Source organism: Tenacibaculum sp. XPcli2-G (assembly GCF_024124505.1).
Taxonomy (GTDB): Bacteria; Bacteroidota; Bacteroidia; order Flavobacteriales; family Flavobacteriaceae; genus Polaribacter; species Polaribacter mesophilus.
Window position 1 is genome coordinate 57672 of sequence record NZ_JAMXSH010000004.1, and the last position, 57671, is coordinate 115342.

A 57671-nucleotide genomic window follows, 5' to 3' on the forward strand; every position below is an offset into this window, starting at 1 on the left:
TCCAACAACACGTTAAAAAACTAACAATCAAGCATTAAAAATAAACACAAGAAAAAACCTTACTTTTATTCTTTTAATAAATAAAATTAAAATGACATTAAGAAAATTTATTTCACTTATACTGTTTGCTCTTTTGCTCTTTTCTTGTACCAGTAAAAAAAATAATGAAACTCCTAAACCTTTAAATGAATTAATTGTTTGCATAGAAAATTATTCTGATAATCAAATTGCATTAAGAAAAGAAGCTAGTTATCAAAACATTGATAAAAGTCTCTATACATCAAAAAAGAAGATAGACACTATTAATATAAAATTAGATAGCGGTGAATTTATTTATTTAAGTCATAAAAAAATTGTTCCAGATACTCTTTTTTTAGGTAAAGGTGATAGCCTAAAGATTAAAGCTTATGAAGACAGAATAGAATACACTCTTAACTCCTACAACCAAAATAACAAGCAATTTAGAGAAGTAACTCAAAAGCTGAGAAAAGACAAAACCTATCAAAGCTTCAAAAAACAAATAGACTCCTTAACTGATATCTTTTATTCTATAAACCACAATAAAAAGCCGATGATAGGTAATAATGATTATCAAAAATTTGTTAGCTATCCTGTAAAAGTAAACAGAGGTGTGTACCCTTCTAAACATGAAGAAGAAAAAATTCTTTTTAAACTATTGAACAAACTTTACCTATACAAAATTGATTTTTTTAAAAAAGAAGAGCTACCTAATGATTTAAAGGTACACTTAAACTTTAAATCATTGATAGAGTATAATAATAAACTATCGGTGTTTCATAGTTTTTTTAAGTCAAAAGCTGCTAAAGACAAACTCAATTCAACCATTTTTATAAACGACAGCCTTCTTTTAAACCCCTATTCCAAAACATTAATGCTTTCTTTCTTAAGAAAGAATGTAATTAAATCTAAACCTACCTATACTCGCTCAAGACAATACATTAACTATGTAGAGGCTTTTGATAATACTCCTTTGTATTTTAATGACTCACTTACAAAGTATGCTCGGTTTTTAAGTATTGAAGCTATGATTAATTTTGGAGAATCTTTTAATGTTACTAGATCAAAATTTAATGAATTTAAAAACCAATACCAAGATGATAGATTAAATACTATTCTGGAAGACAAGTATTTACTTGACATTGATATTTTTGATACTATTAAGAATGATGTAAAGCTTATAAATCATAATCAAGAAATAAGTTCTTTGAATGATTTAATAAAAAACAACAATGGTAATTACATATTTATCGATTTTTGGGCTAGTTGGTGTTTCCCATGTAGGGAATCTATGCCGGACTATCAAAAGGTGATACATAAATTTTCAAAAGAAAAAATCACTTTCCTTTACCTTTCTATTGACAAAAATAAAGACAGCTGGTTGAGCGCTGTAAAAACTGAAAATATGGAAAGTTATCAGCATAGTTATATGGTGCTAAATCAAGAGAGTGCAAACTTTTTAAAATCAATTAAATTGGTTAATATTCCAAGATATATACTTCTTGATAAACAAGGAAAAATCGTTCATGAAAATGCTCCTGGTCCTAAAGGTGATGAATTAACTGTTTTTTTGAATAAATACCTAAGTAAGTAATATTAAACCTAAACATATAAAAGTAAAAACCGAACATTTTAGTTCGGTTTTTTTAATAACTAAATATCAAAACCTTGCATGCATTATTCTTGAGGAAAAGAACTATAGCCTTTAAATTAGTTCTCAATAGTTCTACTGAGCGAAGTCGATGTATGATTTTCGTCCCTCAAAATCACTCGAACTGACAGTTTTCCATATTTCTGTCTCTAAAAGCATCAACTGGTTTGACACTCTTGATTTATTTTTTTGCTTTTACGACTGTTTTTTACTCCTTCTTGTTTGTTTTTTATATTTTGCTATCTAAATACTAACTGAATTTTAAAACTTACGTGTTGTAAAGATTAAGAAATCTTCTTTCAACTTATAACTACTCTTATATCATGGCTATAAACTATCCTTTTGGTCTTCCGTTAAAACATAATTTTGCTGAGTTTGTGCACTACAACGGTTTATTTCTTCCGCATGAAACCGATAGAATTTTGAATTTATGGAGTGAGAATCAAAAAATTAGGGCTACACTTAGCGGATCTGATACTTATGATGATGAGCTTAGAAAAAGCGATGTGATGTTTATTGAAAATACGCCTGAAAATGAATGGATTTACAACCGATTGGCAGGTTTGGCTATTCAGTGTAATAACGAACGGTATTGGTTTGACTTGTTGGGGTTTCATAACAATTTGCAATTGGCTAGCTATACTGAGGGTGACTTTTTTGATTGGCATTTGGATTTTGGTGCGGGTGAAATTTCTGATAGAAAACTGAGTATTTCCATGCAGTTATCTGACCCTGATGAGTATGAGGGTGGTGATTTACAGTTTATGCTGAATCAAAAAATTGTAAGTGCTCCTAGAGAAAAAGGTACCATCATTGTTTTTCCTTCTTTTATGATGCATCGTGTAACTCCTATTACTAAAGGGGTTCGTAAATCTATTGTGGGTTGGGTTGCAGGACCTCCGTACAGGTAGTGGTTAGTCTTTAGTTCTTAATTTTTAGTTTTTAGTTTTTAGTGCTTAGTTGTTAGTTCTTGAGAGTTAGCGATTTATTTCTATATAAAGTTCTTATGATATTACGGCAGTTGCCTTTGATAAAAAGGTCTATTCCGTGGTGTTAACGGAGCATGCCGTAATATCAGCGACCCGTGCCGTGGTGTCTGCGGAGCATGCCGTGATATCAGCGACCCGTGCCGTGGTGTCTGCGGAGCATGCCGTGATATTAGCGACCCGTGCCGTGGTGTCTGCGGAGCATGCCGTGATATCAGCAACCTTGACAACTACATCTAAAGTCGTTAGTGACAAATAACTCTACTTTTATTACTTAAATAATTGAGCTTATGGGATTCCGTAAGAATGTATGAACGCTTTGTATTAGGTTCGCAGGGATTGAATAAATAATAATAACTCGTTAATAACTTTACTTTTGACAAAGTACTGGTTTTAATATATTTGATAATATATAAAAATTGCTATCCTCTATTTATGATATCCCCTACTATTGTCGGGATAACAAAAGTAAATTGGTATATAACGAGTTGTGCATAATTAAATGAAATGCTAAATAAAATAAATTCTCATATCATTGCTTATTTTTGTTATCACATTGATAAAGTGTGTAGAAATGAACTAAATCAAGGAAATATAACTAGTGAACGAGATTACGTTTCAAATTTAGGCACACATTTAAGATTTCCATTTGGACCTTTTTTTCTAACAAGAATAGCTATTGCTAGAACGTTACCACAAAATCTGGAAACAACTTTTGGTTGTGATTCAATAATCATTTTTAAAAGAGGGAACAAGGTTAAGGTTGGACTTTTTGAGGCAAAATGGCCTCGTTATTTCTCGGTCGCAAATTACCCTTGGGACTCAAAAAATACTGCCGGAAATTCGCGATTCTCTAGTCAAATTACTCGACAGAGTAATTGGTCGAATTCAGGAGCTTATATATGGGAAATGTTTTTTAACGAAAGTGCCTCTGGGTATGTTAGCCCACCTTTTGATGATTTTGGGTCAAATTGCTTGCCTCATGCAGATGCTTTCAAATACATGAATGCCAACAAGACTTCTTTGTCCATTTTATGGAACAATCAAGATTTAATAAATTCCCTTCCAAACTCAATGAATTTCAGAAAAATTATTTACAATATTTTGAGATGTCGTTTTGGAGAGAAGTTCGATTTAATTAAAAATGAATTCACCATTTTTTCGAACGATAAGAAAACTAAAATTCAAGTACCAGTTATAACTTCCATTGAAAACATTGATAAGAGTCCTTATAATGAAATACTCAATTCGTTCATGGAGAAAACAGGATTATCTCACTATATATGTTTAGATATTGAAGAAATTGAAAAAGAAAACTATGCACAACACGGTATATAGCAAATAGGGCGTTTGGCTGATTATGAAAGTTCAGTGCTATCTTCAAACACCGCCAAATTGTTGATTTGGCTTTTAAAATGAATAAATTAAAAACAAACACAACGTTTTGGCTCAGTGCAAACTTGAAAGTTTATCGCTTTCTACTGCCTTACTTACCATATACTAAACGTTATTTAAAAAAACGAAATAGAAATGACATTTTTACTTATTATTTGCATTATAATTATTATTGTTTTACTCTCGAAAAACTCTAAAATAAAAAAAGAAAGAGATAAAAAGGAGAAAGAAAACTTAAACTTAAATCGAGAATTAGAAAAAGAAAAAAAAGACTTTTCAGTTTATAAAAATTCTACAGAATATTTAAAGAAATATGAGCCAATTAGAAACATTGAAGAAGAACTGAAAAGAGTTTCTATCGAAATTGAAGAAAAGATTGCAAAAACTGCGATTGAAATGGAAGAAGTTATTAAAACTTCAAAATCAGAAGCTAATGCAATAAGAAAAGAAGCTCGTGAAAAAGCTACTGAAACCAAAAATAGAGCTGAAACTATTTTAGAAAATGCCCATCAAATTGCAACGAAAATTGAAAATGAAGCTAATGCAAAAGCAGAAAATATAGCTGGAGAGGCTTGGGAAGCAAAAAATAACGCTGAACAGTATCAAAAAACTGTGAAAGCAATGAAAAACATTATAAAAGGATATGGAGACGAATACTTAATTCCCAATCATTCACTTTTAGACGATTTAGCAGAAGAATATAATCACAAAAAAGCAGGGCAGGAACTTGCGCAAGTTAGGACACTTATAAAATCTATGATTAAAAACAATGAAGTTGCAGATTGTGACTATGTTGAAACTCATAGAAAAACAACTGCAATTGAATTTGTTTTAGATGCATTTAATGGAAAAGTTGATACTATAATGTCTAAAGTTAAACACGACAACTATGGAAAGTTATTACAAGCTTTAAAAGATGCTTTCCGTCTAGTAAACCACAACGGTAAAGCTTTTAGAAATGCAAGAATTACGAATAGATATTTTGATGTCGTCTTAGAACAATTAAAACTTGCGGTTACTGTACACGAAATAAAGAAACGCGATTTGGAAGAGCAAAGAGCAATAAGAGAAGCTATTCGAGAAGAAGAAAAGGCAAGACGAGATTTTGAAAGAGCAAGAAAAGAAGCTGAAAAAGAGGAAAAAATGCTTGAAAAAGCAAGAAAGGAAATTGAAGCCAAATTATTAAAAGTTGCAGACGAAGACAGAGCAAAATTTGAGCAAGAACTAGAAAATATTAAGCAAAAACTATTAATTGCGGAGGAGAAAGGACAAAGAGCTATGTCAATGGCTCAACAAACAAAAAGAGGACACGTTTACATAATTTCCAATGTTGGTTCATTTGGAGAAAATGTTTTTAAAATTGGACTTACAAGAAGACTAGAACCTTTAGACAGAGTTAAAGAATTAGGAGATGCTTCTGTTCCTTTTACATTTGATGTTCACGCAATGATTCATTCAGAAGATGCGCCAAAATTAGAAAAAGAATTACACGAAACATTTAACTCGGAAAGAGTTAATAAAGTAAATTACAGAAAGGAATTTTTCTCAATTCCTATTAGCGAAATTAAGGCTAAAGTTGACTCATTTGAATTAGAAACACATTGGACAATGAAAGCAGAAGCTTTAGAATACAGAGAAAGTGTAGAAATGAAAAAAAGACAGTTAGAAAAAATAAATAACTAACCATATACATACACGTTAGGCATTATTGAATAAATGATAAAATATAAAGCGACAAAAAATAAAACAGATAAATTAAAGTGGTTGATTTATATTCTAATCGGATTAGGTTTATTAATTTTTATCATAAAATATTCTGACTGGCATATTATATCAAAAATATTGATTTCAATACCCTTAATAATCAATCTTTTATTTGATATTTTTTATTTCAAAAAAGTTGGATATATGGTTAATGAAATACATTTTGGTGATTCTGAAATTGAAATATTTGACCTCAAAAAAAATAAAAAGAGAATTTCTTATTCAAATTTGAAATATTCGATTAGAAAAAGAAAATTTGATAGGCACAAAACCGAGATTGAACTTAAAAGTAAGAACCTTTTAAGATTTAAAACTTTCGGCAGATTACACATCAAGAATTGGGATAATATTTTTGACATAGAAAATGAATTAGAGCAAAGAAAAGTTCCAAGAACTGAATGGAAACCTATGACCTTATGGGGAAAGTATTGGGGGATTTTTGTCGATTTATTTTTCTTAACAACTGGTGATGGAAACATTGGAATGACTGAATATCAAGAAAAATCTATAAAAGACGTAACTGAAAACCCAATAGATAAAGAAAAAAATGCCTAACAAGGTGTATAAAACATAGCTAATAAATACTTAACCAAAAGGTTTGTGTATATCAAAAAGTCCGCTACTATTCTTATATTAGGCCGTTGTAAAACATTTGAGAGAAACATTGAAACATATAATTTTAATAATGGGAATATTGTCTTTTTTTGGAGCGAATAGTCAGAATAATAAAAAGAAAACCTATAAAAATTTGACTTCGGAATTAAAAGAAATATATAGAAACGAACTAAAAAGAGATTCTGACAAAGAATTTAATTTAGAATTCATACGAACGACAAATTTAGAAAACGAAATCATAAATAAATATGGTTTTAATGGTATTAAACTTGTATTTGAATCAAAAAATAGCTCAAACTTTCACAAGCTTGGAAAATTACCAAAAGACTGCCCTTGGTCGAATTTAAACGACAAAACGAATACGGAATTCATTACTGAAAACTTTAAACCAATTTCTAAGAAAGTACCAAATTTGATTTCTTCTTTAAAAGAGAGGTGTAAATTCATTTTTGCAGAAAAAAAAGAAAATACTTGGCATTTACATTATTTACTTGATATGAAACTCTATGATGATAGGGATTACTACAGAGTATATACTGGAGGTGAATCTCTTTTAAATGCTGAACCAAATAAAAATCTAAAAACATATAATTGGAATATTCCGAATGACTTAAAAGCTTTTTATAAAATCCATAATGGATTTGGAGAAATCTACGAAGCTAATTATATAATGGCAAATGAGGATATTAAAGTTATGGCAGAAATGATGAATCCAATTTGCAAAGAACAAAATGTAAAGCCAGATGGTTATTCATTTAACGATTTACTTGAATTTTTCCCTGATGGTGCTGGTAATACACAATGCTTTTATAAAAACAATGGAAACTCAACAGTTGATTGGGATCATGAAGTTTGGGAAATATCGGGAGAAATTGATTTTTTTGAGTTTATAAACGAACGAATGTCGGAAATTGATGAAGAATAAAGAACGTTTTACAAAAATTTTTATAATTCATTACTAGACCTCACCTACATACAAAAAACCTCGCGGATTTTCTATTCGGTTTTTACTTGCTTAAAACATGTTACAAACAAATAGAGATCAGCAAACTACTGGAAATGAAGAGTAACTGAAAATTCTAAAGAGTAAGGAAACTTTTAAAAATGAAAAAACCGTAATAAATATATCTCCTGTTAGCAAAGAATCATTTCAGTCTGTATCAATAATATTATTCTTGTATTTGAATTTTAAATAGAATATCTACCTGTGTAACAAATATAAATAATTGCTTGTTTTATCTTATTTCTTAAAATCCTTTCAGTTTTTTAATTTTGTGTGCATTTGCTAAATTTAATAGCATCAAAACAAACAAAACCATTATAATCAATTAAATAATGAAACTCAAGAAAAAATATATAAGCTTTTTTTTAGTACTTTTTTTAATATCAATAAATTCTATAAGTGCTCAAAATTACATTGATTATTATGACAATGGAAGTAAAAAATCTGAAGGTTTTAAAAATAGTGAAGGGATAGCGTATGGTAACTGGACATATTATAGGAAAGACGGCTCTATAAATTCTATGATTAATTTTGATAAAAATGGAAACCCTAAAGGTACTTTTGTTCTTTATTATAAAAACGGACAAGTTCAAACTACATGTAGCTACTCTGGTAAGGGGTTTTACGAAATGGATGGAAACTACGAGAGTTACTATAAAAACGGGCAGTTACAATCTACTGGGGTTTACAAAGAAAATAAGCCCGTTGGAAATTGGATAAATTATTGGAGCAATGGCCAAATTAAATCAAAAGAAGAATATACTGAAAAAGGCATAATTCAAAAGAACACTGAATACTACAAAAATAGTCAGTTACGACTTGATGCTAAATATAATGATGTAGGTGATTTTGTTGGCAAATTAATTATATACTATAATAACGGAACTATATATCAAGAAAAGGAATTTGATGAAAGAGGAAATAAGATAGGTACACATACTAGTTTTTACCCTAATGGAAATATTATGGAAACTGGTAGCTATTTAGGTACTGATTATTTTACAAAAGCTGGAGTTTGGCGAACTTATTATAAGAATGAAAAATTGAAATCAAAAATTGAATACAACCAAGAAGGGAGCATCATAAAAAAAACACTTTATGATAAAGAAGGTAATAGAATACTAACGAAGTATTAACGTATTTTTTTGACAAAAAACATCTCCCTTTAGTCTTTAATTATAATCAAACGATAAAATTAAAGTTAGAGATTATTACTTTGAAAAAGGTGAATGGAACGTTGAACTTAACGGTGTATTAAAAAAGGTCAGTTCGGTTGGAGAAGGTAAAATCCAATATTTTAATTTTAGGCAATACTCTGGAAAACCTTTGTTTTATGAGGAAATTTTAATAATGATTTAGTTGCTGTTAATGTAGTACAAACAGATTAAATTTGTAGAAGAAATATGTATTATTAAACTAATTACGTAGTCGTCTACAAAATATGAGATTACTCCTATTTTTTTGATGTTATAAAACTTTTAATCTTCTAAAATCAACTTTTCTTTGGTTCAAAAACTTTAAGTCTATAAAGTATTCTTCAAATTCTTTTTTAAGAATGTTCCTTCCATCTTTACTCAAATACATATCTTCCATTTCCCTTTTTTTATAATATATATTAATAACGTTTTGTTCGTAAAGCTTCATTCTAACTTCAACTTCATTCATAAAAACTGATGTTTGCAGTTTTATATTTCTGTCTTTTAAAGAAATTGTTATTTGCGACCTAAACCTTTTACGAGTTTCAAACCTGTCGTGTTTGTTTTTATAATATTCAGGCGACCTTATAAATAATTCATCTAAAAAACTACTCTTTTTATCAAAGTAATCGTCTGGATTTTCTCTACATTCTTTTCCGTATATATCAATAGATATGGTTTCGTCGTAATAGAATCCTTCAATTCTAACATCTTCTGTAGATACTTTTATGTGTAAGTAATCTTTAAAGAGCGACTTGCTTGATCTGTTGTTATATCTGGTTGCATTATTATAGTTATCGGGACTCTTATGTGAAGATGTAAGGTAAATACCTTCAACTATTTTTCTTATAAATGTTACTAAGCTAAACTGCATTATTAATGGGGTTCTTTGATGTTTTAATTTTTACAACCTTTTCATGTAAATTAAGTTATTATTGATTTTAAAACTCATACATAGAAAAACGATTACTTACTTTGTTAATAAACTTTTTAAGAGTACTGTGAATTAACAAGTAGATAATTAACTTCATTAATTAGTTAATTTTAATAGGTACTTTAATTCTTTTTGTAGATAGTTTACTTTTTTTATCCTCGTTGTTAAAACTTAAGAACAAACTGTCTTTTACCAATATATTTTCAGTTAAATCTGGTAATTTGTTTTTAAAATCATTAAAAAAGTCGAGTACTATAGAATCACTTTTAAACTCTCTATTTCTATAAGAGTACAATATTTGGTCGGAATATTTCTTGTTTGTTATTAAATGTTTAGAATAAATAATGTATTTTTTCTTTGTACTAGGTGTTGTTTTTTTTCTACTGAAGTTCTTTTTCTTTTTTAATTTTCCATTTGCTTCTAACTCGTACAAAAATGTATGTGTACCACGTGAGTTCATATCTCATAAATATATTTATGAGATATGAACTCACGTGGTATTAGAAAACTTTTATTTTCAACTTCTAAATATATAGGAACACTAAAAGCCCAAATATCTTTCTGCTCTTTATCATACCAAACAATAACTTTATGTTTATTAGACACTTTACTTGTAACAGTAATTTCTTTAGTTGTTGTACATGAAACTAATAGAAGTGTGAGTATAATATTTAAATACTTTATTTTATTTAGAGAAAAAAATTGATTCAATAATTGTTTTAGTTTCACTCTATTTCGAATCCTTCTTTAATAAAAGTAGCACTTCCTCCTTCTTTAATTACATTATTTATTTTCATTTCATAAAAATCACATCCCCATTTTTTTGACAATGTGGTAAAATGAGGTCTTACTTTGTATTTAAAATCACTTAATATATAACGCTCTTTGTTTGGAAAAACCAAAACAACAGTATCTTTCAATCCAATCTCTTGGTATATAGTCACATCCCTTCTTAGTCTTATACTATCTGTAATTTTTTCCGGTACATATAGTTTTGAAATAAGTGGGTTTACTCCTCGTATTTCTAAAACAATATCAGAAATTTCATTATAAGAATATCCTAAAAAAATTAATGAAAGCTCTGTTATTTTTTGTTTTTGACTACATTCTTTCTCTATTTTAATGTAATTGTCTTTTTCTTTATTTGTTGATTCACATGTTGTAAAAAAAACGAGTAAAAAAACGAGGCATAAAACGTGAAATACTTTATTTAACTTTAATATATCCATAATAATTTTTTGCAAAATGTTCCCATGTAATTTGTGTTTTTAAGTAACGACTGTCAGAACCCCATGAGTAAACTTTAAAATCGTAGTTATTTATAATTCTCCCTTTAGAATCCCATGCTTGTATTTTACGAATTGTTTTTTCTAAAACTACCCAATGAAACTCTTGATAAGACGAAAATAAAGTATCTCCATCATCACTAATTAAATCGGAGTCTATCATTAACATTAACTTGTATCCTTTATTAATTTGTTTATTAATGTCATCTACTTTTTGTTCAGTTATCTTTATACTTATTCTTCTAGCAATTACAGAGGAATATACACCTTCTGTACTTACATCATTACAAGCTAACAGCTTTTCACTCAACTTCGTCATTATACTTGGCCAATTAATTGCAGAAGCATCTTGATTTATTTTCCCTGTATAACCAAAGCTACTTTCTTTATTTCTAGTTACAGCCATAGTTATCCAATCTACATCTGGAATATTGGGGTGGTCATTTGATAAAGGTTTAACATCATAAAGCTTATAAGAATCGCTGTTAGGTGAGACAACATATTTATTATATGTTGTCTCACCTATTCTATGTAACTCCTCTACTAAATTATAATATCCTTTAGGGTCTTTCTTTGCTAATAAATAAAATATACAAGCCATTCCACATAAAGAAGTTCCTCCTTGATCAATCCTCCAGGGTCTAACTTTCCTATCCTGTGCTTGAGTTAATACTCTTTTTCTATCAAACCACCTAAAGCGATAATGGTGAAATACTTCTAATTCAGCTTCATTTTCTTTACTTTCAATGTAAGCATAAAACGTAATTTTATTACCACAGTAATCTAAATCATTAGCCTTAAAGGTAGCTTTATCTCCTTTTGCATTTATACTCCCCTCTACAATTTCTCCTTTTGCATTGGTGTAATCATAAGACCATTTTATGGTGTTACTGTTTTTTGGTACTTTATCATTTTTATATTTAGTAACTTTTAAGATATACTCCTTTCCATGAATTAGTCCTTCTTTTTTATTTGCTCCTCCATTACTTGACCCCTCATCTAGATTTTCTATTTCAATTTTCTCTATAAAATACTTCTCTTTCTTTGGTTCTTTATTTTCCTGCGCTTTATAAGGCATATCTTCTATAGGCAGTATAAAACTTTCTTGCCAAGGTTTTATATAACGAGTAGTACTTTTTCTACGCCAGTCGGTACTATTATTAAAAAAACGATAGTCTTGCATTGCAGGTGATATGGTTAAGGTAACCTGCATACCTTTTTGATTATCAAAAGTTTCATAATAATTTACAAGCACACCATCTTGAAAGTTGTACTGAAATAGCTCTACTCCATCAAACTCGTCTTTGTAAAAAACTATTTTACCGTCTCTTAACTGATAAAGATTAAAAGGATGACGTATTTTTTTATTGCCTCTTCTATCTGATTTAATCCAATCAACAAAAGTATCATCGTACATTTCAGATTCAAAAGTTACTGAAATAGTTCCTCCTAATAAGGCTGAAGTAGGTTTACCATTCCAATCAGTAAGTCTGTTATAATTTAAGTTAGTAGTAAGCAATTCTCGTTCCTCACCACATATAAAAAGCTTTGCTTTTATGTTCATAGACGTATTTTTAGGGTGGTACAATTTTTTGAGTTAAAGATATAAAACATCTTCAAAATCACACATTTAATATATTGATTTTTAAGTTTTTTACTGTAAAACACTGTCTTTTAACAAGAACCAATTTTATTTGTACGCAGCTTGTACCTTTGCTCACTATTTTATGTACTTAAAAAGTCACTAAGTAGTACGTGTTTTTTTGCTCTTTTATTCGAGCAGTTACGTTTACTTATGAAAAGTGAGAGTGTGTGTAAGTTTAAATTGCCTCTTCATTAGAATTTTGTTTGTAAAAAATAGTTTTACGATATTTTTACTTGTAGTTTTTTTCTTCTTAAAGAAATAAGAGATGCCCACAGTAGTGTTAATGCAAAATCTTAAACAGTAATTCTTTTAAAATATCAGCATGAGTTTGGTTGGCTCCTACTCCTTTGCTTTTTACATCGGCATCACGTAGTAAAGCGATAATCTGCGATACTTTTCGCATCGGGTAGTTACGAGCAGCGTTTACATAGTCATCCACAAAATAAGGATTTACCCCTAAGTTTTTAGCAACCGAAGCTTTCGATTTGTCTTTTAATCCGTGGTACATTAATAACTGTGTAAAAAAGCTATTTAGTAAAGAAATGGTCATTACCAACGGATTGTTTTTTGGGTTCTGTGCAAAATAATTGATGATTCTGTTTGCTTTCACCACATCTCGCTGCCCTACTGCTTTACGCAACTCAAAATTGTTAAAGTCCTTAGAAATCCCAATATTTTCTTCAATATGCTTATCGGTAATAATGGTTTCCGCAGGCAATACTGAGGTTAGTTTATCTAATTCGTTGCTAATCTTGCTTAGGTCTGTTCCTAAAAACTCCACCAACATTTGCGAAGCTTTTGGTTCAATATTAAACTTTTTTCCGCCCAACACCTGACGAATCCAATCGGCTACTTGATTTTCATACAGTTTTTTACTCTCGTAAATGAGTCCGTTTTTAGCAATAGCTTTGTACGCTTTTTTACGTTTATCAAGCTTTTTGTATTTGTAGTTAAACACCAACACGGTAGTCGGTTGTGGGTTGGCAGCATACGACTCTATTTTATCTATCGAACGGCTTAAATCCTGCGCTTCTTTAACAATAATCACCTGCTTTTCTGCCATCATCGGAAATCGCTTTGCCGACGACACAATTTCCTCTATCGACACATCACGACCGTACATAACTACTTGATTGAATCCTTTTTCAGATTCATCTAACACATTATCTTCAATGTAATCTGAAATTTTATCGATGTAATACGGTTCTTCTCCCATTAAAAAATAAATGGGTTTGATGTTACCTCCTTTGATATCGGATATGATAGATTTAATTTCGTTCATGTGTCTTTCTTCTGCCTTCTTTTGATGTTGTTGTTTAAAATGTTGTAGCTAAGTATTCATTCCTTAATAACACTCTTGGTCATTTCGATGGAGCGATTTTATGAGCGACGAGAAATCTTAACAATAAGAGTTACTCCTGCGTTTAAGATCTCTCACATTCCGCGTTGCTTCAGTTCGAGATGACAATAATGTTTTGTCACAGCAAACAACTAAGAAATAACTTATAATTTTCTTACTTTTGGTCTATGCAAAAGCTCAACCTTCCTAGCTATACATTCAAGCTCAAAAGTAACGAAAATAAGACGCTTATTTTTGATAATTTGAGAAAAAAATACATGGTCTTAACTCCCGAGGAATGGGTGCGTCAGCATTTTGTGCAATGGTTGATTCAAGAGAGAAACTATCCTGTTTCATTGATTGCTATTGAAAAACAATTGGTTATCAACAACCTTAAAAAACGTACCGATATTGTGGTTTTTGCTTCAGACGGTCATCCGAATATTATTGTGGAATGTAAAGCGCCACATATAAAAATTACCCAAGATACATTTGATCAAATTGCACGTTATAACTTAAAACTCGATGCTGATTACCTCATCGTAACCAACGGACTGCAACATTTTTTTTGTATGCTTGATAAAGAGAACGAAACTTATGTGTTTTTAAGGGATATTCCTGAATACAAATAAATCTATGAAAACAGATTTTACCCCTCAATTCATAAGCATTATTGAAAATGACGCTTGGATGCTACGTATTCTTGAAATCGTTCGTAACCTACATCTTCCTGATTGTTGGATTGGTGCCGGTTTTGTTAGAAACAAAATTTGGGACTATAAACACAATAATAAAAGAACTTCTTTAAACGATGTTGATGTTATTTACTTTGATAAAAGCGACATTACTAAGACTCGTGAATTAGCTCTTGAAGAACAGCTCAAAGCTATTAACTCTTCTGTTAACTGGTCGGTAAAAAATCAAGCTAGAATGCATGTTCGAAACGGTCATTCACCTTATAAAAATTGTTACGAAGCCATTTCTTACTGGCCTGAAACAGCTACTTCGATTGCTATTCAGTTAAACTCTGATAATCAAATTGAATATATTGCTCCGTATGGTTTAAATGATGTATTCAACCTTGTTGTACGACCTACTCCTAATTTTGATTTGATAACGTATCGTAATAGGGTTACAAACAAAGGATGGAAAGATACTTGGGATAAGTTGATTATTGAAAAGTAAGAAGAACTCTCCTCGTGAGACTCAACTTCGTTAATTCCTCCTTTTTTCATCACTTCTAATAACGGTTTCCTATTTTATTAAACAATTACTCACTATATAAACCTCCAACACACAATACGTGTTACCTTGTTTCCTTGATGCATAGGAATTACTTTGAATTCTTTAACTCCTAATTTTTTACCTGAGTTTTGTAAACTTTCTACGTTTTCTTTTTTAGACACTAAACTTGTAAACCATTTACTTACTTTTGGAAATTTAGAACTCTCATATAAATAGGTATGTAAAAAAGCTTTCTCTCCACCTATATACCATAATTCATTAGAGTTTCCTGCAAAGTTACGTACCGCATTGTTCCCTAAGTTTCTCGATTTTCTTCGGTTAGCTCCTCTCGCCTCTTCAGCCGATTTATAAAATGGTGGATTACAAATCGTTACCGTAAATGCATCACCCTCTTCTATAATTCCTTCTAAGATATGTTCTTCTTTAAACTGTTGTCTTAACTCAACCTTATCCGTAAAACCATTATCATCTATAATATCTTGAGCATAATCTAGTGAATCTAAATCGATATCAGTAGCTACAAAATTCCAATCGTATACTACAGTTCCCAACAAAGGATAAATACAACTTGCCCCTGTACCAATATCTAACACCGTTACGTTTTCTTCACCTGCAACTAAATCAGCTAAATGATGAATATAATCTACTCTTCCAGGTATTGGTGGACATAAATTCTCATCAGAGAAATTCCAATGTTTAATGTTATAATGAGCTGCTAATAATGCCTTATTAAACTCTTTTACTGCTTTTGGATCAGAAAAATCAATAGTGTCTTTCTCAAATTTCTCAATGATAAATTCAGAAAGTTTCGGATACTTTTCTACTAATAGCGTGAAGTCGTACCCTTGGTTGTGTATATTTTTAGGATGTAATCCTTTTTTTGTGCTCATTAAAGTGTAATAAGGGTAAACTCTAGTTGTAACGGGTGTAAATTTTCTTTTAGAATTGTAATAAAATCTGCTCCATACTCTAAATAGAACTCTGAAAAATTACGTTGTCGCTCTTCTAAACTTTGATTAGGTAATAATTCATTTTGCAAAGCTACGATTCTTTCAACCATTTCTTTTTGACGTCGTTTTTCTGCTCGCAACCATCTTTTTTCAAGGTTTTCTAACCCTTTAACCTGCTTTCTTTCTTGTGCATTTACAGCTCCTACAAAAGAAACATCGGTCTTTTTAGCTAGCTTACGTAAATCATCAAATTGTTGTTGTAAAAACTGTTTTTGCTTGGTAAAATCTACCTTAGTATCGCCGTTAGCCAAAACTTTTCTTGCTAGTAAGTCGTCTTGTTTTAAAAATAATTCTTCTTCTGAAACGTTTAGTTTTTCTAACTTACCTAGTTGTTTTTCTGAAAGTATTTGAACTGAGTTTCTTAATAACAAAATAGGAAACGGAACATTTACTTTATCAAAATATGCCTTTAGCTCTAACCAGTAAGCTAACTCTCCACCTCCACCAATATAGCATAAGTTGGGTAAAATTACCTCTTGATATAGTGGGCGCATAATTACGTTTGGCGAAAAACATTCTGGCTGACTATGTAAATGATCTAAGATTTCATCCTTTGTCCAAGAAATATCTGTATTATTTACTTTGTAAATTCCGTTTTCAAAAACAATACGTTCACGAATCCTATCAGTAATATAAAATAAGTTTATCTCACGTGGATTTACTTGTATTTTATATGATTGTTCTAGTTCTGTAATTGTTTTCGATACTTCATTATAAGAAGTTTCGTGTAACAAATCGTACTCTACATAAGGTATTAACGCTCTTTTTAATTCTCTTTCGTCAGCATCTAAAATTACCAAACCATATTTTCCAAAAAGTTTATCGGCTACATATCTGGTTGCACCTGCTAATGTTTTGTGCTGTAAATATCCTTTTTCAAAAAGTTCTTTTATTTGAATAGCATTTTTTGAACCTCCTAAATGTTCAGCAAATACTTCAAAAACATCTTGTAACCCCTCGGTTGTAAAACGTCCTACAGGTCCTTTTTGGTCAGAATTCCACTGTACTTTTTTCCCTTTAAAGTTAAAGAAGTTAATTTCTTCAAAATCGTGGTCTTCTGTTGCCATCCAATATACAGGCACAAAATTCTCATTAGGAAATTGCATTGACAAATGCTCGCACATGTTTATGGTTGATATAATTTTATACAGAAAATATAACGGTCCCGTAAACAAATTCAGCTGATGCCCTGTTGTTATGGTAAACGTATTCTCTTTTAGTAAACTTTCTATATTTTTTTGTGTTTCAAAAGATAAATCAATGTCTTTGTATTGTTTTCTTAATACTTCAACTAACCTTTTCCTTTGAGTATTTGAAATAGGGTTTTCTTTCTTTTCTTCTAGTTGCTTTTCAAAGTTTCGTAAACTCGGATAACGGTTATAAAAAGGTTGAATCTTTTCATCAGCCTTTAAATAGTCCTCCATTGTTTTAGAAAAGAATCCTGTGTTTTTATAAGGGATATTGGTTATGTTCATTACTTATTGGCTCTTTGAAATAATGTGTAAACATACGGACGTTCTCCTCCGTACGGATTTACAAATGTGTGATTAAAACTATTGACTAAAACAAAATCGTTTCCTAATTTTTCTTGTAGCATTTCCGTATTGTAACGTTGTAATTGCAGTCCACAACATTTTTCTGCTCCGTCTAAAGCAAAAACAGCAATAATTACGAATCCATTTACTTTTACAAGCTTCTTTAACAGGTTAAAATAGGCGTTTTGTTCTTCTTCTTTTAAAAAAAAATGTAGTACTGCTCTATCGTTCCAAACATCAACTTCTTCAAGATCTTGTAGTTGGGTTGAAGCCACTAAATTATCAGCTATAAAGTTAACTTTTGATGCACTTTCTCCTAATCGATTTTTTACATCGGTTAGTGCTTTTTCAGATAAATCATTTGCTATTAAGCCTGAATATCCATCGGCCACTAATTCATCAATTAACATAGACGAACCAACACCAACGTTTAAGATTTTAGCGTCTTTTGGTACGTTAGATTCCTTTAATAATTCAATAGTTTCTTTCGAACTTTCTTCGAACCACCCTAGTTTTTCAGTTGGATTTTTTACATAGGCTGCATTCCAGTGTTCTTTATAGTTAATTTCTCCCGGAATGTTACACTCACTCTCTTTTGTAGTCATAGTTCAAAAATAGGAAAATTTAATCCTTTGTCGAAAACTTACCACACTTCTAACAGATTTTTAACTACATTCTTTTTTAAACCATCTATTTAGGTATTTTTACAGTTAGTAAATTACAATTATGCAGTTTAAACATCCTGAGATTTTATATTTCTTAGCTTTTTTACTCATTCCTATTTTGGTACACTTGTTCCAACTACAGCGATTTGTAAAAGTTCCGTTTACCAATGTAGCTTTTTTACAAAAGTTAGTGTTACAAACACGTAAAAGTTCTCGTATAAAAAAATGGCTGATTTTAGCTACTCGTTTACTGCTACTCACTGCCCTTATTTTTGCTTTTGCTCAGCCATATTTTAGTAACCACAAAGCAAATGAAGAACAACATTTCTTTATGTATCTTGATAATTCTTTAAGTACTAGCGCTGTTGGAGAAAAAGGTAATTTACTGCAAATTGCTACTCAAGAAATTATTGAAAACTCAACAGAAAAAACTAAGTATTCTTTACTTACAAACAACCATTTTTACGCAAATAAAACAGTTTCTGAACTAAAAGAAGAGCTGTTAAAAACAACTAATACTGCTAAAAACAGAAACCTTGCTGATGTTTTTTTAAAAATGACTAGTGAGCATAAGTCTATAGCTTCTTCTTCCAAAAACATTGTGATTTCTGATTTTCAAAACATTAAAAAAGAGGAAATTGACAACGCTCCTAAAAATACTTCTTTTGTAAAGTTAGTACCTGAACAAAAAAGCAACATTTCTATTGATAGTGTTTTTGTAGATGATAATGGAGGTTCTAATTTCAACGTACATATTGTTGTTAGAAATCAAGGAAATGCTAAAAATGACATTCCTATTGCCATTTACAATAATGACAAGTTATTGAATAAACAAACCTTTAGTATTGAGGAAAACAAGACTACGGAAGTTACTTTTTCTGTTGTAAAAACTCCAATGTTTTTAGGTAGAGTTGCTATTAATTTTAACGACACTTATGGGTTTGATAATTCGTTTTATTTTACCATTAATGCTAACGAAAAAATTAATGTATTAGCAATTGGAGAATCAAATAACTTCTTACAACGGATTTATACCAAAGAAGAATTTAACTTTACTTCTTCTACGCTACAAAATGCCAACTATAATTTGATAGATAAGCAACATCTTATTGTATTAAATGAGTTGGAAAGTATTCCTGAAACACTTCTGAATAGTTTAGAAAATTATACTAAAAAAGGTGGAAATCTTGTTATAATTCCCAATAAAGAGTCAGTACTTTCTTCTTATAACAACTTTTTCGGGAAGCTAAATACAGGAAGATTACTTTCTAAAAAGAATGATAGTTTAAAGGTTACTTCGATTAATTATAATCATCCTCTTTTAAAAAATGTTTTCGAAAAGAAGGTAGCTAATTTCCAATATCCGTTTGTGAAAACTTCTTTTAATTCAGAATTTAAGAATGCTAGTAACATTATTTCTTTTGAAAACAAACAAGGCTTTATTAAACAGATTAATCTACCAAATGCTTCTATGTATTGGCTAGCAGGTTCTCTAAATAAAGACAATAGTAACTTTACGAACTCACCTTTAATTGTGCCTGTTTTTTATAACATCGGAAAACAAAGTTTACAACTTTCTGAATTGTATTATACCATAGACAAACAAAATACTATTGATATTGATAAACAGCTAGGTAAAGATGAAGTTTTAAGTATTGTTTGTAGCAAAGGTCCTTTTATTCCTTTGCAACAAACTTTTCAAAATAAAACACGTATTACAACTAAAGATCAACCTTTAGTTGCCGGCTTTTATCAAATACAACAAGGAAATAATGTGCTTAGAAATGTTGCTTTTAATTATAACAAAAGTGAAAGTGCCTTAGATTTTTTAACATTTTCTGAAGCTAATGATATGACTATATCTACTTCAGTTAAAAACACCTTGGAAAATATTAATGATGAAAACAAAATTCAATGGCTTTGGAAATGGTTTTTGGGCTTAGCTATTGTATCTTTGCTTTTAGAAATTTTGATTTTAAAATTCTTTAAACCATGACAACGCTGCTTAAATCGGCAACAATAATAGATGCTTCTAGTCCTTACCACCAACAAACTAAAGATATTTTAATTACCGACGGTATTATTACCAAAATAGACAACAACATTGCTGATGAAGAAACTTATCAAGTTGTAGAGCTTGAAAATCTTCATGTATCTCCGGGTTGGTTTGATACGAGTGTTTCTTTTGGAGAGCCGGGTTATGAAGAGCGAGAAACCTTGCAACATGGTGTTCAAGTAGCGGCTAAAAGTGGGTTTACTCATGTAGCGATCAATCCAAACACACACCCTACAGTTGATAATAAATCGGCTGTTGAGTTTTTGATTAATAAAGTAAACGGAGCTGCAACTAGCATTCATCCTATTGGAGCCTTAACACAGCAAAGTAAAGGTGTTGAAATGTCTGAAATGTACGACATGCAACAATCAGGTGCTATTGCTTTTGGTGATTATAACAAACCCGTTAGCAATGATAATTTGTTAAAGATAGCATTGTTATATGCTCAAAATTTTGACGGATTGGTACTAAGCTTTCCTAAAAACAATTTAATTGCTGGTGAAGGTGTTGCTAACGAAGGTAAAAATAGTACGCTTTTAGGATTGAAAGGAATTCCTGCACTTGCAGAAGAAATTCAAATTTCTCGCGATTTATTTTTGTTAGAATATACAGGAGGTAAATTACACATTCCTACTATCTCAACTGCTAAGTCTGTTCAACTTATAAAAGAAGCAAAAGAAAAAGGCTTAGATGTAACGTGTAGTGTTGCTGTACATAATTTAGTTTTGACAGATGATGAACTACATGGCTTTGAAGCTAATAAAAAAGTAAATCCTCCCCTACGTACAGAAGAAGATAAAAAAGCTCTAATACAAGCTTTAAAAGAAGGAATTATTGATATAATTACATCAGACCATAATCCTATAGACATTGAACATAAAAAAGTAGAGTTTTCTACTGCAAAAGACGGTACTATTGGTTTAGAAAGTGCTTTTGGAGCGCTAAATACTGTATTAGATTTAGAAACTATCATCAACTGTTTATCTAACAATCCTAGAAAACGTTTTAATGTTGAATTAGCTTCCATAAAAGAAGATGAAAAAGCTAGTTTGTCTGTTTTTACCCCTGATGGAGCATATACTTTCTCAGAGCAAAACATTGTTTCTACCTCAAAAAACAGTATCTTTCTAGGGAAAAAACTAGAAGGAAAAGTTTATGGTATTTACAATAATAGTCAACTAATTTTAAACTCATAGAATCATGGAAAATCTAACAGTAAACGAAGGAAAAACTGAAGCAATTATTAGCCACTTCACAATTATAGGACTTATCATAGCTTTCGTTTTAAACATGAACAAAAAAAATGCTTTTGCTAGTTTTTACATTAGGCAAATGCTAGGGCTAAATATATTGTATATGGTGAATATGTGGATTGTTTATAAATATTTAGGAAATACAATAGGTTGGGCTGTAGGAGTACTATTATTTGTACTTTGGTTAATTAGCCTTTTAGCAGTTTTAAAAGGAGAAAAAAAGCTTGTACCAGTTGTTGGAGAACAATTTCAAAACCTATTTAAAGGAATTTAATACATGAGTTTACAACATATTGTAAGAGAGCCTAAAACCTCTAACGCTAACCCTCCCTTATTAATTTTATTACACGGATATGGTAGCAACGAACAAGATTTATTTTCATTTGCAGAAGAATTACCAGACGATTTATTAATTGTAAGTGCTAGAGCTCCTCACGATATGGGTTATGGTGGTTATGCTTGGTATGCTATAAATTTTGATTCAGTTAACGGTAAATTTTCTGATTTAAAACAAGCAGCTGAATCAGTTGATAAGATTGCTTCTTTTATAGACGAAATCAAACAGAAATACAATACCAACCCTGATAAAACATTTTTATTAGGATTTAGCCAAGGAGCTATTTTAAGTTATGCGCTAAGTTTTAAATACCCTAACAAAGTACAACATGTAGTTGCTTTAAGCGGTTATATTAACGAAGAGTTATTACCTACTGAAATAGACAACTCTATTACAACAGATTATTATATTTCTCACGGAACTGTAGATCAAGTCCTTCCTATAGATTGGGCACGTAAAGCTCCTATTATACTGAAAGACTTAAAGTTAAAAAATGAATATTCAGAATACCCCGTAGGTCACGGAGTTGCTCCTCAAAACTTCTATAGTTTTAAAAACTGGATCGTGGAAAGACTATAAATTTTAACAGTTAAATTGATTAAAATTAAATATTTTTGCAATCTAAAAAAATAGCATGAGCAACATATTCAATCAAGATATATTATACTACTGGAGTGCTCCTTTCTTCATTTCAGTAATTTTAATTGAAATGTACTTTAGTTATAGAGCTAAAGCTAAAAACTACGATTTTAAAGACACAGCTACTAATGTTTACTTTGCTTTAGTTAACTTTAGCTTAGATTTACTAATGAAGGTTGTTTCTTTTGCCATTATGGGGTTTTGTTATCAATACAGAATTATCGACTGGGAAGGTAACATGTCATGGGCATATTGGTTATTAGCTTTTATTGGTCAAGACTTTTTGTACTACATACACCATTATGTAGATCATCATTCACGATTTTTCTGGGCTGTACACGTAACACATCACAACTCTGAATTTTACAACATTTCAACTGGTTTTAGATCTCCAGTTTTACAGCCTTTGTTTAGGTATATGTTCTTTTTACCGTTAGCTTTTCTAGGTGTTATGCCCTTGCATATTATGTTTGCATATGCCATGAATCAAAACTACGGAACATTATGTCATACTAATTTTATTAAAAGTAAATTAGGTTGGTGGGGATACATTTTTGTTACTCCATCTCACCATAGAGTCCATCATGCCTCTAATACTAAGTATTTAGATAAAAATATGGGAATGGTATTGATTATTTGGGATCGTATTTTTGGAACTTTTCAAGCTGAAGAGGATGAAACTGAATATGAAAAATTACGTTATGGTTTGACCAAACCATTAGAAGACAAGGGACCTATTAACATTATCTTCCATGAATGGAAAGAAATTTTTAACGACTTCTTTAAACGAAAAAAGAGTTTACCTTTTACAACACGACTAAAATACGTGTTTATGCCTCCAGGATGGAGTCATGATGGTAGCACTAAAACAAGTAGAGAATTACAAAAAGAACTTGCCTCCGCTACAGAAGTAATAAAACCTACAGAAGAATTTAGGGTAAGTCCACAAAAAATAAAAGTCGAGTAAATACTCGACTTTTTTCTTTTATTAAATAGATATACCATTATTTTAATATCTGATTTGCGTGTTCCTTTGTTTTTACTTTCGTAATTACATCTTCAATTACTCCTTTCTCATCAATTACAAAAGTAGTACGGTGAATTCCATCATATTCTCTTCCCATAAACTTTTTAGGTCCCCAAACACCAAAAGCGTTGATTACATCTTTACTTTCGTCTGCTAATAAAGGAAAAGGTAATTCATTTTTATTGATAAAGTTTTGCTGACGTCTTGCTGAGTCTGCACTCACCCCTAAAACATCATAGCCTTTTGCTAAAAACGTTTTGTAATTATCACGTAAGTCACAAGCTTCAGCTGTACAACCAGGTGTGCTTGCTTTCGGATAAAAGAACAATACTAGTTTTTTCCCTGTATAATCAGAAAGCTTTACAGTATTTCCTTTTTCGTCTACCGATTCAAAATTTGGTGCCTTATCTCCTATTTTTAATGTTGTCATATTGTTTTGCTTCAAAGTTATTACGTCAAAGTTACAAAGTTGATTTTGATTATCCATAAAACATACGAAGCTTCTTTGTACCTTTGATTTTTTCAAATTTTATAAAGCAATGACGAAAGCAGAAAAAGTCCAGTTTGTTATAGATACTTTAGAAGAATTATATCCTGAAACTCCCATCCCTTTAGACCATAAAGACCCCTACACCTTGTTGATTGCTGTATTGATGTCTGCTCAAAGCACCGATGCACGTGTAAACATCATTACTCCTTTATTATTTGAAAGAGCTGATAATCCGTACGACATGGTAAAGCTTACTGTTGATGAAATTAGAGAGATTATCAAACCAGTTGGCTTGTCTCCTATGAAATCAAAAGGAATTCACGGTTTATCGAAAATTTTAATTGAAAAACATAATGGTGAAGTTCCTGTTGATATGGATGCCTTGGAGGAATTACCAGCTGTAGGGCATAAAACTGCTAGTGTGGTAATGTCGCAAGCTTTTGATATTCCTGCTTTTCCTGTAGATACCCATATTCATAGATTGATGTATCGTTGGAATTTATCTAACGGAAAAAGTGTTGCACAAACTGAAAAAGATGCAAAACGTTTATTCCCTAAAGAATTATGGAATAAATTACACTTACAAATTATTTATTATGGACGTGAATATTCTCCTGCTCGAGGTTGGAAGCTAGAAAATGATATTATCACTAAGACAGTTGGAAGAAAATCGGTAATAGACGATTATAATAAAAAGAAAGCATAAAAAAAGCCCCAACCTTGTTGAAGCTTTTCCCACTCTTAATTCAAATTCAATTCAATGAGATAGTTTGATTTTGTTTTAACTACTGTTAACGATTTGGAAAAATTAATCAAATATTGAACTGTTTCTTGTTTAGGTTCCATTTTAAAGTCAGGAGACTTCTTAGAGTAAACTTGCATCATATATTCCCTTATTAATACTTATTATCAATGATTTAACGATGCTTTTTTTTAAATATTGTTTAACTAACTAAGATAATTTTATTTTTTTCAATTATTTTTCTCAAATTAATTAAAGCATAACGCATCCTACCAAGTGCTGTATTTATACTAACGCCAGTATTCTCTGATATTTCATTGAAACTCATATCGTTATAAATACGCATTTTTAAAACCTCTTTTTGTTCTTCGGGCAACTCTTCAACTAATTCTTTAACATCATTTAATATTTGTTCTTTTATTATTTTTCCTTCTGCATTCAAAGTTCCATCACTTAATACCGAAAAAATATCAAACTCTTCTGTATTATTAAACGTAGGCATGCGATTGTTTTTTCTAAAAAAATCAATAATTAAATTATGAGCAATACGCATTACCCATGGTAAAAATTTACCTTCTTCGTTATAATTTCCTTTTTTTAGCGTTCTTATAACCTTTATAAAGGTGTCTTGAAAAATATCTTCTGTAGTATCTCTATTTTGTACTTTACTATAAATAAAGCTATAAAGTCGTTGTTGGTGGCGTTTAATCAATAATTCTATGGCATATTCATTACCATTTATATAGTTCTTTACTAATACACTATCATCTACAATGTGCTGCATAATAATTACTTTTTTTTAAGAGCAACTAACTAGTACTCTTTTTGTTAGGGGATATTAAGTTATAAAAGTAATTATTTTACTATAAGCTATTATTTATTGATTAATAATGAGTTACAAATATTAAATTTTTTATTAATAAATACAAAAAATGTCTTAAAAATTTACCATAAATAGTAAAACTACTCTAAAAATAGCACGAATAATTCATCTATATTACTTTACTTATCACTTAAACTATTTATATTTATAGTAAGTTTAACCATAAATTACCCCCGAAACTATGAACAATAATATAAACTCACCTGAGTTAATCATTTATCCACCTGGAGAACTAATTCTAAAAGTTCAAGAAAAAAACATTTTAGCTACTGGTCATATTACCTTTGAAAATAATTTTAAACAACCTTTACCTTCTTTAGTAGAAGCTAAATTTAACGCTACAAAAACAGCCATAAACGTTAAGGTTTTATTTTTTGTAGACTCACAAGAAAAACTATCATTTGTAAATGTTCATCAACTATTCTCTATTAGCAACTTTGGTAATTGTAAATTACAGTTATTTTTATCTTGTAGCCAAGAACAAGCTAAGATTTTAAGAGACTACCCAAGCCCAAATGAATATAGAGCTTATACTGTAAATTTTACTACAAATAGTACTAGTGATTTTCCTTCTCATATTAGCTTAAGCGACATAAAGGTTATTCAAGCTTTTATTTGGAATATCGACCCTAAAACTTCTAGAGGAACTGAAACAACGGTGCAAACAACTGACTAACTAGTTAATAAATTTACATATGAAATGTAACAAAACGTTTTTGTTTATAACGTTGTTGTTTTTGTACTCTTTTATTTTTCCTCAGGAAAAGAATAAGGATCAATTTTACTTTTTCAAAAAGGAAATTAATAAGCTTGGATTAAGAGAAAATAATTTTATTAAGTCTTCCCATTTCTTTTTAAAAAAAGAATGGGATTCTGTTCTTGTTTTCTCTTCTAAAGCTTTATTATTTAACAAACAACAAAATGTTAATAACTATATCCATTATATGCGTGGATATAGTTTTATGAAGAAAAAAATATATAAAGAAAGCTTAAAAGAATATGAAAAAGTAACTACTAACTTCCCTTTTTATTATAAAATAATACGAAACTTAGGTGGCATTGCTTTAGAAAAAGGCTCTTATAAAGAAGCTATTTCTTACTTTGAACAACTAAATAATATAACAGACTCTAATATAATTAACTACAATAAAAGTTCTGTTATTCACGATATTGGTATTGCTTATTTTCATCTTTCAGATTATGAAAAAGCCACTTCTTTACTTTTAAAAAGTACTCAACTACAAGAGAAAAACAAAGATACTTTGCGTTTAATTGGTTCATATATGGATCTTGCCAATGTATATTACACACAGTACAAAGACAATATAGCCATACCTTATTTTGAAAAAGCTTATGAATTATCAAATAAAGTTTCTGATTTTGAGATAAAAAGGAAAGCTGCTTTAAATATGTCTGTAGTTGAAGAAAACCGAAAGAACTTTGCCAAATCCTTAGCATACAGAAAAGAATTTGAAAAATGGAAAGATTCACTTACCAATCAACAAAAAATATGGTCGGTTGCTCAGTTTGAAAAAAAGTTAGCTATTAATCAAAAGCAAAAAGAAATTGATTTATTGGCTTCTCAAAATAAATTAAAAGAGAGTCAGAGAAACAACTTGTTAATTTCATCTTTTCTTCTACTTTTTTTACTAATTATCAGCGTTTACTTTTATATCCAAAAAAACAAAAATCATCAAATAATTACACGTCAAAAAGAAGAATTAAATCTTTTAAATATAACAAAAGACAAATTGTTTTCTATTGTGAGTCATGACTTACGCTCTTCTGTAGATTTAATAAAAAGAACCAATATCAATCTTTTCAAAAAAATCACTCCTTTAAAAGATTCTCTTTTAAGTAATATTGTTCTTTCTAATATCACTACTGCCAATACTACTTACAACCTTCTTGAAAACTTGCTAAACTGGGCTACATTACAAACAAAGCAATTGTATTTTCATCAAGAATCTGTCGACTTACATTCTATTGTAAAACAAGTAGAATATAATTTCATTCCTCTTTTTAAAAGTAAAAATATCTCATTTCAAAATCAAATTCCTACAGCTACTTTTATTTTTGCTGACATTGACTCTCTAAAAATAATCATTAGAAATTTATTAGACAATGCTATTAAGTTTTCTCATAATAACGGAATAATATCAGTACACTCAAAAGAAGTGGATAATCTTATTCAATTTACTATTAAAGACAATGGTATTGGAATGAATAAAACAATAGTAAATAACCTACTCAAAGAAACTTCTTTACTAAACAAAAAAAGGAATCAACAAGAAATTGGCACTGGGTTAGGAATACAATTATGCAAAACGTTAGCTCAAAAAAACAACGCTACATTTACTATTAAAAGTACTGAAGGTAAAGGAACTCAAGTATTATTACGTTTTAAAAAACCATAATAAATGGATAGAATAAACATTTTAATTATTGAAGACGATCAAGAAATTGCTTCTGAATTAAACACTATGTTAACTCAAAAAGAATTTAATGTAGTAGGAATTGCTAGTACATACAGAGAAGCTATTTCTCTATTTTACAAATTAGCGGTAGATTTAGTAATTATCGATATCTTTTTAAGAGAAAACCCTGAGGGAATTACTTTTGCCGAAACCATATCTACAATTCCTAACTCTTTGAAGCCTTTTGTTTTTTTAACCTCTTCTAAAGATCGACAAATTTTTGAACGTGCCAAACTCACCAAGCCTTTTCGCTTTTTACTAAAACCTTTTAATGAATTAGAACTACTATACAGCATTGAAATGGCTATCGAAAAATTTTACAATCAGTCTAATGTTTACGCTAGTAATGATCAAGATACAGTAATAAGTAATCAGTATTTATTCATTAAAAAAAGAGGTGTTTTAAAAAAAGTAGATATCTCTACCATTATTTATATTGAAGTAGAAAACAGGTATTGTAACATTGTTGCTGAACAAGAAAAATTTGTAATTCAAATATCGTTGAGTAAGGTTAACTGCTACCTTGACGATAAACTTTTTAAACAAGTTCATCGAAAGTATATTGTAAACACAGAAGCTATTGAAGAAATAACTACCTCAAAAAACTCTTTACTTCTAAAAAACCAACATCTTGTATATTATAGTGATAAATACAAAGACCTTATCAATAATTTTTCCATTTTAAAATAACAACTATTCTTACTGTTTCTAAAAACACATAATACCCTTTTCTACTTCTTTCTATACCCATTTATTCTCTATTCACTACATAAAATTACTCCCCCACAACATTTATCTTATCTACAAGCCTTTTAACAAGTAGTTTTATATCAGATAACAAAAAATAGCGCTATCAGATGTTTTCTACAATAATCAAGTAGAGTTCAGAGACTACTATAAAAACGAGGCGTCACCCCGAAAAGCCATATGAGTAGGTAACTAAACTTTAAATATTAAAATTATGAGTAATCAAGTATTAACAACAGATTTTTTAGAAATAAAATCTTCATCTGTAATTTCAGGAAATATCAATTGTTCAAGTGCAGCTCCTGCTATTGCATCTGATCCTAGAAGCGCCATTTTTATAGCACTAACTAATCCTAGTTATGATTCTATTAAATACGCTATTTATAATAACCAAACAGGCCATGTAATAGCTTCTGGTAGCTTATCAAAAGGAAATTCCCGTTCGGTTATAGTTCCCGCACAAGACGTCCCTAATATTGTAAGAATTCAAAATCAAAGTCCTTGTGATACAAGTGGTATTACACCAATTTTATCATTTTCAGCTTCTATTCAAAGATAGACTATTAAGTTATCATATTAGAACAATAAGAGACTACCAAATGAGGTAGTCTTTTTTGTTTAAAATACATTCTTGATTTATTGAATCTATTTCACAACATATAATTACTCATTCACAACATTCAACTCATTACCTGGCTAGTTTAAAAGTAATTTCACATCAGAAAACAACTATAGCGCTATCTAAGTTTTCAAATTAACCAAACGTAGAGTTCAGAAACTACTATAAAAACGAGGCGCCCCCGAAAAGCCATATGAGTAGGGACTAACTATAAACTTATATTAAAATGAACAAAAGAATTATATTAAAATTAGAACAAGACGGAAAAGACTTTGGGTATGTTAAATTAAAAAAAGACATCTTCTATAGTAATGGATCAAAAGAAGAAGCTGTAGTTTTTGAACTAGAAAACTACAAAAAATCATCTGACTCCTTTTATTACAAAGTTGCCGATACAAAAGACAGCTATATGGACGTAAAAGCAGCTACCTCTAGAGTACAAGTGGTTAAGCCATTCTTATCTGTAAGTTCATCTAGTATTTGCGCATGGACATTAAAAAACGGTATCTTAAGAATGGTATTAGCTAGTAAAGAAACAGGAAAAGCTTTATCTACTAGTGAAGATGCGGAGTCAACAGCTCTATATGCGAATCTTTTTGACGGAAAACCTTTTACGGTTATAGAAGAGAACCCTAAAGAGGCTTCTAATAAAGCTAATCCTGCATTAGCACATGTTATCATCTAAAAAATCTTAAACTATGTGTACTAGAGTATTCAACAATTACAATAAAAAATATTTAACTACAGCCAGAAATATGGACTGGGCAACCCAAATGCCAACTACTATTTTTGCTTTTAAAGTAGATTCTAATGAGGATATCATAAAATCAGGAACAACACCTGAAAATGAACATTCTTTAACCTGGACTCCAAGATATAATAGTATTGTTACCATGGTAGGTACGGAAGCTCCATTTGGTGCATCTGACGGAATAAATTCTGAAGGGCTTGTTGCAAATCTTTTATATGATAGTAACGCTACATATCATAGAGCAGATGGAAGTTCTTGTAAAAAATTGGATGTATTAAGATGGGTACAATTTGTATTGGATACTTGTTGTTCTGTTTCTGAAGTAATTGCTAAGTTTAGCAAAGAAGCCGAAACTCAAATTCAGTTAATTGGAGGAAAAGTTCCTGGTTCTACTAAAGAGGCTTCACTGCATTTATCGGTATCTGATATACTTGGGAAATCTGCTATTATCGAAATTCATAACGGAGAATTTATCATTTACAATAATAAAAATTTCAGGGTTATGACCAACGAACCATCATATGCAAAACAAATTGAATTAAACCAATTCTGGAGATGGCAATGGAACAATGAAAATAATTTTCCAAGTAATACTTTACCTGGAGGACCTTTTCCATCTGATAGATTTGCTCGAGCTTCTTATTATCTAAATCATTTATATGAAGCTACAAGTACAGCAGATTCATTAACCCAATCTCAATCTGTAGTAATGAATGCTTCTGTACCTGTTAATTTCAAATCAACTTTAAACAACTATCCAAACATCGCACAAACTTTATGGACATCTATTTCAAGTCATAATGAACGTACATATTATTTCACAAATGCTAGAACAATGAGTAGTATTGAAGTTGATTTAAAACAAATGGATTTATTCCCTTCAAATGTTTCTAAATTAGTAGTCGTTTCAGAGAGAGACAATATATTTATTAACCATGAGCTAACTGGCTTACAAAATGAAAACTTTAAAGAAACGATTGATCCATTTGTATCAGAAACTATACTTGTTTAGTTTTTTTATTCAAATCATAAAAGTTAAAAGGATTAGAGCTCTTTTTCTGTTTAAAAATGAACTTCTTCTTGTTTTATTTCTAACATAGAAAATTGTATTTTTATCGCTTATTTTTTGAGTATATGAAGACTGATATATCAACTGTTAATCCTAAAGAAAATATTATAATAAAAGGAGCTAAACTGCACAATTTGAAAAACATTGATGTAGTTATTCCTCGTAATAAATTAGTAGTTATTACTGGACTTTCTGGTTCAGGTAAATCTTCTCTAGCTTTTGATACTTTGTATGCTGAAGGACAACGCCGTTATGTAGAAAGTTTAAGTTCATATGCTCGTCAGTTTTTAGGAAAACTACACAAACCCAAAGTTGATTACATTAAAGGAATTGCTCCTGCCATTGCTATTGAGCAAAAAGTTAACGCTACTAATCCACGTTCAACAGTTGGTACATCTACAGAGATATACGATTATATTAAATTATTATTTGCTCGTATTGGTAAAACCTTCTCTCCTATTTCGGGTAATGAAGTAAAAAAACATACAGTTTCTGATGTTATCAATCATGTAAAAAATTTTGAGGAACGTTCAAAGTTATTATTACTTGCTCCTATACATATTAATAAAGACAGAGATATAAAAACTGTTTTACAAGTACTAACACAGCAAGGATATGCTCGTTTAAAATATCAAGATACCGTATACAGAATTGATGAGTTTCCTGTAAAAGATTTTAAGGGAAATGAATTACAATTAGTTGTTGATAGAATTGTTGTAAAAGACGAAGAAGACTTTTACAACCGTTTGGGAGATGCTGTACAAACGGCTTTTTTTGAGGGAAAAGGTATTTGCTATATCGAAAACCTATCAGATAATAGTACTGTTGAATTCAGTAATAAATTTGAATTAGACGGAATTTCATTCTTAGAGCCTAACACTCATTTATTTAGTTTTAATAACCCATACGGAGCTTGTCCAACCTGTGAAGGTTATGGAGATGTAATTGGTATTGATGAAGATTTAGTAATTCCTAACACAGGATTATCTATCTACGAAGATGCTATTTTCCCTTTTAAAACAGATAGTTACAAAAAATATAAAAATGATTTAATTCTAAATGCTTCAGCATTCGGGATTTCTATTCATAAACCATGGTTTGAACTTACTAATGAACAAAAAGACTTGGTTTGGAATGGAACAAAAAAATTTAAAGGGATTAATCATTTATTCAAAAAATTAGAAGAGAAAAGCTATAAAATCCAAAACCGTGTAATGCTTTCTCGTTACCGCGGAAAAACAAAATGTACCGAATGTAATGGAAAACGTTTACGCAAAGAAGCCAACTACGTTCAGGTATACGGTAAAACTATTGATGAATTAGTAACCCTACCTCTAGATGAGTTAGCGGTATTCTTCAATAATATTGAATTAAACAAATACGAAGAAAAAATTGGTAAACGTTTACTTACCGAAATTAACAATCGTCTCCAGTTTTTAACAAATGTTGGTTTAAGCTATCTAACATTAAACAGAACATCTAATACGTTATCTGGTGGAGAAAGTCAACGAATTAATTTAGCTACTTCGCTAGGAAGTTCATTAGTAGGTTCTATGTATATTTTAGATGAACCAAGTATTGGATTACACCCAAAGGACACGGAAAGGCTCATTGGCGTGTTAAAAAACCTACGTGATTTAGGTAACACCGTAATTGTAGTTGAGCATGATGAAGACATTATGAAAGAGGCCGATTATATTATTGATATTGGCCCAGAAGCAGGAACTTATGGTGGAAATGTTGTTGCCGAAGGAACTTTTAAAGATATCTTACAATCTGAGTCTCTTACAGCTAAATATTTATCTGAAGAGTTAAAAATTGAGATCCCTACAAGTAGAAGAACATCAAAAAATTCTATTGATATTATTGGGGCTCGTGAAAATAACTTAAAAAACATTGATGTTTCTTTTCCGCTTAACAATTTAACCGTTATTACAGGAGTTTCTGGTAGTGGTAAAAGTACCTTAGTTAAAAAAATCCTATATCCTGCTATGCAGAAGAAACTGGTTGGATATGGTGAAAAATTAGGACAACACACTGATGTTACGGGTAGCTTTGACTCGTTAAAGCATGTAGAGTTTATCGATCAAAATCCTATTGGCCGTTCTTCACGTTCTAACCCTGTAACGTATATAAAAGCGTATGATGATATTCGTAAGCTACTTTCGTCTCAAAAACTATCTAAAATAAGAAACTACCAACCTAAACATTTTTCTTTTAATGTAGATGGTGGTCGTTGTGAAGTTTGTAAAGGTGAAGGAGAAGTTACTATAGAAATGCAATTTATGGCTGATGTACATTTAGAGTGTGAAACCTGTGGTGGTAAACGCTTTAAAAAAGAAGTACTGGAAGTAACTTTTGAAGGAAAATCAATTGATGATATTTTAAATATGACTATTGATGATGCTGTTGCTTTTTTTACAGAACACAAACAAACCAAAATAGCTAAAAAATTAAAACCTTTACAAGATGTTGGATTAGGGTATGTACAGTTAGGACAATCATCTTCTACCCTTTCTGGTGGTGAAGCACAGCGTATAAAACTAGCTTCTTTTTTAGTAAAAGGAAATACTAAAGACAAAGCTTTATTTATTTTTGATGAACCTACTACTGGATTACACTTTCATGATATTAAAAAGTTATTAGCTTCTTTTAATGCGTTAATTGAAAGAGGACACTCAATTATTGTTATTGAACACAATATTGAATTGATTAAATGCGCTGATTATATTATTGATCTTGGTTTAGAGGGTGGAAAAAAAGGTGGAAACTTAATCTTTGCAGGCACCCCTGAAGAATTAGCTAAAAATAAAGAATCATACACCTCTAAGTATTTGGCTGAAAAACTCATTAACTAAACCTTTTTAACTAGAAAAGCCACCCAACCTTTCGGTTAGATAGCCTTTCACAACAAAAATTAACAAAATTTAATAAATAAATCTTTACTTTAATAAGCTATATACAAACTCAGGATAACCTCTTTCTCCTGCATCATTTGTTAATGCTAAAAACTTTAACTTATATAAATTTCCATCAGTATCTTCTATTACATAAAAAACATTGTCTTTACGAGAAGGTAAAGAACTAGGACCTCCTCCTGCCCTCCAACTACTACCGATAGCTGTTTGAGTATTACCAAAATTTTCTACTTTTACATCTGTTAAGGTAAAATCATTATATGTATAACTTTCTTCTTCTGTATCTATCATATATCCTTTAACATTTGATTTTATATTATTTACTACAAAATCTGGAAATACATACGGACCATATCCAGGTAATAAGTTTGTAAAAATTGTAAAGTTTAAGTCCCAGTTTTCTTTCATGGGCTCAACATTAACTTTAGCTTCTGTATTAAAGCTAAAGAATGTAAAGTGATATCCTTCCGTTTTCGTTATTACAATTTCTTTATGCGTAGTAGCATCTAAATCTGCATACTGTAAAACATAAGCATCTCCTTCTTTTAAAACTCTAATTTTTTTCCAACCTCTTTCATCTCCATTTGCAGAGTAGCTACCTGTAGCTGGTTTATCTGTTGCTACTTCATAACCAAGATTTACTAAATATACTTTATTATTTGCCTCTGTTACTTCAATTTCAGCAATTGCCGTTTTTGTTATATCACCACTAGGATGATCAACAAAAGGGGCACTTTCATCAGTATATGTATTCGTTCTTACTAAAGGCTGTAAATCTTTTACTTCTTGGGTTGAAGAGCTAACCGCATCTATATCTGTTGTAGATAATTTAGCAGCCGCCATAGATATTGAACCATTAATAACAACTCTAAACTCACTTCCAGAATAAAATCCTAAATCCCAAGAGTCTCTCTTTATCTCTGTTGTTGTATTCGTACTTAAGTCAATATATACTTGGTTTGGTTGATTAGGCCCACCTACTTCTGGGCTTACTTCTGCTCCTTCTATTACCACTTTTATTGGTTCAGATGGTAAATCATTATCACTTCCACAACTAATGAAAGAGTACATAGTTGTTAATAATATGAGTGTGAAAAATTTGTTTTTCATTGTTATTAATTTTAAAATTTAATATTATATAATAGTTTTAAATAGTATGAACGACCATAGCCTAACAATAGAGAATTATTGTTTGTTGAATGTGCGCCTGTTGTAGCTGCGTTACTTACATTAACACTGGTAACATCAAATAAATTTCTGGCTCCTATTGTAGCTTGTAGTTTTTTGTTTAAAAATGATTTTTGCACAGAAGCATCCAACCAATTATAAGCTTGCGTAGTTGTTTTTGTGAAAGTTGAGTTTTTATTTTCATCTGTACCTGAAGCTATATAATTTTGTTGTTCTCCGTTATGCTTTAATAATAAAGTTATTATTGTATCCCATTTTTTTATTTTATAGCTAGCACTCGTAGTTAATTGAAAGGAATACAAAAAGTCATTTTGTGCATTTATTTCATTGTTAGCTACCTGAGCTATTCCTTGTAAATTAGCTCCTAAATTAAAAGACCAGTTATTTGCTTTTATTGTATTTCTTGAAGAGACCCCCCATAGTTTATAAGCATCAACGTTTATGTATTGATATTGTAGAGGTGACGAATTAACAATTGCTAAATCTATTTTATCTTCCAGATTTAAATAGTCTATTTTTAAACTATTTAACAATGCTATATTAGAATCGTCAAACCAACTTCTTTTCTTTAAATTAATTGAAGCAGAATATCCACTTTCTGGATTTAAATTTTCATTTCCTCTTACGTCATGATTAGAGTCAACAAAATAATAATATAGCTCTTGAAAACTTGGAGTTCTATACGAAGTACCTATATTACCTCTAAGTTCAAATCCATTTTTAAATAAATAACGAGCACTTAAAGAGCTTTGTAATTTAGAATGAAATAAAGAATTGTATTCATACCTTAAGCCAGGACGAACCATTAAGGCATCTGAAAATTTTACTTCAGAAGAACCAAATAAAGCATAATTACCCTGAGTACGTGTTTTATCTTGTTGAGTAACCTCACCAGAGGCCTGCGTATCGAATCCTTCTATATAACGAGCTTCATAACCTAACTGAAAATTATGACGATTACTTTTTATAAAGTTTGAAATAGTACCTTTTGAAAAGAAAACATTGCTTGATTGATATACTTTATCTTCCTCATTTGTTTTATTTCCAGATAAAATAAAATAAGTAAACTTATTTAAACGTCGTTTTTGTGTTTGATAAGAAGCTGAGAAGGAATAAGGGCTCCCCGATGCTAAAACCCCATTCAAATTAATATTATTTACAAATCTCTCTGTTTTGAAAACACGATCTAACGCAAACGGATTACTAGTTTGTGAGTCTACATCAATATTGTCATCAACTTTTGGATTGTAAAAGTTTACATTATCATTATAATAATTAAATTTATAACTCAAGTTAAGTTGATCTTTTTTATAATTCAAAAAACCAGTGGCATTTATCTGCTCTTTCGGCAACCAACTATACCCCCTTAGTAAATCATTCTTATAATAATCTCTTCCTTTTCTATCATCTAAAAAACCTGTAAAATCTGTTCTATTAAAACTCACTCTACCAAACCAGTTTTCAGAAAAATTATGAGCCAAATTAACACTCTGTATATGTTTACCCTCATTAAATAAAGCATACTCATTACTTACAGTTTCTTCTTGTATTGCTGCTTGAATGTTCCATTTATTTTGAGATGATTTTTTTGTTATAATATTAATTACTCCCGATACCGAATTAGCTCCGTACTCAACTCCCATCGCTCCTTCAACCAATTCTATACGCTCAACATCATCTAAATTTATTTGAGTTAAATCAATGTTATTTCCAATTCCGTTATCACTAACTAACGGAACGTTATCTATCAAAATATTAAAGTATTGAGAATCTAAACCAAACATTGAAATAGTTGATTTACCTGACTGAGAATTTGGTATAACTGTTAAGTTTAGTTTAAAGTTTAATACATCCGCTAAATTATTAGCTGCTTGACTTTCTATTTGTTTTTTATCTATGATAGTTACATTGTATACCGATTTCTTAATCGATTTAGGATTATACTGCCCTGTTACAACAACCTCTTCCAATTTATTATAATGAGTACTATCACGTCTTACCTCTTCTTTTTCTTGAGAAAAGACTTGACATGCTAAAAGCATCAATAAAAAAACCACTTTGTTATTTAGAAACATTCTTAATAATTTTCTGCAAATATATTCTTTATTTTTAATCAATCTAAATAAAAGTTATATTTTTGTCAAAAAATAAATTCAAACAAAACTCACGATGAAAAAAATACTTTTAGGTGGTTTATTAATACTATCTGCACTTACAATTAACGCTCAAAACAAGAAGAAAAAAGATAGAGCAGCTATAAAAAAAATGTGTGGTTGTTATGAAGTTACTTTCAACTTTGCTGAAACATTTAACTTTAGTAAAGACTCTCTATACAAACCTTCCAAAACAAAAACAGATAAAGCTTTAGAGTGGGCAGGTTTAATTGTTGACGAAAATGATAAAATTTCAATTCAACACTTACTACAGGTAGGAAATCCTGCAAATCCTCATATTGTAAAACATTGGAGACAAGATTGGTTGTACGAAAACACTGATTTTTATATGTTCAATGGAAATAACAATTGGCTTTATAAAAACAAACCAAAATCAGAAGTAAAAAAACAGTGGACACAAAAAGTATATCAAGTAGACGATAGTCCACGATACGAAGGCTCTGGTACTTGGGTACATGTAGACGGAAAAAGTTACTGGGAAAATACTACAGATGCACCCTTACCAAGAAGAGAATATACCAAAAGAAGCGATTATAATGTAACTGAAAGAGGTAACCGTCATGAAATCACAAACTATGGTTGGTTACACGATCAAGATAACAAAAAAATCATAAGAGAAGAAGGTAAAAAAGATATTGTTATAGCTCATGAAAAAGGGTACAACACCTACGTAAAAGTAGATGATAATAAATGTAAAGCTGCTCAAGACTGGTGGAAAAAAAACAGTGTGAAATGGCAAAAAGTTAGATCTAAATGGGATGAAGTTTATGGAAGAAACACTAACCTCTCTTTAGAAACTAAAGTAAACAACAAACCTTTATACAAGCATTTATTCTCCGAAAAAGTATCTGAAGAACAACAAATAAATGAAACAATAGAATCTTTTGTAAAAAAATAAAAGCGTTTCAAAGCATTTTATAGTTATACCTAAACGAAAAATTAAATATTTTAAAACAAATCTCTCAAAGAGGAAAAAAAATGAGAATTATTGCAACCGTACTACTTTTATGTAGTTGTATTCAAACAATGTATAGTCAAGCAACCCTACAAGGAGTTGTAAAATCAGAAAACAATGAAACTATTCCTTATGCGAATGTATTTATTAAAGGAACTAAATTAGGAGCCGAAACCAATGAAAATGGTCGTTTTACTATAACAAATGTTCCAAACTCTAATCATAAGCTTATTGTAAGCGCTGTAGGATTCAATCAATCATCACAAAAAATAGTGGTAAAAGGAGACATTAAAAATTTAGTTTTTATTTTAAAATCAGACACTCAACTTGATGAAGTTGAACTTTTTGGAGCAAGAGATAAAAGAGCTGAAAAACTAGAAACACTTACTAGACTACCTTTAGCTCCTAATGAGCAATTACAAAGTATTTCAGTCTTATCACATAAACTTATCGATCAACAAAACGCTTTAACTCTAAGCGATGTTACCAAAAACGTAGCCGGTGTATATACCTTTGCCACCTACGGAAACACCAAAGAAAGTATGTCTTTAAGAGGTTTTAGAGGAATTCCTTTATTAAAAAATGGAGTTCGTATAAACTCAGATTTTAGAGGAACTGGAATTATTACCGATATGGCTGGTGTTGACAACATTCAAGTATTGAAAGGAATATCTGCTATTAGCCAAGGTTTAGGTGGTGATTTAGGTTCTGCTGGTGGTGTTATTAATGTAGTGACTAAAACTCCTAAATTTTACACAGGTGGAGAAGTTACTTTTAGAGCAGGTAGTTTCGGGAAATTACGTCCTACTTTTGACGTTTATGGACCTATTGATACCAATAAAAAACATGCCTTTAGAATTGCTGGTTCTTATGACAAAGCAGACAGTTTTAGAGACCATGTTGGTTCTGAACGTTTTTATGTGAACCCATCATACGCTTGGAGACCAGATGAGAAAACTACCATTACATTAGAAATGGATTACATGCATGATAGTAGAACTCCTGATCAAGGAACTCTTAACTTAGGAACTTATGATGTAAACAACATTTATAAATTACCTAACAATAACTTTATGGGATATGATTCTGATAATGTTACTACCAAAAACCTAACCTATGCCATTAGAGCAGATAGAAAACTAACTGATAAAATAAGCATAAAAGCAGGATATTTTGTTTCTGATTTAGATATAGATACTGAAACTTCTTACGCTTTTCAAGGAGACCCTAGAAATGGTTTACCTGTTTTACCAGACAACCAACGTTATAGAGAGTATTATGCTTCTGGAAGAAAAGATAATAATAGTGTATTACAATTAGATTTGGTAGGAAAAGATATAGAAACAGGCTTTTTAAAACATACTTTTCAAATTGGTGCAGACTTTAGAACTTCTGAATTTGATAATATAGCCTATGCTACACAATATGCTTCTAACAATAAATACGCAGATATTATAGATGTGTTACAGCCTATAGATAATACACTTCCTAACGGAGTTAACATTACACGAAACCCTGCAAGAGATTCAGGATCTAGAACAGAGTCATATGGAATTACGGTACAAGATAAAATAAGCCTCACAGACTGGGCAGATATTTTCTTAGGATTACGTTATACCACTATGAAAAGAACTAGAGGTAGCTTTATAGGTAGACCTTTAGATGAATCTAAAAGTGATGATGCCTTTAATCCGTTATTAGGGTTTAATTTAAAGCCTAATGAAAATATTATCATTTTTGGTTCATATGCTAGCAGCTCAGATCCTAGAACTTCTTTTTATACGGATGTTGACGGTAACGAATTAGGTACAGAACGTTGGGATCAAATAGAAACAGGGATAAAATCTACTTGGTTTAATAATGCTTTACGTTTTAATGTTACTACATTTTATACCTCAAGTAAAAATTTAAACTTACCTGTTTATGACAATGCTGGTAATAGTTTAGGTTATTATACACAAGGAGGTGATGATGTGAGAAATGGTGTAGAAGTAGAATTAATAGGTCGTATCCTTCCTAATTTAGAAGTTATAGGAGGATATTCTTATTTAGATGCTAAATACAAGGATCATGCATCATATTACTATAACTCAAGACCTATTAACACTCCAAAACATACGGCAAATTTTTGGGCACGTTATGCATTTAAAAAATCTTTAAATGGTTTATCTATCGGTGCCGGGGCTTATTACTTAGGAGAACGTCCGCACAATGTGTGGTCTAGAAACTATACGCATACAGGGGTTACTCCTGATACAAAACCATTCGATTTAAAATCGTACACTACAGTTAATGTACAGGCTTCTTACAAATTTAATGAGAAATTAAGTATTGATGTATTTGGAAATAATATCTTTGACGAAATAGGCTACAACGCCTACCGTACAAGTTATATTAACAGAATAGAGCCTGCTAGTTTTGGTTCAACATTACGTTATAAATTTTAATTTATTATGAAAAAACAACATATAATATTTGCCTTTGTACTTTTTATGAGTACAATTCAAGCGCAAACAAAAAATATATTTTTTGAAAGATCTTTTTGGCAAGAAAAACCTACTATTCAACTCGTTGAAGAAAAAATAAAAGAAGGAAATAGCGCAACAGCATTAAACCCAAATGGGTTTGATGCTGTTACCTACGCTATCTTAGCCAGTGCTCCAAATAAAGTAATCAAACATTTACTTACTAAAAAAGGAAATGATGTTAACAAGATAACACACGATAAAAGAACTTATGTTTTTTGGGCTGCCTATAAAAACAATGTTGAAATTATGAAGCATTTGATAGCCAATAATGCTCGTATGGATTTAAAAGACTCTCATCAATTATCTCCGTTAACTTTTGCGGCGAATGCAGGGCAAACAAATAAAGAAATTTATGAACTTTGTATTCAAAACGGAATTGATATAAAAACAGATGTTGACGAGCACGGGGCTAATGCTTTATTATTAGTACTACCAAGCTTAAAAGATTTATCGTTTGTGGACTACCTTACTTCAAAAGGGTTGAGCGTACATAATGTTGACAAAGATGGTAATGGTGCTTTTAACTACGCTGCTAAAAAAGGTAATAAAGAAATTTTAACTCTTTTAATAAAAAAAGGATTGCCTTATAAAAACCTAAATAAAAAAGGAGGTAATGCTATGTTATTAGCTACTCAAGGTTCTCGTAGCGGTTATAATTCTTTGGAGTTTTTTAAATATTTAGAAAGTTTAGGTATCAAACCAAACATAACTAATAATGATGGAAAAACACCGCTTCATAATTTAGCTCGTGGTAACAAAGATTTAAATACCTTTAACTACTTCCTTGATAAAGGTGTAAATGCTAATCAAATTGACGATAACGGTAACACTCCTTTAATTATCGCAGCTAGTAGAAACTCTTTAGAAATTGTTCAGTTATTATCAGAAAAAACAAAGAATATTAATCACACTAATAAAAAAGGACATTCAGCACTTACGTATGCTGTTGAATACAACTCAGAAGCTGTGGTAGATTATTTAGTAAAAAACGAGGCTGATATTCAAATAAAAGATGATAAAGGAAACTCTTTAGCTTATTATTTAGTTAAAAGTTATCATCCTAAAAAAGTGAACGATTTTAATGAAAAAATGAGTCTTTTAGCCAATAACGGATTAAACTTAACACAACTTCAAGCCAATAAAAATACATTGTTTCATATTGCTGTAGAAAAAAACAACATCGATTTACTTAAAAAAATCAACACTTTAAAAATTGATGTGAATGCAAAAAACAATGAAGGTTTAACCCCACTACATTTAGCTGTTATGCAAGCTAATAATACTGATGTAATTAAATATTTATTAAGCATTGGAGCTAAAAAATCAATTACTACTGATTTTGATGAAACGGTACACGATTTAGCTAAGGAAAATGAAATTTTAAACAGGAAAAATATAGATATTAACTTTTTAAAATAAACTTATGTACCAAGTCGTGTGTAAATACAATTACACACGATTTGGTATTAAAATAAATCAATAAAAAATGAAAAAAATCATAGCTCTTTTTATTACTGTATTCACAATAATGGCTTTTAACATAAATGATAGTGCCACATATAAATGTATGATTCAGATGAAAAATTATACTGGTGAAGGTGCATATATTGCTATTTCATTATTAAACCCTAATGGAAAATACGAACAAACATTATACGTTCAAGGTGATGATGAAGAGTGGTACTCTGACATTACCGAGTGGTGGAAATTCCAAGGTAAGGTTCGTACAGATATTGACGCTATCACAGGAGCAACAATTAGTGGAGGTAACAGAGCGATTACCGTATTAAAAATTGACAACGATAAAATTGATAAAGGATATAAAATCAGATTTGAATCGGCTGTAGAAGATCAAGAATACTACAAAGACGATGTAGAGTTTGAATTAACTACCAACAACCTTAAAGGTAAATTTGAAGGAAATGGATTTATTCGTTACATCCGTTTAATGCCTCAGTAATTTTATCAATAGAAATAGCTAACAAAAATGACCACTTCTATATGGAGATATAGCCACTTAACATTGGCTATATCTTCTTTTCTTTTTTTACTTGTTGCTTCATTAACAGGTATTATTTTAGCTTTTGAACCTATTTCAAAACAGCTTTCAGACTATAATATTTCTAACACAAAAGAAATTACACTTGCTCAAACAATTTCTGTACTGCAAAAACAATATGACGAAGTAATTTCTATCACTATTGATGAGAATGATTTTGTATCAGCCTCGGTAGTTACCAAAGAAGGAAAAAGTGACACATTTTATGTAAACCCAAACACAGGTGAAAAATTAGGTGATATCGAAAAAAAGAAACCAATTTTTCAGTTTGCCACGAGCTTACACAGATCTTTATTTTTGAAGTCTACAGGAAGATTTATTGTTGGCTTTATTTCTTTTTTACTTTGCTTAATTGCTATCACAGGACTCATTCTAATTACTAAACGACAAGGAGGCTTTAAAAAGCTTTTTTCTAAAATTGTAAAGGAGAATTTTGAACAGTATTACCACATTATTATTGGTCGTTACACACTTGTTCCTATCATTATCATCACACTAACAGGTGTATATTTATCGTTAGATAGGTTTTCTGTTTTACCTGTGGAAAAAATTAATCACTCTTATGATTTTTCTTTAGCTTCTTCAAAAGAAAAAATAACACTTCTTGAATTTCCAGTATTTAAAAACACTACTTTGAATGAAGTAAAAAGTGTTGAGTTCCCTTTTTCTGAAGACGAAGAAGATTACTTTTTTGTGAAACTAAATGATAGTGAAGTACTAATTCATCAATATACAGGGAATATAATCAGTAAAGAAAACCTTTCGTTAACTAGCATACTTCTAAACTGGAGTTTGTTATTACATACAGGAAACGGAACAATCATTTGGTCAATAGTATTATTACTTTCTTCAATATCTATCCTGTTTTTTATCTATTCAGGGTTTGCAATGACCGTCAAAAGAGCGCAAAAAAGCTCACTTCCTAAAAATAAAACTAATAAAGACAATGCAGAAATTATCATATTAGTAGGCTCAGAAACAAACAACACCTACCCTTTTGCTTCCTCTTTACACAATGCTTTAATCAAAAAAAGCATCCCAGTTTTTATCGATATCTTAAACAATTACACTTCGTACAAAAATGCGAAACATCTAATTATATTAACTTCAACTTACGGAGAAGGTGAAGCTCCTTCTAACGCTTCTAAATTTTTACAACTATTTCAACAAACAGCTATTCAAAATAAGATTAACTATTCAATAGTTGGTTTTGGCTCCAGAGCATATCCTCATTTTTGTCAATTTGCTATTGATATAAATAGTAAACTACAACAACTCCCAGAGTTTACACCTCTGTTACCTGTTTATAAAATTAACAACCAGTCTTTTCAAGATTTTAAAACTTGGGGACATTTATGGAGTAAAAAAACTAACATACAGTTTGAACTAACACAAGAGGTAAAAAAGCATAAAAAACAACAAACTTTCACCACAGTTTCTAAAACTGATCTAAACAACGACGATTCTTTTTTAATCCGTTTACAGCCAACTAAAAAAATTCGTTTTAACTCTGGTGACTTGTTAGCTATAACTCCTAAAGAAGACAATATTGAACGTTTATATTCTGTTGGAAAAATAGATAATGACATCATACTAAGTATTAAAAAACATGACCTTGGAGTGTGCTCTAACTTACTTTATCAACTAGAGGAAAACGAAATAATTCAAGCAAGCATTCAACAAAATAAAGACTTCTATTTTCCTAAAAGGAAGAAAGAAGTAGTCTTAATTGCTAACGGAACAGGTATCGCTCCTTTTTTAGGAATGCTGCAACATAAAAACGGCACAAAAGCGCATCTATTCTGGGGTGGTAGAACTAAAGAGTCGCTAAGAATGTACGCTCCTTTGTTAAAAAACATAGAGAAAGATAACATTCATATTGCTTATTCTCAAGAAAAAGAAAAAGAATATGTGCAAGATTTATTACTAAAAAAAGAAACTATAATTACTACTGTTTTACAAAACGGAGGAACTATTATGATTTGTGGTTCAATCAAAATGCTAAAAGGCGTTGAGAAGGTATTAGAACAAATAACTTCAACTAAACTAAACACATCTTTAGACTACTTTAAAAAGAAGAATCAAATTAAAACAGATTGTTATTAATAGATAAAAAAACAGCTTTTCTGTTAGAATACAATCAAGATATTTAGATTACCCAATTATCAGGTTACTACTGGATAATTGGGTATATGTTTTCTACATTTAATTGCCTTTCCTATAAAAATCAACGAATTCTAATTTATCTACTACGAATTCTAATTTACTCCAAATCTACCTGTACTTCTGTGGTAATTTTGATCATATAAAAACAACAATTATGTGGTCAAACAACAATTATTTATCAGTATTAAAAATGTATTTAGAGAAATACACAAGTTTAAAATTACAAATAAACACAAGCGGATTAATCGCTTCTGTTGAAAAACAAGAAAACGGTCAGTGGATTAACGACCGAAACCTTCCTAACATCTTAAACAAACTATCAACTAGTATAAATTTAGGAAAGGATGTAACCATCATTTTACAACAATAACAGTAACTATATTAACCTTAAAACAAAAAACTATGAAACAAAACATTTTAAAAGTAGGTACAGTAATGGGATTACTACTACTAATCGGAGTATTTTCTAGTTGTGATAACACAAAAAATGACAACAAAAATCAAGAACAGGGAAACATTGCTACCACAGAGGAAACTATTGAAAAACTAGCTGTGGAATACAGAAAACCCATAGTATTTATTACAGGGAATGATAAAGGAAACAGCCATTTTTACGATAGTGCCAGAGTATATTTCAAAGAAAAAAACTACGAAATAATTAATGGCAAATATTCAGTAGAAGAAATTATTTCTTGGATGAACAACAATACTACTGAAAATCCTTACGGAGAAGTTCATATCGTAAATAACAACAACCCTTTTAGAGCAATGAACTTAGAAACTGTAGTTAATGGAGATAAAGTAACTGCTGAAACGTTACAAAAAACAATTACTAAAGGTGCATTACCTTCTGTAAAAAGTGAAGCTATTACTGATGACACTAGAATTATTTTTCATACCAATCAATTGGCAGAAAACACTGATTTAATAAACACTTTAAAAAGTGCTTTTATAACTGAAAATAAAATTCCTCAAGTAGTTGCATCACCATACTACAATGTTTTTGGAGGAGAGTTTTCTAACCATTATTTAGCTCAACCGTACTATGTATTTTATCCAACAGCAAACTCTCCTGGTAAAGTAGATTTATCAAAAGAAATCGCTAAAAAATATCCAGAAGAAAAAGAAATTGCTTGGTACGACGCTTTAAACAATGAAAGAGAGCGTTATGTGGGAGAGCCTTATACTATTCAGTATACCATTCCTGTAAATCTAGAGTTAGATTACCATAACTCTGATAACGAAATTCCTCACTTTGTAATGCAAGAAGAAATTATGGATTTTATTGCAAGCGAAGAAGCTTTAATGAAAGAAGTTGAAAAAACAAATATTCCTGTAGAGAAATTTAGATGGACCTATACTGTAAAAAACAGTCAGTTAATTATAAAAGGGAAATCTTCTGCTCTATGTGTTTTAAAACCTTTAACGAAACCTTATGGAGAGTTAGAACATGTAAAACCAGATACTAATAATAAGCGTTTATACGCTATGAAATAACTAATAATTGTTGAACAAACGTCATTACGAACCTAGGAAAACCTCATAATAAAAGTAATTACTTCAACCTCCTTCCCTTCGTAATGACGTTTTATTTAAGTACTTTTGTTATGATGAAAACCCAATATCATATTACAAAAACAGCTATGAGAAACAATTTTGTATTGAGTACTCAAAAACACTCAGTACAAAATTTTGTTTTTTTACTACTTTGCTGTTTTATCTGTGGTCTGATAAATGTTTCTGCCCAAAACCAACCTTTAAAAACCTATACAAAAAATAATGGTTTACCTAGTCTACATATAAATAGTGGCGCTCAAGATAAAACTGGTTATGTATGGTTAGCTTCTAACAACGGACTAATTCAATTTAACGGAAATGAGTTTACTACTTTTACTACAAAAAACGGACTTATTTCCAACAACGTTAATATCATTTCTTCAAAAGGAAATACTCTTTTTATAGGTACTGACAAAGGTTTAAGTATAAAAAAACATCATGGATTTACTAATTTTGAAGGCAACAATGTTAACTGTATTTTAACCGTTAAAAACCATACTTTTTTAGGTACTAATAAAGGGATTGTTAGAGTTCGTGAAAACTATCTCTCTCCTCTTCGTACCAACTTTCAAATTGATTTAAATCAGATTAACGATATGTTATTTGATGGAAAATTTTACTGGATAGCTACTAATAAATCTTTGTGGAAGCTTGATAAGCTTATCAATCCTAAAGTTTTAAAAAGAATTGATGTAAATAATTACACTTCTCTTTTAATTAACGAAAAAACGATAATTGCTACCACTTATAACAAAGGGCTTAAATTCATTAAAAATAACGAAGTAGAAACACAAAGCATCACTGCACAAAATGTTATTGAAATTAAAAAAATTAATAATCAATTTTGGATTATCTCTGAGGATAATGGTATTGAAGTACTAGATGCTAATTTTAATTTCGTTAAAAATATTAATAAATATAACAGCTTAACTACCAATAAAATTACCAGTACCTTTCAAGACAACGAAAATAACACTTGGGTTTCTACAAAAGATAAAGGAGTTTACTTTATTAAAAGTGACAAACCAATACAAAAAAAGCCTTCCATTTCTTTTGAAAATATTGAGGTAGTTTTTACTCCTATAGATAGCATTAACATCAATAACTACGCTAAAACTCTAAAACTCCCTGCAGATAAAAACCATATCTCTTTTTATTACAAAACAATAAATATTAGTAACTCTAATAAATTGGAGTATCGCTATACGCTCAACAATCAAACCAGTCCTTGGAGTACTAAAAGCGCTATTGACTTAGCTTATCTTTCTCCAGGAAATTATACTTTTTCAGCTCAATCAAGAATTGGAAAAGTAGAAAGCCCTCCTATTGAGTTTAATTTTTATATTGATACTCCTATCTATAAAAAAAGTTGGTTTATTTGGTCTACCATTGGAGTAGCCAGCATAATTTTAACACTCATTGTTTGGTCATATATCAGAAGAATTCAAGCTAAAAATAAAGCTAAAGTTGCAAAGTTAGAACTGGAAAATCATTTGATATCTCTAGAGCAAAAAGCCTTACAACTTCAAATGAATCCGCATTTTATTTTTAATGTTTTAAATGGAATTAAGGCATTGGGTAACTCAGGGAAATCAGTTGAATTAAATACAACCATTAGTAAATTTGCTACACTTTTACGTGGTGTTTTACACAATTCTAGACAAGAAGAAATTAGCTTAGCTGAAGAAATTACCACACTAAAAAATTATATTGAGCTAGAACAGCAAATAAACTCAAATACCTTTGAATATTCAATAACCACAAATCTTTCTATTGAACCTGAAGAAATTCTAATTCCACCAATGCTAATACAACCTTTTGTTGAAAACAGTATAAAACACGGAATCTCTTCTGTTGAAAATGGAAAAATTAGGATCAGTTTTTCAATAAAAAATGATCTTTTACATTCTGAAATAATAGATAACGGTATTGGTATTCATCAATCAAAAGAACTTAAAAAAGTTAGCTCACATAAATCCGTAGCTTTAAAAGTTACGCAAGAACGAATTCGAAACCTCTCAAAAAAGGGAGCTTTTTCCATTATTGAATTATATAATGAAGGAAAAGTAACAGGAACTAAGGTACTATTTGAAATTCCTTTAAAAACTGATTTTTAAAACATGAAAAAACTTTCTGCAATTTTAGTAGACGATATGTCAACAGCTTTAGAAATGTTACAAAACGATCTCATTCAATTTCATCCAGAAATTGAAATTATTGGTACTGCTAAAAGTGTGGTTGAAGCTTCAAAAGTTTTACGAAAGCAACAACCAGATATTTTATTTTTAGATATTATGCTGGGAGACGGTACTGGTTTTGATGTTTTAGAAATTCATCCAAACCTATCCTCAAAAATTATTTTTGTTACTGCAAGCGACGAGTATGCCATTAAAGCTTTTAAATTTGCTGCTATTGATTATGTATTAAAACCATATTCAAACGAAGATTTAGCAAGCGCAATTAATAAAGCAAAAAATCAAATTAAACCCGATAAAGAACAGCTAACAGTACTACAACAATCCATTTCAAAACCAAATCAACGTCCTAAAAAGATCTCATTAAACACTTCTGACAAAATTATGGTGGTAAATTTAGACGATATTGTTCGTTGTCAGTCCGATAATAATTACACAGAGTTTTTTATGAATGATGGACAAAAAATATTAGTTGGAAAAACCTTAAAGCACTTTGCTGACATGTTGAAGGAATACGATTTTTTACGAGTTCACCAAAGTCATCTAATTAATATTCAATTCATTAAGGAATTCATAAAATCTGATGGAGGATATTTAGTTTTAAAAAACAAAACAACTGTTCCTGTTTCAGTTCGTAAAAAAAATGAAGTCATTAATGTTTTAGAAAGAATGTAGCCCTTATTTTTTTATGGTTTTTTAACACTTTTGTTAAAGTTTTATTAAAATTTTATTTACCTTAGTGTTTATAAACTATAAAAATATGGTTGCATTTAAGCCGAAAAAAGGTAGGTTATTAATTGCTGAACCAGCAATTTTAAATGATAGCTCTTTTAAAAGAACTATTGTATTACTTACTGAACATAATGAAAAAAGCTCTGTGGGTTTTATTTTAAACAGACCTTTAGACTATGTACTTAGCGATTTAGTTTCTGAAATAGACTGTGACTTTACAGTCTACCAAGGTGGACCTGTAGAACAGGATAATTTATATTTTATCCACAAAGCTCCACATTTACTACCTAACAGTATTGAGGTCGCAAACGGTATTTATTGGGGAGGAAATTTTGACCTGTTAAAAGAGTTATTAAATAATAAACAATTAAAATCTACTGATATTCGTTTCTTTTTAGGTTATTCTGGTTGGGGAGCAAACCAATTGGAAGAGGAACTATTAATGAACTCTTGGTTTATAGCAGAGAATGACTATGAAAATATTTTAACTGCGAACGATAGAGACTTTTGGAAAAACAAGTTACTACAAAGAGGAGGCAAATATAAAATTTGGGCTAACGCTCCTAGTGACATTCAAATGAACTAACCTTAGCTAGTTACTATGGCTAGTTTTAAGCTACTTTTAATTTTATTAGTTATCACTGTTGAAAACTCTTTTTTACGATAATTGGTAACTGGCTGAATTCCTACAATAGCATTGGTTATAAAAACCTCGTCTGCTTTTTGAATCTCAAAAGGAGAAATAGTTGTTTCATCTATTGTGTATTCTCCGTGTTTCTCAATAATTTCAATTACTTTTTTTCTAATAATTCCTTTGATACAGCCTTCAGTTAAGGCAGGAGTTTTTATTGTGTTTCCTTTTACTACAAAGATGTTTCCATTAATAGTTTCAACGACTCCCTTACGCTCATTTAGTAAAATACAGTTATCTAAATCGTTTTCTTCTGCAAAAACGGCTGCTAATGTATTTAACATTCTATTTGTTGTTTTTATTGTTGAAAGCAATCCTGAATAGTTATAAAAATCTTTAAAAACATCCATTCTATAAGTCTCTTTCTCTACATTTTCTATTGGAGCTCCTTCAATAATATAATCTATTTCATTTGTAACGGGTGCATATAAGCCACCATCTTTTCTAAAAACAGTTAATCGTACCCTATAAGTAGAAAATTCAGGTAATTGTTTTGTTACTTTAAGGATTTCTTCTTGTAAAAACTCAAGGGTAAACCTCATAGGTATCTTCATACGAAGCATTCTCATTGATGCCATTAATCTAAAGTAGTGATCTTCTACAAAAACAACTTTACCATTTAATACTTTAATTGTTTCAAAAATAGCATCGCCATACTTAAAAGCCCTATTCTTTGTTGAAATTTGCACTTCGTTATCAGAAACCAAAGTTCCATTAAAGTTTACCATTTCCTAAAATTTTAATTGCAAACTTACAATTTAGGTAAATATTAGCCATAAAAAACTCGACAAAATTGCCGAGTTTTTTTAAATACTTATTAATTATAATATGTTAAGCTCCTATTGTATGTTTTAACTCTTCTATTTGGTTTTGCCAAAGCATTTTTGCTTCCTCTACATCATCTTCATCATCTGCAAAATCTGTAACAATTACAGCAACATCTTTTGTTAATGGGTCTACTTGAATTCTGAATTCAAAATAACTATCATCACCCTCACTTTCAGTCCATTTAAACTTAATACGTTCATCTGCTTTTTTTGTTATTATTTTTGCTTCTTCTTCAGAATCATCCCAAATAAAGGTAATCAGTTTTCCTCGTGAATTAACTCTATCTGCAAACCACTCTTCTAATCCTGCTGGTGTTGCGAAGTATTGATATAACATACTTGGAGATGCATGAATAGGAAACTCTAATTCAAATTTAACTTTGCTCATTTATTTTTTTGTTTGAGTGCCAATATAGATAATTATTTTTTAAAAAAAAATTTAAATGTTTGTTGCTTAAAACCAAAAAGTAATTATATTTGCACCCGCAATCAGGCGAGGTAGCTCAGTTGGTTAGAGCGCAGGATTCATAACCCTGAGGTCGGCAGTTCAAATCTGCTCCTCGCTACAAAACCCAAATCTTTTGATTTGGGTTTTTTTGTATTTATACTTTACTGTACATTTTAAAATGAACACCTACCTTTTGCACCTTAAACTTCTCACCTATAATTACGAAATCTAAATTTTCATAAAACCCTACTGCTTCTTCTCTTGCATTACACCACAGAACGTCTATGCTTTTAGTTTTTAAAATGCTTTTTGCCTCTTCTAGTAGTAACTTTCCTGCCCCCATACCTCTAACTTCTGGCAAAGTAGCCATTCCTCTTAATTGATATTGCAATCCTTTAATAGCTTCTGTTTTATTTTGAATAAAAGAAGCTACACCTACCAACTTAGTTTTGTAAAAAGCTCCTAAATGAAATGTACTTCCATACTCATCTTCTTTAAACTTATAAGGTAAATCTATATTATTACGCAAAACCGTTAATCTAATATTATAAGTTTCTTGAGCTGATATATTTTTTATTTTTATCATCTAAAATTTCTTTAATCCAAAAATACAGAATGAATATAAAATTTAACCTCATTAGTAAAGAAGATATTCTTATTATCCTTCCTCTTTTACATAAAGTTAACACCACAACACCACATGATATTTTAAAAAACAGAGTGATAGAAATGGTAGCATACCCTAACTACGAATGTATAGGTGTTTATGACAACAACAAGCTTATAGGTATTTGCGGGCTTTGGTATAGTACTAGGCACTATATTGGTAAAAGTGTAGAGCCAGATCATGTAGTTATACATGAAACTTATAGAGGTAAAAGTGTTGGAAAACAGCTTTTCAAGTGGATATATAATTACACTAAATCTAAAGGGTGCGAGGCAGTTGAATTAAACACGTACACTGCTAATAGGAAGTCTCATAAATTTTATTACAACGAAGGTTTTGAAATCTATGGTTTCCATTTTTTAAAAGTTTTACGAGATGATAAAAACTTTTATTAAAGCTACAAAAATTACAATTTCTTATTTTTTAAAAGTATTATTCTTTTTATTCTATTATTCATTAAATTCTAAATATCTTTGTAATACTTAAGAGACGTCTTAAGTTCTTTTTCATAGCAATTTTCCCACTCAATATTTTGAGTGGGTTCTTTTTTATAATTTATACTACAATTTTATTTTTCTCTATTTTTAATAATTTTGCTCACATGTATAAAGTTTTCATAGATACATTATTCTTAATATTCTCTTTCTTTTTTATCAGAAAAGGTTCAAGTTTTCTTATAAATAGATCAAGAAACTTCCATAAAAAATATAAAACAACTCTAGCTGATAAAGACAAATTATTTAATTTTTTCCAATTCTTTTTCTATATCCTTTCATGGGGCACTATTATTTTAATCTTTATTATTTGGGTCAAGTTTCTTTATTCTTAATAATCTATAAATTTTAAACACAGTATAATCGATATTCTATTTATTACTTATTAACCCTCAACATGAACTATCTTTTATTTTAAAAGATAGTTCACTTAAAAGTTTGAGTATAAAAACAAAAAGAGGCTACATGTAGCCTCTTTTTGTCAAAAAAAAATGAAATATATTATGCTGTTGCAGCTAACTTAATTCTAGATTTGTATTCTGTAGGAGTGCAATTGTATTTTTGTTTAAATATCTTACAAAAGTAACTTCTACTAGAAAATCCTACAGAATAAACTATTTGTGATATGTTTAAATCACTATTTTTTATTAATTCTTCTGATTTTTTTACTCTTTCTGTCCTTATAAAATCATTCACAGTTGTATTATGCATTAATTTAAATCCTTCTTGAAGCTTTGAGGAAGTTACTCCTGTTTTTTTACATAAATCTTCTATAGTAGTTGCTCTTTCTGGATAATTTTTTATGTACGTAGAAATTTCTTTTATCTCTTGCATTTCTCTTAACGTTAAACTCCCTGTAGGTTGTTTAGAATTCTTCAAATCTCTTTTGTACTGTTGTATTTCTAGAGCTAAAACCATATGTACTATACCTTCAATTAGTAAACTACGCATTACCCCATCTTCTTTTATCTTCGTTACTTGCTCTATTTTTTCTGCTATTTTTAAATTATGAGAACTAATAAAAACATTATTTTCTTTTTTATTTTTCACAAAAGTTTCAAACAACTCTTGATGAACTGTATTTTTTTTAACTGAAGCTGTTAATTCGTAAGCTGTTATAAGAGTAACAATTACATTTGTTTCTTTTTTAAAGTAAATGGTATTTTTAGACGATGTTATGTTTGACATAAAACCTATCTGAAACGGCTCTAATGTTGTTTTTTTGTTTTTCTTAGTAAACTGATGCGCTATTTTACCTTTACTACAATAAGCTATATTTACTGCTTTACTAATACTTGTATTTATATTTAGGGCTATATCTTCATTAAAAGTAACATTAAACTCTAAATATGAAATGTTATTTTTTAGTAAAACACCTCTCACTTCACCATAACCAATTTCATTATCAAAGGTTAAGCAATGCTCTTTGAAACATTTTTTATATGAAGCTGATAATTGCTCTTTTAATTGACCAAACGTTTTTACTATTGAACTGCTATTTATGTGAAGTGTTTTCATGTCTACTCTTTTTAGGTTAATAAATTAGTTTTTCTTTATTCTAACATTTTTTCTTTTTTGGTGTTTTTGCTTGTGAAGCTAAGTTTTGTAAATATTCTGTTTTAGCTACTATCTTACCTACTTTAGCATTTAACCCTTGCTTATCATATACTCTAGTCTTCATTATATTTCGTTATTAATTACATTACAAAAATGCAACCAATACACGCATTCTTCGTTACATAATTTTTGCTTTGTTTTATATAATTTTTAGAAACAATTAAAACACGTGTAATTATTGATGTTTAGATTGTTTTTAACAAAAAAAGATCTCTATGTAGAGATCTTTTTTTATCATTATTTATAATTTATTATCGTTTACAGTTTGCACTCCACGACTTCCCATCTTTGGCCATCTTTATATTTAAAGAACTTTCATCTATTACAATAAGACTAGCCTCATCCCAATCTAACTCAAACTTATTTTCACCTTTTTCTATTTCTAAACCACTAATTGATGGTATGTCGTCAGAAAAAATAAAATTGTATGTATCTCCTGTTTTAGCTACTGTAACACTTCCATTTTCTGCCGAAATTGAGTTTTCTCCATTATCATAAGAAACACTTCCTTCATATGTACCTACAAATAAATCATTATCTTTTGGATCATCACTTTCACTACATGCTGTAACTGTTAATAAAACTACTCCTAAAATGCTTAATAATTTGATTAAATTCTTCATGTTTTTCTTGTTTTTAAATTATACTACAAAGATGCAGTGTATCTAAAAACCGTGTGTTATATAATTTTTACTTTGTGTTATATAATCTTTAGAATTCATTAAAAACTTAAACTATGCTGGTAAATATATTGTAAACACAGCACCACTACCCTTTATTCCTGTAGCTTGAATATACCCTTGATGTTTTAATACAATTTTTTTACAAATAGCTAATCCTATACCTGTTCCAGAATATTCATGCTTTAGATGTAAACGTTGGAACATTTCAAAGATTTTATCTCTCATATTATTGTCAAAACCTATACCATTATCTATTACTTTAATTAAATAATATGCTTGATGATTTTTTACGAAAGGCTCATCAATATCAATAGCTTCAATTTTTTTAGAAGTTATGGTTACTTTTAGATCCTTTTCTTTATTACGATACTTAATTGCATTAGATATTAAATTGTTAAATAACTGATTTAACTGAAACTCTATCCCTTTTACAGCAGGCAATTCTGTATACTCTAAAACAGCATTAGCTTCTTCTATAGTTAATGACAAGTCATCTATTACATCTTGTAGTACATTATTTAAATTTACTAATGACAAATCGTCTTCTTTTCTATTTATTCTAGAAAAAGACAATAAATTATTTATTAATGTACGCATTCTTAAACTAGCGCTATTAGCCCTTTCAATATACTGTTTGTTTTTTTCTGATAACTCATCATCATTTGTGAGCCTTGACAGGTACATTTGTACTTTTCTTAATGGTTCTTGTAAATCATGACTTGCAATACGATTAAAAGATTCTAACTCTACGTTTTGATGTACTAATTCAGCATTTTTTTGTTGCAACTGCAATTCTGTTTCTACCTGTTTAGTTACATCTTGAATTATCCCAATCATCGTTATTTTGTTGTCATGTTCATTAAATGCTCCGTTTGTATACAAATGTTTTATTACATTTTCTTTCGTTATTACTCTAAAAATAAATTCAACCGCCTGCTCTTTTTGATAAGCTTCGTTTATATTCTTATCATAAAGCTCTAAATCATCTGGATGTACAAACTCCCTAAACTTTACAGAAGAAGAAGCGAACTCTTGTGGTTTATATCCTAAAATCCTATAAACATTATCTGACAAAATAGTATGGTCTACTTTCATAAACCATATATAACTCCCCATCTCAGCTATTTTCTCTGCTTCTTTTAATAAATCATTACTTAATTTTAATTCATGATTTAATTTAGATAAGTCTTTCTCATATTTTCTTGATTTTGATATATCTGATATAATCACTTTTATATCATCTTGAGAAGGGAAAAAACGTCTTAAATATGTTATTTTTTCTTCATCTACATCAATTTCAGAAACTTCTTCTATTGATTTCTGTAAGGAAAAGGAATCTATTAATTTTTGTAATTCTCCTGATACTTTTAACTCAGGATAAACTTCAGTAACTAGCCTACCCAACAGTTCTTTACTATTGTAACCATATATTTCTTTCGCACTACTTGCATATTCAATTTTAAAGTCTATTACCTCTTTATTATTATCATAAACAGGAGTATAAACTCTAACTATATCAGTAGAAGCATTTAAAATACTTTTTAAAAGTGAGTTTGTTTTAAAGTACAACTTACGACTCACAAACAATCTATATAAAGAAAATAATAATAAAAGCAATGCAAAAGCAGACGATATAACCATCATTCTAATAACTGATTCATTCTTCTCTTCACGATAAGTTACTAGTTTAGAAATATCTTCTTTCTGTTGTTCTAAAATATGTTTTTTTATAGAGTCTATTTTATGTAAAGAAGAGTTTATTCCTAAAATTTTCTTCTTTTTTATACTATTTCTTAAAGAACTAAAGGTAGTATCTAACTCTACTAAATTACCAAATAGTTTATTTTGTTCTTCCGCTATTTTATTAATACGCTCTAACTGTTTAGGCTTATTTCTAAAATCAAATAACAAACCTTGAATACTTATATATATATCGTTATTTATAGTATACCATTTATCTGGGTCTAATTTTCTTCTTAAAATAGCCGCTTCTAAATGCTCGGTTTGCATTAATTTATATTTTTTTGAAAGCTCCTCTAGCTTTATATATTCATCATAATTAATTTTTGAAGAGTCTGTAGCATTTTGAAAGTCTTGAAAAAAAACATAAGACACTATAAAGACTACAAGTAACATACCTATAGCTATAGATGAAGTAACAACATAAGCTTTATTTGATTGAGTAAAACTATTTTCAAACATAGCTAAATTCTTAATAAAAAGTTATCTTTATTTAAATTTGAAGTTTGGTACTGCCAATTAATTTGCAGCACTTTTTTTATAACTTTCTTTAATTCTTTAAAAGATGTAGGTTTGTTTATGTATATATTAGCTCCATTAACAAACGCCTCTTCAATATCTTCTTCTGAAGAAGATGTTGAGTATATAGCTACTA

General features: G+C 29.9%; 53 protein-coding genes and 1 tRNA gene (1 of these 54 only partly in view). 34 read left to right on the top strand and 20 right to left on the bottom strand.

Annotated elements, in window-relative coordinates:
* Positions 1-91: 91 nt before the first annotated feature.
* The 7 genes from NH341_RS11200 (at position 92) to NH341_RS11230 (ending at position 8568) form a co-directional block, all read left to right on the top strand.
* Positions 92-1612 carry a TlpA disulfide reductase family protein gene (locus NH341_RS11200; protein WP_159616282.1) on the top strand — a complete coding sequence of 507 codons (1521 nt, stop codon included), beginning with the start codon at positions 92-94 and terminating at the stop codon, positions 1610-1612.
* A 380-nt stretch (positions 1613-1992) separates the two neighbouring features.
* Positions 1993-2580: a 2OG-Fe(II) oxygenase gene (locus NH341_RS11205; protein ID WP_159616284.1), complete on the top strand. Its 588-nt coding sequence runs from the start codon at positions 1993-1995 to the stop codon at positions 2578-2580.
* 639 nt (positions 2581-3219) lie between these two features.
* The gene (locus tag NH341_RS11210; RefSeq protein WP_253056910.1) at positions 3220-3993 is read left to right on the top strand and encodes a hypothetical protein; all 774 of its coding nucleotides are present in this window, start codon (positions 3220-3222) and stop codon (positions 3991-3993) included.
* 192 nt (positions 3994-4185) lie between these two features.
* Positions 4186-5733, top strand: a complete 1548-nt coding sequence (locus NH341_RS11215) for a DUF4041 domain-containing protein (protein ID WP_253056912.1) — start codon at positions 4186-4188, stop codon at positions 5731-5733.
* Between the two features lie 33 nt (positions 5734-5766).
* Positions 5767-6369: a hypothetical protein gene (locus NH341_RS11220; RefSeq protein WP_253056914.1), complete on the top strand. Its 603-nt coding sequence runs from the start codon at positions 5767-5769 to the stop codon at positions 6367-6369.
* A 130-nt stretch (positions 6370-6499) separates the two neighbouring features.
* The gene (locus tag NH341_RS11225) at positions 6500-7354 is read left to right on the top strand and encodes an SMI1/KNR4 family protein (protein WP_253056918.1); all 855 of its coding nucleotides are present in this window, start codon (positions 6500-6502) and stop codon (positions 7352-7354) included.
* Positions 7355-7764: 410 nt separating this feature from the next.
* Positions 7765-8568 carry a toxin-antitoxin system YwqK family antitoxin gene (locus NH341_RS11230; protein ID WP_159616998.1) on the top strand — a complete coding sequence of 268 codons (804 nt, stop codon included), beginning with the start codon at positions 7765-7767 and terminating at the stop codon, positions 8566-8568.
* Positions 8569-8899: 331 nt separating this feature from the next.
* On the opposite strand, the gene NH341_RS11235 is transcribed toward NH341_RS11230, so the two are convergent.
* The 5 genes from NH341_RS11235 to holA form a co-directional block, all read right to left on the bottom strand.
* Positions 8900-9502 (bottom strand): hypothetical protein, encoded by a 603-nt coding sequence (locus NH341_RS11235; protein WP_253056920.1) that lies wholly within the window; start codon positions 9500-9502, stop codon positions 8900-8902.
* A gap of 160 nt (positions 9503-9662) precedes the next feature.
* Positions 9663-10022: a hypothetical protein gene (locus tag NH341_RS11240; RefSeq protein WP_253056922.1), complete on the bottom strand. Its 360-nt coding sequence runs from the start codon at positions 10020-10022 to the stop codon at positions 9663-9665.
* A 265-nt stretch (positions 10023-10287) separates the two neighbouring features.
* A complete protein-coding gene (locus NH341_RS11245; RefSeq protein ID WP_047790647.1) occupies positions 10288-10791 on the bottom strand; it encodes a hypothetical protein in 504 nt (167 codons plus the stop codon).
* The gene (gene tssD, locus NH341_RS11250; RefSeq protein ID WP_253056924.1) at positions 10769-12412 is read right to left on the bottom strand and encodes a type VI secretion system tube protein TssD; all 1644 of its coding nucleotides are present in this window, start codon (positions 12410-12412) and stop codon (positions 10769-10771) included. The genes NH341_RS11245 and tssD overlap by 23 nt, the downstream gene beginning before the upstream one ends.
* Before the next feature lie 361 nt (positions 12413-12773).
* Complete coding sequence (holA, locus tag NH341_RS11255; RefSeq protein ID WP_253056927.1) at positions 12774-13775, bottom strand: DNA polymerase III subunit delta; 1002 nt, start codon at positions 13773-13775, stop codon at positions 12774-12776.
* Positions 13776-14020: 245 nt separating this feature from the next.
* Between holA and NH341_RS11260 the strand changes: the two genes are divergently transcribed.
* Together NH341_RS11260 and NH341_RS11265 are read left to right on the top strand one after the other, a co-directional pair.
* Entirely contained in the window at positions 14021-14464 is a 444-nt protein-coding gene (locus tag NH341_RS11260; protein WP_047789206.1) for a type I restriction enzyme HsdR N-terminal domain-containing protein, read from the top strand.
* 4 nt (positions 14465-14468) lie between these two features.
* Positions 14469-15017 carry a nucleotidyltransferase family protein gene (locus NH341_RS11265; RefSeq protein WP_173360707.1) on the top strand — a complete coding sequence of 183 codons (549 nt, stop codon included), beginning with the start codon at positions 14469-14471 and terminating at the stop codon, positions 15015-15017.
* 92 nt (positions 15018-15109) lie between these two features.
* Here the strand turns inward: NH341_RS11265 and rlmF are convergent, their stop codons facing one another.
* From rlmF to NH341_RS11280, 3 genes are read right to left on the bottom strand one after another with little or no spacing between them, the layout of a single operon-like run.
* Positions 15110-15967 (bottom strand): 23S rRNA (adenine(1618)-N(6))-methyltransferase RlmF, encoded by an 858-nt coding sequence (rlmF, locus tag NH341_RS11270; protein WP_253056928.1) that lies wholly within the window; start codon positions 15965-15967, stop codon positions 15110-15112.
* Positions 15967-17562, bottom strand: a complete 1596-nt coding sequence (bshC, locus tag NH341_RS11275) for a bacillithiol biosynthesis cysteine-adding enzyme BshC (RefSeq protein WP_253056930.1) — start codon at positions 17560-17562, stop codon at positions 15967-15969. The genes rlmF and bshC overlap by 1 nt, the downstream gene beginning before the upstream one ends.
* Complete coding sequence (locus NH341_RS11280) at positions 17562-18227, bottom strand: methyltransferase domain-containing protein (protein ID WP_253056932.1); 666 nt, start codon at positions 18225-18227, stop codon at positions 17562-17564. The genes bshC and NH341_RS11280 overlap by 1 nt, the downstream gene beginning before the upstream one ends.
* 121 nt (positions 18228-18348) lie before the next feature.
* Between NH341_RS11280 and NH341_RS11285 the strand changes: the two genes are divergently transcribed.
* From NH341_RS11285 to NH341_RS11305, 5 genes are read left to right on the top strand one after another with little or no spacing between them, the layout of a single operon-like run.
* Positions 18349-20283 carry a BatA domain-containing protein gene (locus NH341_RS11285; RefSeq protein ID WP_253056934.1) on the top strand — a complete coding sequence of 645 codons (1935 nt, stop codon included), beginning with the start codon at positions 18349-18351 and terminating at the stop codon, positions 20281-20283.
* Positions 20280-21539, top strand: coding sequence for a dihydroorotase family protein (locus NH341_RS11290; RefSeq protein WP_253056937.1), 1260 nt, complete (start codon positions 20280-20282; stop codon positions 21537-21539). Before NH341_RS11285 ends, NH341_RS11290 begins: the two co-directional genes overlap by 4 nt.
* A 4-nt stretch (positions 21540-21543) precedes the next feature.
* A complete protein-coding gene (locus NH341_RS11295; protein WP_073181181.1) occupies positions 21544-21870 on the top strand; it encodes a hypothetical protein in 327 nt (108 codons plus the stop codon).
* A 3-nt stretch (positions 21871-21873) separates the two neighbouring features.
* Complete coding sequence (locus NH341_RS11300) at positions 21874-22512, top strand: alpha/beta hydrolase (protein WP_167713538.1); 639 nt, start codon at positions 21874-21876, stop codon at positions 22510-22512.
* 55 nt (positions 22513-22567) lie between these two features.
* Positions 22568-23539 (top strand): sterol desaturase family protein, encoded by a 972-nt coding sequence (locus tag NH341_RS11305; RefSeq protein WP_253056939.1) that lies wholly within the window; start codon positions 22568-22570, stop codon positions 23537-23539.
* 37 nt (positions 23540-23576) lie between these two features.
* On the opposite strand, the gene bcp is transcribed toward NH341_RS11305, so the two are convergent.
* Entirely contained in the window at positions 23577-24029 is a 453-nt protein-coding gene (gene bcp / locus NH341_RS11310) for a thioredoxin-dependent thiol peroxidase (RefSeq protein WP_047789216.1), read from the bottom strand.
* Between the two features lie 109 nt (positions 24030-24138).
* Between bcp and nth the strand changes: the two genes are divergently transcribed.
* Complete coding sequence (gene nth, locus NH341_RS11315; RefSeq protein WP_239180654.1) at positions 24139-24795, top strand: endonuclease III; 657 nt, start codon at positions 24139-24141, stop codon at positions 24793-24795.
* 238 nt (positions 24796-25033) lie between these two features.
* Here the strand turns inward: nth and NH341_RS11320 are convergent, their stop codons facing one another.
* Positions 25034-25615 carry an RNA polymerase sigma factor gene (locus tag NH341_RS11320; RefSeq protein ID WP_173360714.1) on the bottom strand — a complete coding sequence of 194 codons (582 nt, stop codon included), beginning with the start codon at positions 25613-25615 and terminating at the stop codon, positions 25034-25036.
* A gap of 280 nt (positions 25616-25895) precedes the next feature.
* On the opposite strand from NH341_RS11320, the gene NH341_RS11325 reads away from it, so the two are divergent.
* The 7 genes from NH341_RS11325 to uvrA all read left to right on the top strand — a co-directional run bounded on the left by NH341_RS11325 (position 25896) and on the right by uvrA (position 34235).
* A complete protein-coding gene (locus NH341_RS11325; RefSeq protein ID WP_239180652.1) occupies positions 25896-26390 on the top strand; it encodes a hypothetical protein in 495 nt (164 codons plus the stop codon).
* 286 nt (positions 26391-26676) lie between these two features.
* Positions 26677-28131, top strand: a complete 1455-nt coding sequence (locus NH341_RS11330) for a tetratricopeptide repeat-containing sensor histidine kinase (RefSeq protein ID WP_239180650.1) — start codon at positions 26677-26679, stop codon at positions 28129-28131.
* Between the two features lie 3 nt (positions 28132-28134).
* Positions 28135-28881 carry a LytTR family DNA-binding domain-containing protein gene (locus NH341_RS11335; RefSeq protein ID WP_239180648.1) on the top strand — a complete coding sequence of 249 codons (747 nt, stop codon included), beginning with the start codon at positions 28135-28137 and terminating at the stop codon, positions 28879-28881.
* A gap of 271 nt (positions 28882-29152) precedes the next feature.
* Positions 29153-29497, top strand: a complete 345-nt coding sequence (locus NH341_RS11340; protein WP_239180646.1) for a hypothetical protein — start codon at positions 29153-29155, stop codon at positions 29495-29497.
* Between the two features lie 286 nt (positions 29498-29783).
* Entirely contained in the window at positions 29784-30242 is a 459-nt protein-coding gene (locus NH341_RS11345) for a hypothetical protein (RefSeq protein ID WP_253056941.1), read from the top strand.
* 13 nt (positions 30243-30255) lie between these two features.
* Positions 30256-31320 carry a linear amide C-N hydrolase gene (locus NH341_RS11350; protein ID WP_239180642.1) on the top strand — a complete coding sequence of 355 codons (1065 nt, stop codon included), beginning with the start codon at positions 30256-30258 and terminating at the stop codon, positions 31318-31320.
* A 122-nt stretch (positions 31321-31442) separates the two neighbouring features.
* Complete coding sequence (uvrA, locus tag NH341_RS11355; protein ID WP_253056943.1) at positions 31443-34235, top strand: excinuclease ABC subunit UvrA; 2793 nt, start codon at positions 31443-31445, stop codon at positions 34233-34235.
* Positions 34236-34319: 84 nt separating this feature from the next.
* Here uvrA and NH341_RS11360 read toward each other — a convergent pair whose 3' ends face one another.
* Both NH341_RS11360 and NH341_RS11365 read right to left on the bottom strand, forming a co-directional pair.
* Positions 34320-35405, bottom strand: a complete 1086-nt coding sequence (locus NH341_RS11360; RefSeq protein WP_253056945.1) for an HmuY family protein — start codon at positions 35403-35405, stop codon at positions 34320-34322.
* Between the two features lie 11 nt (positions 35406-35416).
* Positions 35417-37558 (bottom strand): TonB-dependent siderophore receptor, encoded by a 2142-nt coding sequence (locus tag NH341_RS11365; protein WP_253056946.1) that lies wholly within the window; start codon positions 37556-37558, stop codon positions 35417-35419.
* 94 nt (positions 37559-37652) lie between these two features.
* Here NH341_RS11365 and NH341_RS11370 point away from each other — a divergent pair, with 94 nt between their 5' ends.
* The 10 genes from NH341_RS11370 to NH341_RS11415 all read left to right on the top strand — a co-directional run bounded on the left by NH341_RS11370 (position 37653) and on the right by NH341_RS11415 (position 50435).
* Positions 37653-38555, top strand: coding sequence for a DUF6607 family protein (locus NH341_RS11370; protein WP_253056947.1), 903 nt, complete (start codon positions 37653-37655; stop codon positions 38553-38555).
* An 80-nt stretch (positions 38556-38635) separates the two neighbouring features.
* Entirely contained in the window at positions 38636-41059 is a 2424-nt protein-coding gene (locus NH341_RS11375) for a TonB-dependent receptor (protein WP_253056948.1), read from the top strand.
* A 6-nt stretch (positions 41060-41065) separates the two neighbouring features.
* A complete protein-coding gene (locus tag NH341_RS11380; RefSeq protein ID WP_159492422.1) occupies positions 41066-42559 on the top strand; it encodes an ankyrin repeat domain-containing protein in 1494 nt (497 codons plus the stop codon).
* A gap of 109 nt (positions 42560-42668) precedes the next feature.
* Positions 42669-43100: a DUF2271 domain-containing protein gene (locus NH341_RS11385; RefSeq protein WP_371875267.1), complete on the top strand. Its 432-nt coding sequence runs from the start codon at positions 42669-42671 to the stop codon at positions 43098-43100.
* Positions 43101-43127: 27 nt separating this feature from the next.
* Positions 43128-45305 carry a PepSY domain-containing protein gene (locus NH341_RS11390; protein WP_253056950.1) on the top strand — a complete coding sequence of 726 codons (2178 nt, stop codon included), beginning with the start codon at positions 43128-43130 and terminating at the stop codon, positions 45303-45305.
* A 214-nt stretch (positions 45306-45519) separates the two neighbouring features.
* A complete protein-coding gene (locus tag NH341_RS11395; RefSeq protein WP_253056952.1) occupies positions 45520-45735 on the top strand; it encodes a hypothetical protein in 216 nt (71 codons plus the stop codon).
* A gap of 32 nt (positions 45736-45767) precedes the next feature.
* Positions 45768-46862: a hypothetical protein gene (locus NH341_RS11400; protein ID WP_167713535.1), complete on the top strand. Its 1095-nt coding sequence runs from the start codon at positions 45768-45770 to the stop codon at positions 46860-46862.
* Positions 46863-46972: 110 nt separating this feature from the next.
* Entirely contained in the window at positions 46973-49039 is a 2067-nt protein-coding gene (locus NH341_RS11405; protein ID WP_253056954.1) for a histidine kinase, read from the top strand.
* 3 nt (positions 49040-49042) lie between these two features.
* Complete coding sequence (locus NH341_RS11410; RefSeq protein ID WP_159492430.1) at positions 49043-49792, top strand: LytTR family DNA-binding domain-containing protein; 750 nt, start codon at positions 49043-49045, stop codon at positions 49790-49792.
* A gap of 85 nt (positions 49793-49877) precedes the next feature.
* The gene (locus tag NH341_RS11415) at positions 49878-50435 is read left to right on the top strand and encodes a YqgE/AlgH family protein (RefSeq protein ID WP_073181203.1); all 558 of its coding nucleotides are present in this window, start codon (positions 49878-49880) and stop codon (positions 50433-50435) included.
* A gap of 2 nt (positions 50436-50437) precedes the next feature.
* Here the strand turns inward: NH341_RS11415 and NH341_RS11420 are convergent, their stop codons facing one another.
* On the bottom strand, positions 50438-51268 hold the full coding sequence (locus NH341_RS11420) for an aminotransferase class IV (RefSeq protein ID WP_047789232.1): 831 nt from the start codon (positions 51266-51268) through the stop codon (positions 50438-50440).
* A 103-nt stretch (positions 51269-51371) separates the two neighbouring features.
* A complete protein-coding gene (locus tag NH341_RS11425) occupies positions 51372-51755 on the bottom strand; it encodes an START-like domain-containing protein (RefSeq protein ID WP_047789233.1) in 384 nt (127 codons plus the stop codon).
* Between the two features lie 104 nt (positions 51756-51859).
* Here NH341_RS11425 and NH341_RS11430 point away from each other — a divergent pair.
* A tRNA-Met gene (locus NH341_RS11430) sits at positions 51860-51933 on the top strand.
* A gap of 36 nt (positions 51934-51969) precedes the next feature.
* On the opposite strand, the gene NH341_RS11435 is transcribed toward NH341_RS11430, so the two are convergent.
* Positions 51970-52401, bottom strand: coding sequence for a GNAT family N-acetyltransferase (locus tag NH341_RS11435; protein ID WP_047789234.1), 432 nt, complete (start codon positions 52399-52401; stop codon positions 51970-51972).
* Positions 52402-52430: 29 nt separating this feature from the next.
* Between NH341_RS11435 and NH341_RS11440 the strand changes: the two genes are divergently transcribed.
* Positions 52431-52877, top strand: a complete 447-nt coding sequence (locus NH341_RS11440; protein ID WP_047789235.1) for a GNAT family N-acetyltransferase — start codon at positions 52431-52433, stop codon at positions 52875-52877.
* Between the two features lie 600 nt (positions 52878-53477).
* Here the strand turns inward: NH341_RS11440 and NH341_RS11445 are convergent.
* The 5 genes from NH341_RS11445 to NH341_RS11460 all read right to left on the bottom strand — a co-directional run.
* Positions 53478-54494, bottom strand: coding sequence for an AraC family transcriptional regulator (locus tag NH341_RS11445; protein WP_253056956.1), 1017 nt, complete (start codon positions 54492-54494; stop codon positions 53478-53480).
* 40 nt (positions 54495-54534) lie between these two features.
* Entirely contained in the window at positions 54535-54657 is a 123-nt protein-coding gene (locus tag NH341_RS15360; RefSeq protein ID WP_255724871.1) for a hypothetical protein, read from the bottom strand.
* 187 nt (positions 54658-54844) lie between these two features.
* Positions 54845-55216 (bottom strand): hypothetical protein, encoded by a 372-nt coding sequence (locus tag NH341_RS11450; protein WP_047789237.1) that lies wholly within the window; start codon positions 55214-55216, stop codon positions 54845-54847.
* Between the two features lie 111 nt (positions 55217-55327).
* Positions 55328-57478 carry an ATP-binding protein gene (locus tag NH341_RS11455; RefSeq protein WP_253056958.1) on the bottom strand — a complete coding sequence of 717 codons (2151 nt, stop codon included), beginning with the start codon at positions 57476-57478 and terminating at the stop codon, positions 55328-55330.
* Positions 57479-57480: 2 nt separating this feature from the next.
* A protein-coding gene (locus NH341_RS11460) for a response regulator (protein WP_047789238.1) crosses the window boundary here: on the bottom strand, positions 57481-57671 show its 3' portion. It continues 256 nt past the right edge of the window; only the last 191 of its 447 coding nucleotides appear in the window; the start codon falls outside the window, past its right edge; its stop codon occupies positions 57481-57483.

Excerpts from the sequence above, each read along its gene's own strand:
- NH341_RS11200 (WP_159616282.1), top strand. The coding sequence starts at position 92 with ATGACATTAAGAAAATTTATTTCACTTATACTGTTTGCTCTTTTGCTC.
- NH341_RS11205 (WP_159616284.1), top strand. The coding sequence starts at position 1,993 with ATGGCTATAAACTATCCTTTTGGTCTTCCGTTAAAACATAATTTTGCT.
- NH341_RS11215 (WP_253056912.1), top strand. The coding sequence starts at position 4,186 with ATGACATTTTTACTTATTATTTGCATTATAATTATTATTGTTTTACTC.
- NH341_RS11220 (WP_253056914.1), top strand. The coding sequence starts at position 5,767 with ATGATAAAATATAAAGCGACAAAAAATAAAACAGATAAATTAAAGTGG.
- NH341_RS11225 (WP_253056918.1), top strand. The coding sequence starts at position 6,500 with ATGGGAATATTGTCTTTTTTTGGAGCGAATAGTCAGAATAATAAAAAG.
- NH341_RS11230 (WP_159616998.1), top strand. The coding sequence starts at position 7,765 with ATGAAACTCAAGAAAAAATATATAAGCTTTTTTTTAGTACTTTTTTTA.
- NH341_RS11235 (WP_253056920.1), bottom strand. The coding sequence starts at position 9,502 with ATGCAGTTTAGCTTAGTAACATTTATAAGAAAAATAGTTGAAGGTATT.
- NH341_RS11240 (WP_253056922.1), bottom strand. The coding sequence starts at position 10,022 with ATGAACTCACGTGGTACACATACATTTTTGTACGAGTTAGAAGCAAAT.
- NH341_RS11245 (WP_047790647.1), bottom strand. The coding sequence starts at position 10,791 with ATGGATATATTAAAGTTAAATAAAGTATTTCACGTTTTATGCCTCGTT.
- tssD (WP_253056924.1), bottom strand. The coding sequence starts at position 12,412 with ATGAACATAAAAGCAAAGCTTTTTATATGTGGTGAGGAACGAGAATTG.
- holA (WP_253056927.1), bottom strand. The coding sequence starts at position 13,775 with ATGAACGAAATTAAATCTATCATATCCGATATCAAAGGAGGTAACATC.
- NH341_RS11260 (WP_047789206.1), top strand. The coding sequence starts at position 14,021 with ATGCAAAAGCTCAACCTTCCTAGCTATACATTCAAGCTCAAAAGTAAC.
- NH341_RS11265 (WP_173360707.1), top strand. The coding sequence starts at position 14,469 with ATGAAAACAGATTTTACCCCTCAATTCATAAGCATTATTGAAAATGAC.
- rlmF (WP_253056928.1), bottom strand. The coding sequence starts at position 15,967 with ATGAGCACAAAAAAAGGATTACATCCTAAAAATATACACAACCAAGGG.
- bshC (WP_253056930.1), bottom strand. The coding sequence starts at position 17,562 with ATGAACATAACCAATATCCCTTATAAAAACACAGGATTCTTTTCTAAA.
- NH341_RS11280 (WP_253056932.1), bottom strand. The coding sequence starts at position 18,227 with ATGACTACAAAAGAGAGTGAGTGTAACATTCCGGGAGAAATTAACTAT.
- NH341_RS11285 (WP_253056934.1), top strand. The coding sequence starts at position 18,349 with ATGCAGTTTAAACATCCTGAGATTTTATATTTCTTAGCTTTTTTACTC.
- NH341_RS11290 (WP_253056937.1), top strand. The coding sequence starts at position 20,280 with ATGACAACGCTGCTTAAATCGGCAACAATAATAGATGCTTCTAGTCCT.
- NH341_RS11295 (WP_073181181.1), top strand. The coding sequence starts at position 21,544 with ATGGAAAATCTAACAGTAAACGAAGGAAAAACTGAAGCAATTATTAGC.
- NH341_RS11300 (WP_167713538.1), top strand. The coding sequence starts at position 21,874 with ATGAGTTTACAACATATTGTAAGAGAGCCTAAAACCTCTAACGCTAAC.
- NH341_RS11305 (WP_253056939.1), top strand. The coding sequence starts at position 22,568 with ATGAGCAACATATTCAATCAAGATATATTATACTACTGGAGTGCTCCT.
- bcp (WP_047789216.1), bottom strand. The coding sequence starts at position 24,029 with ATGACAACATTAAAAATAGGAGATAAGGCACCAAATTTTGAATCGGTA.
- nth (WP_239180654.1), top strand. The coding sequence starts at position 24,139 with ATGACGAAAGCAGAAAAAGTCCAGTTTGTTATAGATACTTTAGAAGAA.
- NH341_RS11320 (WP_173360714.1), bottom strand. The coding sequence starts at position 25,615 with ATGCAGCACATTGTAGATGATAGTGTATTAGTAAAGAACTATATAAAT.
- NH341_RS11325 (WP_239180652.1), top strand. The coding sequence starts at position 25,896 with ATGAACAATAATATAAACTCACCTGAGTTAATCATTTATCCACCTGGA.
- NH341_RS11330 (WP_239180650.1), top strand. The coding sequence starts at position 26,677 with ATGAAGAAAAAAATATATAAAGAAAGCTTAAAAGAATATGAAAAAGTA.
- NH341_RS11335 (WP_239180648.1), top strand. The coding sequence starts at position 28,135 with ATGGATAGAATAAACATTTTAATTATTGAAGACGATCAAGAAATTGCT.
- NH341_RS11340 (WP_239180646.1), top strand. The coding sequence starts at position 29,153 with ATGAGTAATCAAGTATTAACAACAGATTTTTTAGAAATAAAATCTTCA.
- NH341_RS11345 (WP_253056941.1), top strand. The coding sequence starts at position 29,784 with ATGAACAAAAGAATTATATTAAAATTAGAACAAGACGGAAAAGACTTT.
- NH341_RS11350 (WP_239180642.1), top strand. The coding sequence starts at position 30,256 with ATGTGTACTAGAGTATTCAACAATTACAATAAAAAATATTTAACTACA.
- uvrA (WP_253056943.1), top strand. The coding sequence starts at position 31,443 with ATGAAGACTGATATATCAACTGTTAATCCTAAAGAAAATATTATAATA.
- NH341_RS11360 (WP_253056945.1), bottom strand. The coding sequence starts at position 35,405 with ATGAAAAACAAATTTTTCACACTCATATTATTAACAACTATGTACTCT.
- NH341_RS11365 (WP_253056946.1), bottom strand. The coding sequence starts at position 37,558 with ATGTTTCTAAATAACAAAGTGGTTTTTTTATTGATGCTTTTAGCATGT.
- NH341_RS11370 (WP_253056947.1), top strand. The coding sequence starts at position 37,653 with ATGAAAAAAATACTTTTAGGTGGTTTATTAATACTATCTGCACTTACA.
- NH341_RS11375 (WP_253056948.1), top strand. The coding sequence starts at position 38,636 with ATGAGAATTATTGCAACCGTACTACTTTTATGTAGTTGTATTCAAACA.
- NH341_RS11380 (WP_159492422.1), top strand. The coding sequence starts at position 41,066 with ATGAAAAAACAACATATAATATTTGCCTTTGTACTTTTTATGAGTACA.
- NH341_RS11385 (WP_371875267.1), top strand. The coding sequence starts at position 42,669 with ATGGCTTTTAACATAAATGATAGTGCCACATATAAATGTATGATTCAG.
- NH341_RS11390 (WP_253056950.1), top strand. The coding sequence starts at position 43,128 with ATGACCACTTCTATATGGAGATATAGCCACTTAACATTGGCTATATCT.
- NH341_RS11395 (WP_253056952.1), top strand. The coding sequence starts at position 45,520 with ATGTGGTCAAACAACAATTATTTATCAGTATTAAAAATGTATTTAGAG.
- NH341_RS11400 (WP_167713535.1), top strand. The coding sequence starts at position 45,768 with ATGAAACAAAACATTTTAAAAGTAGGTACAGTAATGGGATTACTACTA.
- NH341_RS11405 (WP_253056954.1), top strand. The coding sequence starts at position 46,973 with ATGATGAAAACCCAATATCATATTACAAAAACAGCTATGAGAAACAAT.
- NH341_RS11410 (WP_159492430.1), top strand. The coding sequence starts at position 49,043 with ATGAAAAAACTTTCTGCAATTTTAGTAGACGATATGTCAACAGCTTTA.
- NH341_RS11415 (WP_073181203.1), top strand. The coding sequence starts at position 49,878 with ATGGTTGCATTTAAGCCGAAAAAAGGTAGGTTATTAATTGCTGAACCA.
- NH341_RS11420 (WP_047789232.1), bottom strand. The coding sequence starts at position 51,268 with ATGGTAAACTTTAATGGAACTTTGGTTTCTGATAACGAAGTGCAAATT.
- NH341_RS11425 (WP_047789233.1), bottom strand. The coding sequence starts at position 51,755 with ATGAGCAAAGTTAAATTTGAATTAGAGTTTCCTATTCATGCATCTCCA.
- NH341_RS11435 (WP_047789234.1), bottom strand. The coding sequence starts at position 52,401 with ATGATAAAAATAAAAAATATATCAGCTCAAGAAACTTATAATATTAGA.
- NH341_RS11440 (WP_047789235.1), top strand. The coding sequence starts at position 52,431 with ATGAATATAAAATTTAACCTCATTAGTAAAGAAGATATTCTTATTATC.
- NH341_RS11445 (WP_253056956.1), bottom strand. The coding sequence starts at position 54,494 with ATGAAAACACTTCACATAAATAGCAGTTCAATAGTAAAAACGTTTGGT.
- NH341_RS15360 (WP_255724871.1), bottom strand. The coding sequence starts at position 54,657 with ATGAAGACTAGAGTATATGATAAGCAAGGGTTAAATGCTAAAGTAGGT.
- NH341_RS11450 (WP_047789237.1), bottom strand. The coding sequence starts at position 55,216 with ATGAAGAATTTAATCAAATTATTAAGCATTTTAGGAGTAGTTTTATTA.
- NH341_RS11455 (WP_253056958.1), bottom strand. The coding sequence starts at position 57,478 with ATGTTTGAAAATAGTTTTACTCAATCAAATAAAGCTTATGTTGTTACT.